General features: G+C 56.6%; 49 protein-coding genes and 4 pseudogenes (2 of these 53 cut by a window edge). 28 read left to right on the forward strand and 25 right to left on the reverse strand.

Annotated features, from left to right (window positions below):
• Together B9Q17_RS10710 and B9Q17_RS10715 are read right to left on the reverse strand one after the other, a co-directional pair.
• A protein-coding gene (locus tag B9Q17_RS10710) for a TnsB C-terminal domain-containing protein (protein WP_094625216.1) crosses the window boundary here: on the reverse strand, positions 1-977 show its 5' portion. 958 nt of this gene lie to the left of the window's left edge; 977 of the gene's 1,935 nt are visible here — the first part of the coding sequence; it begins with the start codon at positions 975-977; its stop codon lies beyond the left edge, outside the window.
• Positions 970-1,581, reverse strand: a complete 612-nt coding sequence (locus tag B9Q17_RS10715; RefSeq protein ID WP_208618779.1) for a TnsA endonuclease N-terminal domain-containing protein — start codon at positions 1,579-1,581, stop codon at positions 970-972. Before B9Q17_RS10715 ends, B9Q17_RS10710 begins: the two co-directional genes overlap by 8 nt.
• A 170-nt stretch (positions 1,582-1,751) precedes the next feature.
• On the opposite strand from B9Q17_RS10715, the pseudogene B9Q17_RS10720 reads away from it, so the two are divergent.
• Positions 1,752-2,462: pseudogene (locus tag B9Q17_RS10720) on the forward strand (ATP-binding protein); the annotation flags it as partial.
• 97 nt (positions 2,463-2,559) lie between these two features.
• Positions 2,560-3,285 (forward strand): tRNA (guanosine(46)-N7)-methyltransferase TrmB, encoded by a 726-nt coding sequence (trmB, locus tag B9Q17_RS10725; protein WP_058339930.1) that lies wholly within the window; start codon positions 2,560-2,562, stop codon positions 3,283-3,285.
• Between the two features lie 33 nt (positions 3,286-3,318).
• Here trmB and B9Q17_RS10730 read toward each other — a convergent pair whose 3' ends face one another.
• The 10 genes from B9Q17_RS10730 to B9Q17_RS10775 all read right to left on the reverse strand — a co-directional run bounded on the left by B9Q17_RS10730 (position 3,319) and on the right by B9Q17_RS10775 (position 12,391).
• Complete coding sequence (locus B9Q17_RS10730) at positions 3,319-3,870, reverse strand: hypothetical protein (protein ID WP_094625218.1); 552 nt, start codon at positions 3,868-3,870, stop codon at positions 3,319-3,321.
• Positions 3,870-5,018 carry a radical SAM family heme chaperone HemW gene (gene hemW, locus B9Q17_RS10735; RefSeq protein WP_094625219.1) on the reverse strand — a complete coding sequence of 383 codons (1,149 nt, stop codon included), beginning with the start codon at positions 5,016-5,018 and terminating at the stop codon, positions 3,870-3,872. Before hemW ends, B9Q17_RS10730 begins: the two co-directional genes overlap by 1 nt.
• A 4-nt stretch (positions 5,019-5,022) precedes the next feature.
• Positions 5,023-5,622 (reverse strand): RdgB/HAM1 family non-canonical purine NTP pyrophosphatase, encoded by a 600-nt coding sequence (gene rdgB / locus B9Q17_RS10740; protein WP_058339928.1) that lies wholly within the window; start codon positions 5,620-5,622, stop codon positions 5,023-5,025.
• 4 nt (positions 5,623-5,626) lie between these two features.
• Positions 5,627-6,076, reverse strand: a complete 450-nt coding sequence (locus B9Q17_RS10745) for a DUF4426 domain-containing protein (protein WP_425268618.1) — start codon at positions 6,074-6,076, stop codon at positions 5,627-5,629.
• Positions 6,073-6,675 (reverse strand): methionine biosynthesis protein MetW, encoded by a 603-nt coding sequence (gene metW / locus B9Q17_RS10750; protein ID WP_022987589.1) that lies wholly within the window; start codon positions 6,673-6,675, stop codon positions 6,073-6,075. The genes B9Q17_RS10745 and metW overlap by 4 nt, the downstream gene beginning before the upstream one ends.
• Positions 6,672-7,820: a homoserine O-succinyltransferase MetX gene (gene metX, locus B9Q17_RS10755; protein ID WP_058339927.1), complete on the reverse strand. Its 1,149-nt coding sequence runs from the start codon at positions 7,818-7,820 to the stop codon at positions 6,672-6,674. Before metX ends, metW begins: the two co-directional genes overlap by 4 nt.
• A gap of 172 nt (positions 7,821-7,992) precedes the next feature.
• Positions 7,993-9,957, reverse strand: a complete 1,965-nt coding sequence (locus B9Q17_RS10760; RefSeq protein ID WP_022987591.1) for a dynamin family protein — start codon at positions 9,955-9,957, stop codon at positions 7,993-7,995.
• 218 nt (positions 9,958-10,175) lie between these two features.
• The gene (locus B9Q17_RS10765; RefSeq protein WP_022987592.1) at positions 10,176-10,760 is read right to left on the reverse strand and encodes a YggT family protein; all 585 of its coding nucleotides are present in this window, start codon (positions 10,758-10,760) and stop codon (positions 10,176-10,178) included.
• 22 nt (positions 10,761-10,782) lie between these two features.
• On the reverse strand, positions 10,783-11,616 hold the full coding sequence (gene proC / locus B9Q17_RS10770) for a pyrroline-5-carboxylate reductase (RefSeq protein ID WP_094625220.1): 834 nt from the start codon (positions 11,614-11,616) through the stop codon (positions 10,783-10,785).
• A 61-nt stretch (positions 11,617-11,677) separates the two neighbouring features.
• Positions 11,678-12,391 carry a YggS family pyridoxal phosphate-dependent enzyme gene (locus B9Q17_RS10775; RefSeq protein ID WP_094625221.1) on the reverse strand — a complete coding sequence of 238 codons (714 nt, stop codon included), beginning with the start codon at positions 12,389-12,391 and terminating at the stop codon, positions 11,678-11,680.
• A 52-nt stretch (positions 12,392-12,443) separates the two neighbouring features.
• On the opposite strand from B9Q17_RS10775, the gene B9Q17_RS10780 reads away from it, so the two are divergent.
• The 3 genes from B9Q17_RS10780 to B9Q17_RS10790 all read left to right on the forward strand — a co-directional run bounded on the left by B9Q17_RS10780 (position 12,444) and on the right by B9Q17_RS10790 (position 16,245).
• A complete protein-coding gene (locus B9Q17_RS10780) occupies positions 12,444-13,478 on the forward strand; it encodes a type IV pilus twitching motility protein PilT (protein ID WP_022987595.1) in 1,035 nt (344 codons plus the stop codon).
• 17 nt (positions 13,479-13,495) lie between these two features.
• On the forward strand, positions 13,496-14,617 hold the full coding sequence (locus tag B9Q17_RS10785) for a PilT/PilU family type 4a pilus ATPase (RefSeq protein ID WP_022987596.1): 1,122 nt from the start codon (positions 13,496-13,498) through the stop codon (positions 14,615-14,617).
• 143 nt (positions 14,618-14,760) lie between these two features.
• A complete protein-coding gene (locus B9Q17_RS10790) occupies positions 14,761-16,245 on the forward strand; it encodes an OmpP1/FadL family transporter (protein WP_094625222.1) in 1,485 nt (494 codons plus the stop codon).
• A 37-nt stretch (positions 16,246-16,282) separates the two neighbouring features.
• Here the strand turns inward: B9Q17_RS10790 and B9Q17_RS10795 are convergent, their stop codons facing one another.
• Positions 16,283-16,645 (reverse strand): hypothetical protein, encoded by a 363-nt coding sequence (locus tag B9Q17_RS10795; RefSeq protein WP_058339922.1) that lies wholly within the window; start codon positions 16,643-16,645, stop codon positions 16,283-16,285.
• A gap of 86 nt (positions 16,646-16,731) precedes the next feature.
• Positions 16,732-19,461, reverse strand: a complete 2,730-nt coding sequence (gene polA / locus B9Q17_RS10800) for a DNA polymerase I (protein ID WP_094625223.1) — start codon at positions 19,459-19,461, stop codon at positions 16,732-16,734.
• Between the two features lie 85 nt (positions 19,462-19,546).
• Between polA and B9Q17_RS10805 the strand changes: the two genes are divergently transcribed.
• Positions 19,547-19,885 carry a DUF2782 domain-containing protein gene (locus tag B9Q17_RS10805; RefSeq protein WP_094625284.1) on the forward strand — a complete coding sequence of 113 codons (339 nt, stop codon included), beginning with the start codon at positions 19,547-19,549 and terminating at the stop codon, positions 19,883-19,885.
• Positions 19,886-20,028: 143 nt separating this feature from the next.
• Positions 20,029-20,445 carry a hypothetical protein gene (locus B9Q17_RS10810; protein WP_022987601.1) on the forward strand — a complete coding sequence of 139 codons (417 nt, stop codon included), beginning with the start codon at positions 20,029-20,031 and terminating at the stop codon, positions 20,443-20,445.
• A gap of 32 nt (positions 20,446-20,477) precedes the next feature.
• On the opposite strand, the gene B9Q17_RS10815 is transcribed toward B9Q17_RS10810, so the two are convergent.
• Both B9Q17_RS10815 and pyrE read right to left on the reverse strand, forming a co-directional pair.
• Positions 20,478-21,170, reverse strand: coding sequence for a DUF4124 domain-containing protein (locus tag B9Q17_RS10815; protein ID WP_058339919.1), 693 nt, complete (start codon positions 21,168-21,170; stop codon positions 20,478-20,480).
• A gap of 3 nt (positions 21,171-21,173) precedes the next feature.
• Entirely contained in the window at positions 21,174-21,812 is a 639-nt protein-coding gene (pyrE, locus tag B9Q17_RS10820; protein ID WP_094625224.1) for an orotate phosphoribosyltransferase, read from the reverse strand.
• A gap of 82 nt (positions 21,813-21,894) precedes the next feature.
• Between pyrE and B9Q17_RS10825 the strand changes: the two genes are divergently transcribed.
• Entirely contained in the window at positions 21,895-22,701 is an 807-nt protein-coding gene (locus B9Q17_RS10825) for an exodeoxyribonuclease III (RefSeq protein WP_022987604.1), read from the forward strand.
• Positions 22,702-22,858: 157 nt separating this feature from the next.
• Here B9Q17_RS10825 and rph read toward each other — a convergent pair whose 3' ends face one another.
• Positions 22,859-23,575, reverse strand: coding sequence for a ribonuclease PH (gene rph / locus B9Q17_RS10830; protein ID WP_094625225.1), 717 nt, complete (start codon positions 23,573-23,575; stop codon positions 22,859-22,861).
• A 146-nt stretch (positions 23,576-23,721) separates the two neighbouring features.
• Between rph and B9Q17_RS10835 the strand changes: the two genes are divergently transcribed.
• Entirely contained in the window at positions 23,722-24,591 is an 870-nt protein-coding gene (locus tag B9Q17_RS10835) for a YicC/YloC family endoribonuclease (protein ID WP_094625226.1), read from the forward strand.
• A gap of 245 nt (positions 24,592-24,836) precedes the next feature.
• The gene (locus B9Q17_RS10840; protein ID WP_244177370.1) at positions 24,837-26,060 is read left to right on the forward strand and encodes a tyrosine-type recombinase/integrase; all 1,224 of its coding nucleotides are present in this window, start codon (positions 24,837-24,839) and stop codon (positions 26,058-26,060) included.
• Positions 26,061-26,112: 52 nt separating this feature from the next.
• On the opposite strand, the pseudogene B9Q17_RS18385 reads toward B9Q17_RS10840, so the two are convergent.
• Positions 26,113-26,229: pseudogene (locus tag B9Q17_RS18385) on the reverse strand (integrase core domain-containing protein); the annotation flags it as partial.
• Between the two features lie 192 nt (positions 26,230-26,421).
• Here B9Q17_RS18385 and B9Q17_RS10850 point away from each other — a divergent pair.
• Positions 26,422-27,049, forward strand: a pseudogene (locus tag B9Q17_RS10850) (transposase).
• Between the two features lie 59 nt (positions 27,050-27,108).
• Here the strand turns inward: B9Q17_RS10850 and B9Q17_RS10855 are convergent.
• Positions 27,109-28,503: a hypothetical protein gene (locus B9Q17_RS10855; RefSeq protein ID WP_072678512.1), complete on the reverse strand. Its 1,395-nt coding sequence runs from the start codon at positions 28,501-28,503 to the stop codon at positions 27,109-27,111.
• 17 nt (positions 28,504-28,520) lie between these two features.
• Positions 28,521-30,530, reverse strand: coding sequence for an alkyl/aryl-sulfatase (locus tag B9Q17_RS10860; RefSeq protein WP_072678513.1), 2,010 nt, complete (start codon positions 30,528-30,530; stop codon positions 28,521-28,523).
• A 120-nt stretch (positions 30,531-30,650) separates the two neighbouring features.
• Here B9Q17_RS10860 and B9Q17_RS10865 point away from each other — a divergent pair, with 120 nt between their 5' ends.
• From B9Q17_RS10865 to B9Q17_RS10905, 9 genes are all read left to right on the forward strand, one after another.
• On the forward strand, positions 30,651-31,667 hold the full coding sequence (locus tag B9Q17_RS10865) for an AraC family transcriptional regulator (protein ID WP_072678514.1): 1,017 nt from the start codon (positions 30,651-30,653) through the stop codon (positions 31,665-31,667).
• Positions 31,668-31,943: 276 nt separating this feature from the next.
• On the forward strand, positions 31,944-32,312 hold the full coding sequence (locus tag B9Q17_RS10870) for a hypothetical protein (RefSeq protein ID WP_094625228.1): 369 nt from the start codon (positions 31,944-31,946) through the stop codon (positions 32,310-32,312).
• A 4-nt stretch (positions 32,313-32,316) separates the two neighbouring features.
• Positions 32,317-33,279 (forward strand): DUF932 domain-containing protein, encoded by a 963-nt coding sequence (locus B9Q17_RS10875; protein ID WP_094625229.1) that lies wholly within the window; start codon positions 32,317-32,319, stop codon positions 33,277-33,279.
• Positions 33,280-33,365: 86 nt separating this feature from the next.
• On the forward strand, positions 33,366-34,367 hold the full coding sequence (locus B9Q17_RS10880) for a YqaJ viral recombinase family nuclease (RefSeq protein ID WP_094625230.1): 1,002 nt from the start codon (positions 33,366-33,368) through the stop codon (positions 34,365-34,367).
• A 60-nt stretch (positions 34,368-34,427) separates the two neighbouring features.
• Entirely contained in the window at positions 34,428-35,324 is an 897-nt protein-coding gene (locus tag B9Q17_RS10885) for a recombination directionality factor (RefSeq protein WP_094625231.1), read from the forward strand.
• Between the two features lie 294 nt (positions 35,325-35,618).
• Complete coding sequence (locus B9Q17_RS10890; RefSeq protein WP_244177371.1) at positions 35,619-36,716, forward strand: AAA family ATPase; 1,098 nt, start codon at positions 35,619-35,621, stop codon at positions 36,714-36,716.
• Positions 36,717-36,726: 10 nt separating this feature from the next.
• Positions 36,727-38,934, forward strand: a complete 2,208-nt coding sequence (locus B9Q17_RS10895) for a S8 family peptidase (protein ID WP_094625233.1) — start codon at positions 36,727-36,729, stop codon at positions 38,932-38,934.
• 186 nt (positions 38,935-39,120) lie between these two features.
• Positions 39,121-42,594, forward strand: coding sequence for a class I SAM-dependent DNA methyltransferase (locus B9Q17_RS10900; protein ID WP_244177374.1), 3,474 nt, complete (start codon positions 39,121-39,123; stop codon positions 42,592-42,594).
• A gap of 50 nt (positions 42,595-42,644) precedes the next feature.
• A complete protein-coding gene (locus tag B9Q17_RS10905; RefSeq protein ID WP_154707630.1) occupies positions 42,645-43,898 on the forward strand; it encodes a hypothetical protein in 1,254 nt (417 codons plus the stop codon).
• Positions 43,899-44,181: 283 nt separating this feature from the next.
• Here B9Q17_RS10905 and B9Q17_RS18570 read toward each other — a convergent pair whose 3' ends face one another.
• The 3 genes from B9Q17_RS18570 to B9Q17_RS10920 all read right to left on the reverse strand — a co-directional run bounded on the left by B9Q17_RS18570 (position 44,182) and on the right by B9Q17_RS10920 (position 46,255).
• Positions 44,182-44,889, reverse strand: coding sequence for an inovirus Gp2 family protein (locus tag B9Q17_RS18570; protein ID WP_094625236.1), 708 nt, complete (start codon positions 44,887-44,889; stop codon positions 44,182-44,184).
• 258 nt (positions 44,890-45,147) lie between these two features.
• A complete protein-coding gene (locus B9Q17_RS10915; RefSeq protein ID WP_094625286.1) occupies positions 45,148-45,351 on the reverse strand; it encodes an AlpA family transcriptional regulator in 204 nt (67 codons plus the stop codon).
• Between the two features lie 49 nt (positions 45,352-45,400).
• Positions 45,401-46,255 carry a hypothetical protein gene (locus tag B9Q17_RS10920; protein WP_154707631.1) on the reverse strand — a complete coding sequence of 285 codons (855 nt, stop codon included), beginning with the start codon at positions 46,253-46,255 and terminating at the stop codon, positions 45,401-45,403.
• A gap of 739 nt (positions 46,256-46,994) precedes the next feature.
• Between B9Q17_RS10920 and B9Q17_RS10925 the strand changes: the two genes are divergently transcribed.
• Complete coding sequence (locus B9Q17_RS10925) at positions 46,995-47,762, forward strand: hypothetical protein (RefSeq protein ID WP_127402107.1); 768 nt, start codon at positions 46,995-46,997, stop codon at positions 47,760-47,762.
• Between the two features lie 197 nt (positions 47,763-47,959).
• On the opposite strand, the gene B9Q17_RS10930 is transcribed toward B9Q17_RS10925, so the two are convergent.
• Positions 47,960-48,838, reverse strand: coding sequence for a universal stress protein (locus B9Q17_RS10930; RefSeq protein WP_022988810.1), 879 nt, complete (start codon positions 48,836-48,838; stop codon positions 47,960-47,962).
• 148 nt (positions 48,839-48,986) lie between these two features.
• Between B9Q17_RS10930 and gmk the strand changes: the two genes are divergently transcribed.
• The 4 genes from gmk (at position 48,987) to B9Q17_RS10950 (ending at position 52,720) form a co-directional block, all read left to right on the forward strand.
• Complete coding sequence (gene gmk, locus B9Q17_RS10935; RefSeq protein ID WP_094625239.1) at positions 48,987-49,619, forward strand: guanylate kinase; 633 nt, start codon at positions 48,987-48,989, stop codon at positions 49,617-49,619.
• Positions 49,620-49,725: 106 nt separating this feature from the next.
• Positions 49,726-49,938 carry a DNA-directed RNA polymerase subunit omega gene (gene rpoZ, locus B9Q17_RS10940; protein ID WP_022988808.1) on the forward strand — a complete coding sequence of 71 codons (213 nt, stop codon included), beginning with the start codon at positions 49,726-49,728 and terminating at the stop codon, positions 49,936-49,938.
• Positions 49,939-50,113: 175 nt separating this feature from the next.
• Positions 50,114-52,255, forward strand: coding sequence for a RelA/SpoT family protein (locus B9Q17_RS10945; RefSeq protein WP_036219375.1), 2,142 nt, complete (start codon positions 50,114-50,116; stop codon positions 52,253-52,255).
• Positions 52,256-52,333: 78 nt separating this feature from the next.
• A complete protein-coding gene (locus B9Q17_RS10950) occupies positions 52,334-52,720 on the forward strand; it encodes a deaminase RidA (RefSeq protein ID WP_094625240.1) in 387 nt (128 codons plus the stop codon).
• On the opposite strand, the gene B9Q17_RS10955 is transcribed toward B9Q17_RS10950, so the two are convergent.
• The gene (locus tag B9Q17_RS10955) at positions 52,713-53,582 is read right to left on the reverse strand and encodes an NAD-dependent epimerase/dehydratase family protein (RefSeq protein WP_094625241.1); all 870 of its coding nucleotides are present in this window, start codon (positions 53,580-53,582) and stop codon (positions 52,713-52,715) included. The genes B9Q17_RS10950 and B9Q17_RS10955 overlap by 8 nt on opposite strands.
• Before the next feature lie 76 nt (positions 53,583-53,658).
• Between B9Q17_RS10955 and B9Q17_RS10960 the strand changes: the two genes are divergently transcribed.
• From B9Q17_RS10960 to B9Q17_RS10970, 3 genes and pseudogenes are all read left to right on the forward strand, one after another.
• Complete coding sequence (locus tag B9Q17_RS10960) at positions 53,659-54,618, forward strand: hydrogen peroxide-inducible genes activator (protein ID WP_022988804.1); 960 nt, start codon at positions 53,659-53,661, stop codon at positions 54,616-54,618.
• Positions 54,619-54,626: 8 nt separating this feature from the next.
• Entirely contained in the window at positions 54,627-56,702 is a 2,076-nt protein-coding gene (recG, locus tag B9Q17_RS10965; RefSeq protein WP_094625242.1) for an ATP-dependent DNA helicase RecG, read from the forward strand.
• A gap of 14 nt (positions 56,703-56,716) precedes the next feature.
• Positions 56,717-57,126 (forward strand): annotated as a pseudogene (locus tag B9Q17_RS10970) (HDOD domain-containing protein) (its annotated part continues 472 nt past the right edge of the window); the annotation flags it as partial.

Here is a 57,126-nt window from a genome sequence, read left to right on the forward strand (position 1 = left end):
ACAGGCCAATCCGCTTCAACTCCATGCAGGGTTAACCAGTCGTCTTTAGGCAAAATTGAGTGCGCCATGCACATCGCTACAGACGTTGTGGAGGGAGGATCGTATGAAAGGTAATACCCGGTGACCATGCGACTAAACACATCAATTGCGAGCGTAATCCAGGGGCGCCCGGCCGGTAGGCGTAAATCATCGTCCACCAAGATGATATCGACCTGAGTGTGGTCGATTTGAATGTAGGCTAAAGGGTAGTCTGCATTCGGGAAACGCCCCGGAGTTGCCTGAAATTGGTTGCGGGCTTTTTCACGGTACCCTCTCTTTCGCATTCTGATCCGCTCTGGGATTTTCGCGAGTCTGGAACGGACCGCAGTAGCACTAGGAGCCTTCAGACCCCGCTCATGGCATCGACGTTTGACCTCTAATACGACGGTCTGATCAGTCGGGCGCTGGGGTGTCAGGTATACGTCGTCGATGACTTCTTGAATAACTCTCTCGGTCAAGCCAGAAATTCGTCCCTTGCCGGCTTTCCAGCCTCGCTGTTGGGGAATCAACGCAGACACCACTCCCATACTTTTGAAGCGATTGAGCCAGCGATATAAAGTCGCGATGCCAACGCCAACTTCTTTTGCTCGCTCCGCGACAACCGCTCGCCCCGGGCTAAGTTCGTTCACCAGTGGCTTGATCGCCGAATACCGTTTTTCAGCCTCTGCCCAATCGGAGTCTGCGATCTCCTCCAAATCCTGATAGGTGTGATCGCTTTCCTCGCCGGCGTTGTTGGCTGGGCGAAGCTCTTTAATGCGCAGCTGTGAGGATCGTCCTGTCGCCACATTAATCCCAATGGCAGAGTCATAATCCAGCACTTGAGTGATCTTATATACGTCATCACCATGTTGAAGGTAGTTGCCGACGTTCACGCTGATTCGCTGCCGAATCGGTTCAAGGGCTTCATTAGAGGGCTCGTAATTATGCTCTTCACTCATCAGCAGTCACCCATACAGTTGTTGTGTCGTTAAGCAGTCGGCTCATATCGCACTCAAGTTTGTGGGTCGAAAGTAAGTGCCAGATATGGGCCAACCCTTGGGGGCGGTAAATTCCGGGATAATGTCTGCTCAGGAGATAATGGACAGGGGCGCTACCCATTTCGCTAAGGTTTTGGATCAGGTCGCCAGTTTCGGTTTCCGGGAAAGACATGCGACTGAAGCGCTCTAGAAACTTGATATTTCGCAGAGCTTGATCCCGAATTCGGGACTCATCATGAATCTTAAATAGCCACCCTTGCTCTCGTGCATATCGGTAAGCAGCTTTCCATTTCGGCAGCCAGTCTCGCCACCGGGCCTGCCACTCGCTCTCCGGCTTTACCTCCACCAGCATTGGGAGTGGATAATCGAGATAGTCGCGTGATCCGAGGCGATAATAGACAAGGAAATCGGGAGTGTAGTGGAAGTTGCGACCACCCCTCGTCTGGAATGGAATGCGGATTGGCTGGGAAACCACATTAAGCACGCTTCGAGAAAAGGCCTTCCTTATCAGGAAGTCGCGTTCCAGAGTTGATTCGAACTGGATGGGAGTTTCGCCTCGGAACATATAAGTGCCTGAAACGCTTCGACGTGTAGTCCCGATTTTCCTTACAGATTCCCTGATCTGAAGACTGTCTCGGCTATTTCCGTTCATCTCGGCCTCGTCTCACCAATTCAAAAAATATTGTCTCATTAAAATGTGTTTTTTGCAGGCTAACGTCATGATTCCTCGTTGCCACTGTCTCACTTTTTACAGTATATGACAGCGGCAGCAGCCCGCGCCCCGGAGAAATCTCCCTGGCGCACCGGGGCGTATTGTTCCTGGACGAGCTTCCGGAATTTCAGCGGCGGGTACTGGAAGTACTGAGGGAACCGATGGAAAGCGGCGAGATTGCCATCAGCCGGGCTGCCCGGCAGGTAACCTTTCCTGCCCGGTTCCAGGTGGTTGCCGCCATGAATCCGTGCCCCTGCGGCTACAGCGGCCATCCCACCATTGAATGCCAGTGCGGGCCGGCGCAGGTGATGCGATACCGCTCGAAGATCTCCGGCCCGTTGCTGGACCGCTTTGACTTGCATGTGGAGGTGCCCGTGCAGACCGGCGAGGTGCTGCTGGGCTCTGGTGAAGCTGGAGAAAGCAGTGCCAGCGTACGGGAACGGGTGCTGAAAGCCCGGGCGGCGCAAACGGAGCGGGGGAGCCTGAATGCCGCTCTGGCAGGCAATCTGCTGCACCAGTCCTGCCGGCTGGATGCCGGCAGCGAAAAATTGTTGTCGGCAGCCATGGAGCGGTTGGGGCTTTCGGCCCGGGCCCTGCACCGGATTCTTCGGGTGGCCCGCACCCTGGCAGACCTTGACGGTGAGCGGGGCATCGCCCGCAACCATCTGATGGAAGCCCTGGGCTACCGTCAGCTTGATCGCCAGCAGAATCAGGGCCCGGTGGTTTCAGCCTGAGTTTCACCTGTCCGGGAGCAGGTCTGGCCCTGCGGAGTCTGTTAAACTGTCGGCAATTTCCTGATAACACATCCGCGAAGGCGCGTGAGGATAACAGATGAGCGACCAGAACGACCCGAAGGAGACTTCCGGCGAAAACCCGATTACCACCCGCCGTGGTGTGCGCAGCTTTGTACTGCGTCAGGGCCGGATGACTGAAGGCCAGAAAAAGGCCTTTGACCGCAGCTGGCCCAAGTACGGCCTGAGCCGTGACAACGGCATGATCGACCCCCGCGAGGTGTTCGGCCGCGACAACATGCTGAACCTGGAGATCGGCTTCGGCATGGGCAAGTCGCTGGCGGATATGGCCGAAGCCGCGCCGGAGCAGGATTTTATTGGCGTGGAAGTGCACCTGCCGGGCGTAGGCGCACTGCTTAAGGATGTGGAAGACCGTGGCCTGGAGAACGTGCGGGTCTACAACATCGACGCCAATGATGTGATCGACCTGTGCCTGCCGGATGCCTCCCTCGACCGGGTGATGATCTTCTTCCCGGATCCGTGGCACAAGAAGAAGCACCATAAGCGCCGGCTGATCCAGCCCGAGTTTATTCAGCGCATCCGTCATAAATTGCGGGTGGGTGGTGTACTGCACCTGGCCACAGACTGGGAAAACTACGCGGAACACATGCTGGAAGTGATGAACGATTCCGAAGGCTTCGCCAACACCCAGGAACAGGGTGGCTATTCTCCGCGCCCGGATGACCGCCCGATTACCAAGTTCGAGAAGCGTGGCGAGAAGCTTGGCCACGGCGTGTGGGACTTGCTGTTCTATCGCACCAACTGATCTGCTGCCCCGGCGTTTCCTCAGCCATGCTGCTTAGCCAGGCTGGCTGAGGGGGTGCCGGCGCGCCGCCCGGATCACCACCAATCCCGCAATACCCAGCATCACTCCGGTAATCTTTACCAGCGCGAGAATCGCAGCGGAGCTGCTCATGGCATCGGTCGGCGTTGCCAGGTTGTTCAGCAGCACCGAGTTTTCCGCTACGTCACACAACCCTGCAATTACAAACAGTACCCGCACCCAGCGCGCCACCTTGCGCTCCCGGATACCCGGCCGGTCCCGGGTAAAGTGCCGGGTAAGCTGAAGCAGGGACGCGAGCCAGGCCACGGTGAACAGCAGCCCGAGCCACAGCGAGAGTTTGGCGAAAGCCAGGTTCTCCTGCCCCCAGCTCTGCAGTATGGCACTGCTCTGTTCAGCCGTTGCCGCCAGCTGGAAGCTGAAAATGCCCTGGGGCGCGGCTTCGGTTTTCAGAGACTGGTTAAGCACCGCGATGACCAGAAACAGGCCGACGGCCAGTACCAGGGACGCCTTCATGGGCGAACGCATGGGTTTTACTGGCAGGAACGGTGGACGCTGTACGGTAACCATCAGAGAAATTGCTCCAGCAGGCTGTTCAGATACCTCTGCCCCTGCTCCGTTGCCTGAATCCGGTGCGGGGTCAACAAACCCTGTTTTCTTAATGACCCAAGTTGTACCGCAACCGTGCTCAGGGGTAAACCGGTTCGTTCACTGAACAGTTGCTCATCAGCCCCCTGTTTCAGGCGCAGGGCATTCATCATGAACTCCAGCGCCCGGTCTTCCGGCTCGATGGCTTCGGTGCCTGAAGTGCGGCTGCCGATACGGTTCAGGTAGGCGTCCGGCTGCCGGGTTTTCCAGTAACGAATGATGCGCCCGTCTTCGAGGCTGACCTTGCCGTGGGCACCTGCACCCAGGGCCAGGTAATCGCCGAACAACCAGTAATTCAGGTTATGGCGGCTTTCCCGGCCGGGCCGGGACCAGGCAGACACTTCATAGTCGGTGAAGCCGGCAGCATGCAGAAACTCCGAGCCCTGCTGGTAGATGGCCCAAAGCCGGTCGTCATCCGGCAGCGGTGGCGGCCGAGAGAAGAACTCGGTATTGGGCTCGATGGTCAGCTGGTACCAGGACAAGTGCGCAGGGTTGTGGCTCAGGGCCTCTCGCAAGTCGCCTATCGCCTGTTCCGGGGTCTGGCCCGGCAGGCCGTGCATCAGGTCGATATTGAAATTGTCGAAGCCGGCGGCCCGGGCTGCTTCGATGGCCTCGTGGGCGGCCTGGGCATTATGGATACGGCCCAGCGTTTTCAGGTGCTCCGGGTTGAAGCTCTGCACACCGATCGACAGCCGGTTAATGCCGGCTTCCCGAAAGCTCTCAAAGCGGCCGGCTTCCAGGGTGCCGGGGTTGGCCTCAAGGGTAATCTCGGCGTTGTCGCTAAAGTCCATACGCTGGCGTAAAGCCGTAAACAGCTGCTGGTAGAAGTCCCCGGTCATCAGTGACGGGGTGCCGCCACCGATAAACACGCTTTCGATGGGGCGGCTGCGCAGGTAGGCAAGGTCGGGCTCCAGGTCCTCCAGGATGGCCTGCAGGTACGCCGCTTCCGGGATATCGCCCCGGATGGCGTGGGAGTTGAAATCGCAGTAGGGGCACTTGCGCACGCACCAGGGTACGTGGATGTACAGGCTCAGGGGCGGGCAGACCGCCACGGGGGAGGTGGCGGTCATGCCGTCAGGCCTCCGCCTTTAACTGTTCCAGCAGGCTGGCCAGGGCGCGGCCACGGTGGCTGACGCTGCTTTTTTGCTCCCGGGTCAGCTCGGCGGCGCTGCAGTCGAATTCGGGGGCGTAGAACACCGGATCGTAGCCAAAGCCGCCTTCACCGCGGGCCTCGGCCAGGATTCTGCCGGGCCAGCGGCCGTGGCAGATAACCGGTGTGGGGTCGTCGGCGTGGCGCAGGTATACCAGCACACAGTGGAACTGGGCACTGCGTTCTGCCTCAGGCACGTTTTTCAGGGCGGCCAGCAGGGCCTGCACGTTGTCGGCATCGGTGGCATTGGCGCCGGCATAGCGGGCAGAGCGCACGCCAGGCTGGCCTTCAAGGGCATCCACTGCCAGCCCGCTGTCATCCGCCAGTGCGGGCAAACCGGTTTCCCGGGCAGCATGGCGGGCTTTGAGAATGGCGTTTTCCACGAAGGTGACCGCCGGCTCTTCAGCTTCACCCACGCCCAGCGCGCCCTGGGCAACGGGCTCAAGCCCGAGTGGGCCGAGCAGGTCGGTCAGTTCGGCAATCTTGCCCTTGTTGTTACTGGCGATGACGAGTTTCTGTGACATAGGCTCAGTCGTTAAACAGCGTGTGGGAAAACCGCACCGGCAGGTCCTGCTGGTGGCCGGTGGGGCGGGCGGTAATGTTGAAGGTCATCAGGTCGCCGGACCGGTACTGGTACTGGGCGATGAAGTACACAGCATCGCCTTCCTGGATGCGCCGGAACGCCAGGAAGTTTACCTGCTGGATGTCGTTGGACACCTGGCCTTCAACCTGGCCGCCCACAGGCGCAGGCTGGCCGTGTTCGTTCTCGGCCATGATGGAAATGTTGACGATGGCGATGCCCTTGCTGCGCTGCAATTTGTTGGCCTTGGCAACTTCCGGGTCCAGGAAGGTGCTGGGAAAAACGCTCCAGTTAACCTGGTAGTCGCCAAAATCTTTCTCCCCGGCCTGGGCCTGCACGGCCATCAACAGGGCAAAGGCTAGAAACACCAGTTTTGAAACAGTACGTGTGATCATCATGGGTTCTCCCGTGTGATGCGGTAGATGGCAATTTCTCCCAGCAGGTTCGGCCACAGCCTGGCCAGCCAGCTGTTCTGGTGCTGGCCGTCGACCACCCGCCGGCTCTTGATGCGAATACCTTTCTGGCGGCACAGGGCCTCGAAATCCTTGAAGGTGCACAGCCGGATATTCGGCGTGTTATACCACTTATACGGCAGCGCATTGGATTCGGGCATGCGGCCGCTCAGGGCCAGGCCCCAGCGCAGTCGCCAGTGGGCAAAGTTGGGGAAGGTGACAATACCTTCCCGGCCTACCCGCAGCATTTCTTCGATGACTTTGTCTGGCCGGCGAACGGCTTGCAGGGCCTGGGTCATCAAAACCACATCGAACATGCCGTCATCGAAGTTATCCAGGCCCTGGGTGTCCAGGTTCTGCTCGATCACGCTCACGCCCCTGCCCATGCAGGTGGTGATGTGGTCCGGGTTGATCTCCAGGCCAAAGCCGCTGGCGCCCCGTTCCCGCTGAAGGAAATCAAGCAGGGTGCCATCGCCGCAGCCGAGGTCCAGTACGTGGTGGCCGGGTTCAACCCATTGCTGGATGATTTCGAGGTCTGGTCTCATGCGCCAACCTCCCTGGCAACACGGTCCATGTAGGCCGTGAAGATGTCGGTGTATCTGGGTGTCGGGATCAGGAACGCATCGTGGCCCCAGGGTGCATCAATTTCCGCGTAGCTGACTTTCTTGCGGGCGGAGATCATGGCATTCACCATCTCTTCCGACCGTTCAGGCGAGAACCGCCAGTCGGTGCTGAATGACAGCACCAGGTATTCGCACTGTGCCGGTGCCAGGGCTTTTGACAGGTCGCCGCCGTGTTCGTAGGCCGGGTCGAAGTAGTCCAGGGCCCGGGTCATCAGCAGGTAGGTGTTGGCATCGAAGCTTTCGGAGAAACGCTCGCCCTGGTAGCGCAGGTAGCTTTCCACCTGGAATTCGGCATCGAAGCCGAACTTGTAGGCCTCTTCCCGCAGTTCCCGGCCAAATTTCTCACCCATGGACGCATCGGACAGGTAGGTAATGTGGCCGACCATGCGCGCCAGCATCAGCCCGCGGCGAGGTAGGACATCGTGTTCGTAGTAGCGGCCTTCGTGGAATTCCCGGTCCGAGGTGATGGCCTGGCGGGCCACTTCGTTGAAGGCGATGTTCTGGGCGCTGAGCCGGGGGGTCGAGGCAATCACCACTGCATGCCGCACCCGCTCCGGGAAATCCAGGCTCCACTGCAAAGCCTGCATGCCGCCCAGGGAGCCGCCCACAACCGCCGCCCATTGCTGGATGCCGAGATGATCGGCCAGCCGGGCCTGGCTTTTTACCCAGTCTGCTACGGTAATAACCGGAAAGTCCGGGCCGTAGAGTTTGCCGGTGGACGGATTGACGGAACCGGGCCCGGTGCTGCCGTGGCAGCCGCCAAGGTTGTTCAGGCTGACCACAAAGAAGCGGTTGGTATCTATCGGTTTGCCGGGGCCAATGCAGCTGTCCCACCAGCCGGGTTTGCGCTCTTCCATCGAATGGTAGCCGGCGGCATGGTGGTGCCCGCTCAGGGCATGGCAAATCAGGATCGCGTTGCTCGCATCGGCATTCAGGGTGCCGTAGGTTTCCACCACCAGGTCGTAGTTCTCGAGGGACTGACCGCAAGCCAGGTCGATCGGGGCGTTAAAATGGATGGTCTGCGGGCTGACAAGGCCAACGGAATCCGAGGGCAGGGAATCGGGCATGGGTGTGTTGAGTTCCTGATCCGGTCCACAAGGTTCTGGCCATAGGCCATGGGGTGCGCGGAAAAAACGCGCCAGCACTGCAGTTTAAAGGCGGGGGGTGGTTGCTGCAACCGGCGCGGTGCCGGCGAGCAAGGCCCGGAGCCCGGGGGTGCGTTGCCCGGGCTCCGGTATGTCAGACAGCGCCGGAAATATTGACCACCTTCTGCTGCAACAGGGTGGGGGCCGGCTTGCGGATTTGCCGCATCATGGCATCGGCCAGCTCCAGTTGTTTGCGCAGGTCGGCAATGGTGTGGTCCAGTCGCTCCCGTTCACTCCGGGTGTCGCGGTCGGTTCGCACCATGTCGCGCAGGCGGCGGATCTGGTGCTCCAGCAACTGCTTCTGCTCCATGGAGTACTGCATGATCGGCAGCAAGGCCTCATGGGGCCAGCGCTCCACGTCAGCTCGTACCCGGGCATGCAGGGTGCGGGCTTCACCCACCATCACGTTGAAGAACCGGCGAACCAGCAGGGATTGCTCGGTCAGCAGGTTCTTGGGGCTGACCCTGAACCGCCTGGCTTTCTTGCGTAATTCCCGCACTGCGATCACATGGCGGCCGGCCCGCAGGGGGATTGGCTCCAGGTGCCGTGCCCGGTTGTCTTCGTTATAGCGGCGGTAGATAGCGCCAACCATTTTTTCCGCCAGGTGGCCCTCGCTGAGCAGGTTGGTCAGGTCGGCTTCCAGCAGCTCGAAGAAGTGATCCATCGCCGCATTCATGCCCGCGGTCGTCCAGCTTTTCGACATTTTCAGCCGCACCTGCGCGGCATGGGTTTCAAAGCGTTCCTCGCTCACCAGCTTGCGCAACATCTCGCCCTGGGAGTCCATCAGCCGCCGGGATGAGCGCAGGGTAATCAGCTTCTTGTAGTAGAAGTCGTAATCCTTGTGGGCCCGTTCGGCGAGCCGGGCAATGGAGGCCTTGTCTACGGTGGCGCCGGTACAGGCCGTGCGTTCCTCTTCCAGGGCCGACAGCCGGATTTGCATGGCCGCCTGGCTGTTCTGCAGCATCCCCAGGAGATCGTTGATCAGGTTCTGGGTGATCAGCTCTTCCTTGTGCATCAGTATGCGGCGGACAATCAGTTGCTCGAGCTGGTCGATGTTGGAGCGTTTAAACAGGGCATCGTCATTACGAATACGGCTGATCAGGCCCTGCTTGGCAGACAGCGGAATCACGTCCTGCTGGCGGATGCCCAGGTGGTCTGCGGTGTAGCCGCGCACCCGTTCGATGGCATCGTTGGTATGTTGCTCGCCCTGCAGGTCGTCCCAGAGTACGTCGATCTTGTTCAGTACCGCGAAGCGGCCGGCCCGGTGGTCGGCGTACTCGGTGTCGATGTGCTCGTTCCAGATCGCCATATCGCTGGCGGTTACGCCGGTGTCGGCACTGAGCACAAAGATAATGGCGTGGGCCCGGGGCAGCATGCTGATGGTCAGTTCCGGCTCGGAACCCAGTGCGTTCAGGCCCGGGGTATCGAGAATACGCAGGCCGCGCTCGAACAGCGGGTGGCGAATGCTGATCTGGGCGTTACGCCAGGCCGGTACCAGTACGTTGCCGGGGTTGCTGCGGTCGTGCTCGAGCATGTCCTCGTCGAACCCGAGCTTGCGGGCCTGCTGGGGCGTTACGCTCTTGGTGCGGGCAACTTCGGCCAGCACTTCTCGCATCACTTCGGGGTCGTGCTCGTCCAAGTCGTGCCTGACCCAGTGCTCCGGTTGCTTGCGCAGTTGCTGCAGGGAGAGCTCGCCGGTGCGGGTTTCGATCGGCAGCAACAGCAGGTAGTTCTGGTTGGCGCTGCGGTCGTAGAACAGTTCGGTGGGGCACATGGTGGTGCGGCCCGCCTGGGACGGCAGCATGCGCTGGCCATAGCCGGAGAAGAACAGGGCATTGATCAGCTCGGTCTTGCCCCGGGAGTATTCCCCGGCAAAGGCGATGGTCAGCTCATCTTCAATGAGCAGCTCCAGGCCGTTACGGATTCGGGTGCTGACGTCTTCGGAGAAAAGGTCGTTGTCCTGCAGCCACAGCCGGTAGCGGCCGATCTGCCGGATGAGTTCCTTCTTCCAGTTATGATAGGCCTCAACCTGCTGCGACAGAGTTCCGTGCATTTTCATCGGTTTATCCTTCTGCGCGACTTCCGGGTGCTCCCAGATTAAACGCCGTTAATCATAACCGCTTTGCCGGTTTTTGGCGCCCGAACCTGTCGCGGATCAAGGCGGAAGGCGCAGAATGACAAAATAAAAAAGCCGGAAAATCAAATGGTTGATCTTCCGGCTATCAAAAAGTCTGTGTTTCGACTTTTGTGTAACAAAATGTATTCTTGAGACCTGTTTTACATCCCGAGGCCGATCGAGCCGAGGCCGGCAGCCACCTTCATGTGATCGATCACCACAGTAATCACGTTCAGGATCAGGAACACGATGATCGGAGACAGGTCCAGCCCGCCCATGGAGGGCATCATGTTGCGCACCGGCCGCATTACCGGCTCGGTAATCTGCGCCACCAGCTGGATAGCCGGGTGACCGCTCTGGGGCGCAATCCAGCTCACCACAACCACCGCGATAACCGACCAGAAGTAGATCTTCACAATCAGGCTGAGCACGTTCAGCACCGCCCACACCAGCAGGGTGATGGGGTTGATGGCGGGGATACCGCCGTTCAGGGCGACCAGGATCAGGAAGAAAGTGATGGCCTGGATAATGACGGCCAGTACCAGCGCGGCGCCGTCAATGCCGCCCCAGCCGGGAATGAATCGGCGCAGGGGGCGCAGCGGCGGGTTGGTGGCCTTCACCACAAACTGGGAAATGGGGTTGTAGAAATCCGCCCGAGCCAGTTGCAGCAAAAAGCGCAGCAACACGATGGTCATGTAGAAGGTGGACGCGATCAGCAGGATGGTAATGACAATGTCTGCCAGCATGAAGCTGTGTCTCCGTTATCGGTTACTGTTTGTCTGCCAGTTCTTTGGACATTTCTTGCGAGCGTTCGAAGGCGGCATTATAGGCTTTCTGCACCAGGTCTCGCATGCCGCCGTCTTCGAAGGTATTGATTGCCCGCTCGGTGGTGCCGCCGGGCGACATTACGTTGCGTTTGAGCTGGGCCGGATCGTGCTCGCTGCGGGCCGCCATCTCCGCGGCGCCAGCCATGGTCTGGATGGCCAGCTCCCGGGCAGTTTTCGGGGCGATGCCGGCTTCGGTGGCGGCCGCTTCAAGCGCTTCGAGCATCAGGAAGAAGTAGGCCGGGCCACTGCCGGACAGCGCGGTTACGCCATGCAGTTGTTCTTCATCGTCTACCCACAGGGCAGAGCCAATGCTTTCAAATACCGACTGCACCATGGTTTTCTGTTCGGCTGTTACCGCCGCATTGGCGAACAGGCCGGCGGCGCCCTTGCCAACCAGTGACGGCGTATTGGGCATTACCCGCACCAGGGGCAGGCCACCACCGAGCCAGCTGTCCAGGGTGTCAGACCCCAGGCCGGCGGCAATAGACACCATCAGCGGCCGGGTGTTCTGCACCACCGGGGCGATATCCCGGCAAACCTCGGCCATCACCTGGGGTTTCACCGCCAGCACCACCGTGTCGGCCTGTTGGGCGCAGTGGCGGTTGTCGGTGGTCACGCTTACACCGAAGCGATCGCGCAGGGCCTGCAGGTGGCTGTCGTCGGGCGCGCTGACCCAGATGTTCCCGGCCTGGTAGCCGTTATCAAGCATGCCGCCAATGATGGCGCTGGCCATATTGCCGGCACCGATAAAGGAAATGGTGGATGAGTTGCTCACGGTAAACTCCGGGCTTGGTCGATGGATTCGTTGATCCGGATGATAGCAGGAACCGGGCCGGTCAGCTCAGGCTCTGTTGCTTCGCCCGGGCTCCGAACAGGGCGGTGCCCACCCGAACCCAGGTGGCACCTTCGGCAATGGCCAGTTCCAGGTCGTCAGACATACCCATGGAAAGGGTATCCAGCGGGCCGGCGTCCGGGTGGTCCTGTTTCAGGTGTTTCAGGGTGCCGGCCAGTTTTCGGAAACTCAGCCGCAGCTCCGATTCCTGCTGGTCCGGATCCGGAATGGCCATCAGCCCGCGCAGGCTGATGTTCGGCAGGTCACTGATTGCCGATACCAGCTCCGGCAGTTCGTCCAGCGTGCAGCCGGACTTGCTGTCTTCGTTGTTGATGTTCACCTGCAGGCAAATGTTCAGGGCCGGCAAAGACTCCGGCCGCTGTTCGCTCAGCCGGCGGGCAATCTTCAGGCGATCCACGCTGTGCACCCAAGCAAAGGCCTCGGCAATCTGCCGGGTTTTGTTGGACTGGATAGGCCCGATGAAGTGCCATTCGATGCCATCCAGGTCATCCAGCGCACCGATCTTGTCGAGCGCTTCCTGAAGGTAGTTTTCACCGAATGCCTGTTGGCCGGCTTCGAATGCGGCGCGCAGGTCTTCCGGTGGCCGGGTCTTGCTGACTGCCAACAGGCGCACACTGTCGGGGTCGCGCCCCGCCTTCAGTGTTGCTTTTTGTATGCGTCGGGTTACGCTCCCGATGTTGTCTGCTATGCTGCTCATAGTGTGAGTTTGCCGCTTCTGGACTAAAAGAAAAAGCCCTCCGAGGAATCCTATGGATATTACTGAACTGCTTGCCTTCTCGGCCAAACAGGGTGCGTCGGATTTGCACCTGTCTTCCGGTTTGCCCCCGATGATTCGTGTTGATGGCGATGTTCGCCGTATCAACCTTCCGCCCATGGAGCACAAAGAAGTGCACGGGCTGATCTACGACATCATGAACGACAAGCAGCGTAAGGATTACGAAGAGTTCCTGGAAACCGACTTCTCGTTCGAGGTGCCTGGCGTGGCCCGTTTCCGGGTTAACGCCTTCAACCAGAACCGCGGTGCCGGCGCAGTGTTCCGGACCATCCCCTCGAAGGTTCTGACCATGGAAGATCTGGGCATGGGCCAGGTTTTCAAGGATATCTCCTCGGTGCCCCGCGGCCTGGTGCTGGTCACCGGCCCCACCGGTTCCGGTAAGTCCACCACCCTGGCGGCGATGATGGACTACATCAACGACACCCGCTACGAGCACATCCTCACCATCGAGGACCCGATCGAATTCGTGCACGAATCCAAAAAGTGCTTGGTGAACCAGCGGGAAGTGCACCGGGACACCCTGGGCTTCAACGAAGCCCTGCGCTCGGCCCTGCGGGAAGACCCCGACATCATTCTGGTGGGCGAGCTCCGGGACCTGGAAACCATCCGCCTGGCACTGACCGCCGCCGAAACCGGCCACCTGGTATTCGGCACTCTGCACACCACCTCCGCGGCCAAGACCATTGACCGGGTGGTAGACGTATTCCCGGCGGAAGAAAAATCCATGGTTCGTTCCATGCTGTCGGAATCCCTGCAGGCGGTTATTTCCCAGACCCTGATGAAGAAAATGGGCGGTGGCCGGATTGCGGCCCACGAAATCATGATCGGTACCCCGGCTATCCGGAACCTGATCCGGGAAGACAAGATCGCCCAGATGTACTCGTCTATCCAGACCGGTGGTTCCATTGGCATGCAGACCCTGGACCAGTGCCTGGAGCGTTTGCTGCAGAAGGGCCTCATTTCTCGCGAACAGGCCCGTGCCAAGGCCAAGATGCCGGATAACTTCTGAGATAGATAGGTAGCAAAATGGAATTCGAAAAACTGTTGCGGTTGATGGTGGAGAAGGGCGGTTCAGACCTGTTCATTACAGCAGGCGTACCACCCAGCATGAAAGTGAACGGCAAGGTTCTGCCGGTCACCAAGAACGCGCTGACACCGGAACAGACCCGAGAGCTGGTGTACGGCGCCATGAACGACAAGCAGCGCGCCGAATTCGACGAAAGCCACGAATGCAACTTTGCCATCAGCGCCCGGGGTATCGGCCGTTTCCGTGTGTCCGCCTTCTTCCAGCGCAACCTTTGCGGCATGGTGCTGCGGCGTATCGAAGTGAAGATCCCGCAGATTGACGACCTGGCCCTGCCGGAAATCGTCAAGGACCTGGCCATGACCAAGCGGGGCCTGATCATGTTTGTGGGCGCCACCGGTACCGGTAAGTCCACCTCGCTGGCGGCCATGCTGGGGCACCGTAACCGCAACAGCCGCGGCCACATTATTTCCATCGAAGACCCGATCGAATTCGTGCACCAGCATCAAGGCTGTATCGTTACCCAGCGGGAAGTGGGTATTGATACCGAAAGTTTCGAAGTGGCCCTGAAAAACACTCTGCGCCAGGCTCCGGACGTTATCCTGATCGGTGAGGTGCGTACCCGCCAGACCATGGAATACTCCGTGCAGTTCGCCGAAACCGGCCACCTGTGCCTGGCCACCCTGCACGCCAACAACGCCAACCAGGCCCTGGACCGGATTATCCAGTTCTTCCCGCCTGAGCAGCACAACCAGATCTGGATGGACCTGTCCCTGAACCTGAAGGCTATTGTGGCCCAGCAGCTGGTACCCACGCCGGACGGCAAAGGCCGGAAGGCCGTTATCGAAGTCCTGATTAACACCCCGCTGGTGGCTGACCTGATCCGTAAGGCAGAGGTACACAAGCTTAAAGAGCTGATGGCGAAGTCGAACGAATCCGGCATGCAGACCTTCGACCAGGCCTTGTACCGTCTATACTCTGAAGGCTCGATCACCTACGAAGATGCGCTGGCCCATGCTGACTCCGCCAACGACCTGCGTTTGATGATCAAATTGGGCGCAGATGCCCAGGGGGCTGACAAGCTGTCCTCTACCGTCGACAAACTCTCGATCCAGCACGATTAATTCCGCAGTACAAGGCCCCGGAGCCGGGGCTTTGATTTAAGACAAAAGTCGTAGATGGTTAGCCTGTTGAATCAGTAGCTTTGGCATTTGAGGCCGTGGCCATGTGCTGCGTATACTCCGCGCGAAACTAATAAGGAGACACCATGCACAAGAACACCAATGCACTCGTAAAAGCAATCCGCTTTGCTACCCTGGCCGCTGTTGCGGCACCTGCCAGCGTAATGGCTGGTGGTTTCTCACTGAACGAACAAAGCGCCAGCCAGATGGGCGTCGCCAACGCCGGCGCTGCCGCCAACCCCGAAAACGCTACCACGGTGCTGTTCAACCCGGCGGGCATGAGCCAGCTGTCTGGTACCAATATTTCTTTTGGTGCGGCGGTTTTGGATATTGATGCTGAGGCTAAGAGCTCGACTGTTCAGTCAACAGACGCGCTTGGTCAGCCGGGAGCATACACCGGTAATGGTGGTGACATTGCTGATCCTGCTGTGCTGCCAAACTTTTATCTGACCCACGAAATCAACGATTCCATTGATGTTGGGTTTGGCATCCACGCTCCTTATGGCCTGGCAGCAGATTACGAGAACGATTTTGCCGGTCGTTATCTGGCAGACAAAACTGAATTAACGGTGATCTCCTTTAGTCCCTCGATCGCGGTGAACAACGGTAAAGGCCTATCCATGGGCGTTGGCATCAACGTTATGTACGGCGAGGGCCGTTTGACGAAGTATCAGGACTTGCGCGGTGCCGTTGTTCGAGGGAGTGTTCAGGCGGCTGGTGCTACAAGCCTGGACCGGTTGCCAGCGGCTGCACAGCAACAAATCCTGGCGCAAGCAAATGGCTTGGCGGCTCAGTATCCCGATACATACTCCGATGTGGAAGGGGATGATATTGCCATTAACTTCCGTGTCGGCTTTTTGTATGAGTTGTCAGAAGCTACTCAATTCGGTTTGACAGCCCAGACCGGGACTGAGTTTGAACTTGAAGGCGATCTGGAAATTAGTCAGTTTCCGGGAGAGCTCTTGGGCATTCCGGGCGTTACTGGGCCGCAGACACTGACGGAGAAAGCCGAAGTGCCGCTGGCGATCCCTGAGAGTCTCACCGTCGGTGTGCGCCACCAGCTGAACCCGGAGTTCACTCTGCTTGCCGGTGCAACCTATTCTCGTTGGAGTCGTTTTGAGGAGTTGGACGTATACAGTGCAGAAGGAGGAGCTGGTCAGGTTTCTCAGGTTATCCAGCCCGCTGCCGGTGATCCTATTACCCACGTAACGGAAAAGTGGAACAATACCTGGCAGTTCAACCTTGGTGGTATCTGGCAAGCCAATGAAGCCTGGGCGTTCAAGGCAGGTTACGCTTTTGACGAATCACCGGTTAACGAGAACTTTGTGACAGCGCGTATTCCTTCCGAAGATCGCCACTGGCTGACTCTGGGAACTCAGTGGAAAGACGCGCAAAGCGGCTGGACTGTCGACGCGGCCATTGGCACTCTGATTTTCGCGGATGATGCGAATGTAGATGATCGTGAATACTCACATCAGCAGCCAGCCGTTCCATCTTCTAAGACTAACTACAAAGCCGAATACGACCTCAGCGCCTGGAGCGCCGCTATCGAGTTCAGCAAAGCCTTCTAATCGGCTGACCTCAACTCAGGGCTGATTCCCTCTGAAATCAGCCCACCACCTGCCCCCGGTAGATCACTTTCTTCTGCCGGGGGCAGGGTTCCCCCTCTACAGAACTCTTCTCCTGCCGGCCATCGGCAATCGGCTGTCCCCGGTACATTCGCGGCGTCACACTTTCCTCTTCCGTTTCTTCGTTCAGTTCCGGCACCCGTTGTTTCAGTGCTTGCCAGGTATACACCAGATTCTTTGACCGGCTTCTGCCTGCATAGCTGGCCAGGTTCTGCGCCAGGTCGGCTTCGTTAAGGTGGAGTTTTACCCCGAACTCGGACTGGATCAGGCGCCGGCACTGGTGTACCAGTTTTAACAGGGAAGGATCGAACAGCCAGTTGCGTTCAATGGTTGCGGAATTCATGGGAAGGCCTCGCATGGATGTCACTGCATCGGGTGTTACCCCGGACACCGGGGCCGATGCAGCTTTTATGCCATGCGAGCGCCGGGTTAGTGGGCCTGGTCCCAGTTGTCGCCCACGCCGGCTTCCACCAGCAGCGGTACGTCCAGCTTTGCGGCCGCCGACATGCGTTTCACCAGTCCCTCGCGGACCTTCTCAACGGCGTCTTCCCGCACTTCGATGATCAGTTCATCGTGCACCTGCATGGTCATGCATGCGTCGTTCTGGTGCTCGGCGTGCAGCCACTGGTCCACATCGATCATCGCCCGCTTGATGATATCGGCGGCAGTGCCCTGCATGGGCGCGTTGATGGCGGTACGCTCGGCAGCCTGTTGCATCTGCTTGTTACGGGCGTTGATCTCCGGCAGGTACAGCCGACGGCCAAACAGGGTTTCTACATAGCCGTCGTCGTGGGCCTGTTTGCGGATGTTGTCCATGTAACGCAGTACGCCCGGGTAACGCTCGAAGTAGCGGTCGATGTATTCCTGCGCCACCTTTCTTTCCACGCCCAGCTGGCGGGCCAGGCCGAAGGCCGACATGCCGTAGATCAGGCCGAAGTTGATGGCCTTGGCGCTGCGGCGCTGGTCGGAGCTGACTTCAATCAGGCTCACGCCAAAGACTTCGGCGGCGGTGGCTTTATGGATGTCTTCGCCATGCTCGAAGGCGGTCAGCAGGCCCTTGTCTCCAGACAGGTGCGCCATGATGCGCAGTTCAATCTGGGAATAGTCCGCTGCCAGCAGCTTGTAACCTTCCGGAGCGATAAAAGCCTGGCGGATGCGACGGCCTTCTTCGGTGCGGATGGGGATGTTCTGCAGGTTCGGTTCAGAAGACGACAGGCGCCCGGTGGCGGTGACCGCCTGGTGGTACGAGGTATGCACCCGACCGGTACGGTGGTGAATCAGCTCCGGCAGGGTGTCGGTGTAGGTGGACTTGAGCTTGCTCAGGCTGCGGTGTTCCACAATCAGCCGGGGCAGTTCGTGCTCGTGGGCCAGCTCCTGCAGCACAGGCTCGGCCGTGGAGGGCGCGCCCTTCGGGGTTTTCTTGATCACCCGCAGGCCGAACTTGTCGTACAGAATCGCCTGCAGTTGCTTGGTGGAGCCCAGGTTGAAGCTTTCGCCGGCTACCTCGTGGGCTTCCTTCTCCAGTTCCGCCATGCGCTCGGCCAGCTCCTGGCTGTGCTGGCGCAGGGTGCTGGCGCTGATCAGGGTGCCACGTTGTTCCATGCGCGACAGTACCGGTACCAGGGGCAGGTCGATGTCGCGGTAGACGGATTCCAGTTTGCCGGTTTCTTTCAGTTTCGGGCTCAGGGCCTGGTGCAGGCGCAGGGTGATGTCGGCGTCTTCGGCGGCGTAGGGCCCGGCCTTTTCCAGGTCAATCTGGTTGAAGGTGAGCTGCTTGGCGCCCTTGCCGGCGATGGATTCGTAAGTAATGGTTTGCACACCCAGATACTCCCGGGCCAGGCTGTCCATGTCGTGGCGCGTGGCTACCGAATTGAGCACGTAAGACTCCACCATGGTGTCGTCGCTGATGCCTTCCAGGTGGATGTCGTGGTTGGCCAGCACGTTCTTGTCGTACTTCAGGTTCTGGCCGATCTTCTTCTGTTTCGGGTCTTCCAGCAGCGGTTTGAACTGGGCCAGCACTTCGTCACGGTCCAGCTGGTCCGGTGCGCCCATGTAGTCGTGGCCCAGGGGCACATAGGCCGCTTCGCCGGGCTCGATGGCAAAGGATACGCCGACAATTTCAGCGTCCATGTAGCGCAGGCTGGTGGTTTCGGTGTCGAAGGCGAACTGGTCGGCGGCCTTCAGGCGTTCCAGCCATTGGTCGAACTCGGCCTGCTCGGTGATCACCGAGTATTTTTTCTCAACGGCTTTGGCAGGCTCCGGCTCGGAGGCTGCGGCTTTCTTGTCGCTGGCAGAGCCTTCGTTCTCCAGTTCGGCAATCCAGCTACGGAATTCGTATTCCTTGAACAGCTCCAGCAGGCTGTCGTCATCCTGCTCCCGCTCGGTGAGGTCTTCCAGCCCGAATTCCAGTTCGACATCCAGGCGGATGGTGGCCAGTTCCCGGCTCAGGGGCAGGGTGTCGATAGCCTCGCGCAGGTATTCACCGATCTTGCCTTTGATTTCGCCGGCGTGTTCGATCAGGTTGTCCAGGTCGTTATACGCCTGCAGCCACTTTACGGCGGTTTTCGGGCCGCACTTGTTCACGCCCGGGATGTTGTCCACCTTGTCGCCCACCAGGGCCAGGTAGTCGATGATCTGCTCTGGCGTTACGCCGAACTTCTCCACTACGCCGTCACGGTCCATGGCGGTTTCGGTCATGGTGTTGATCAGGGTAACGTGGTCGCTCACCAGCTGGGCCATGTCCTTGTCGCCAGTCGACACCACTACATCGATGCCCTTGCTGGTGGCTTCGTGGGCCAGGGTGCCGATCACATCGTCGGCTTCTACCCCGGGCACAATCAGCAGCGGCAGGCCCATGGCCCGTACGATGTTGTGGATCGGCTCTATCTGCATGGCCAGGTCTTCCGGCATGGGCGGCCGGTTGGCTTTGTACTCTTCGTACATGTCGTGCCGGAAGGTTTTGCCCTTGGCATCGAACACCACCACGACTTTTGATTCCGGGAAGTCCTGCTCCAGCCGCCGCAGCATGCTCACCACGCCTTTGATGGCGCCGGTGGGATGGTTCTTGCTGGTGGTGAGCGGGGGCAGGGCGTGGTAGGCACGGAACAGGTAGGAAGATCCGTCTACCAGAACCACGGGTGGGGTCTTTTTCTCAGTCATGTCAAAACGGGTCCGGATTCTGATTGAAGCGTGGGTTGGCTTGTGCAACTCTAGCCAGAAAGATGAATCAAAGGGTACCACGAAAATGAAACGAATCGCCTGTTCCGCCCTGTTGCTGGGCTGCTTCTGTGTGCCGGCTGCGGCCCAGGATGAGGGGGCCCTGGATGCCGTCCCGGTGGTCACGCCACAGGAGCCGCTGGTGATTTCCGATTACCAGCCGCCCGAGGGTGGTCCGGAGATTGTCATCCGCCCTGGCGAGAACGAAGTCTTCTACGAGTACCGGGTCAACGGCCAGCTTATGGAGATCAAGGTGGTGCCGGAAATCGGTCCGGAATACTACCTGGTGCCTGCCGATGGCGGTGGCTGGGTGCAGGATACCGATTCAGACTTGCTGGTTCCGAGTTGGGTAATCTTCCGTTGGTGATTACCTGAGCAGTTCTAGTATGAACATTCTAATTTTTGCCCGTAACCTGACCGTGAAAGTTACCAGAAGCCGGCTGCGCTGATCGCTGAAGTGCCGGCCGAAGTTGGAAAATCACGAACGTCTGAAACGTCAGGAGAGTCATCATGGGTAAACTCAAATCTTACCAGGAACAACTGCAGGACATCGTAGAGAAGGGCATCAACGCCGCGGAAGAGCAGCAGAAGAAGCTGGCCTCCAAGCCGTTCGACTACGCCGAGAAGCTGGAAGCGGAAGCCCGCGAGTACAGCGTGAAGAGCCTGCGCAAGCGTTACAACGGCTACTCCGAAACCCTGTTCGAGCAACTGCGCTCCCTGAACGGCCGTTTCGGTAACTTCGCGGCTGAGCTGGTTGCCAAGCTGGAGAAAGAAGCGGCTGAAAGTGCTGATGCCGTATCCGAAGCCGCTGAAGACGTGGCCGAGGCGGCCCAGGACGCCAAGAAGTCAGTCACCGCCAAGAAGCCGGCTGCCCGCAAAACTGCGGCACGTAAGCCTGCGGCCAAGAAAGAAACTGCCTCAGCCTGATTAAGGCCGGTAGTGTAAAAAGCAGAGGGCGCTCATTGAGCGCCCTCTGTTGTTTCCGGATCAGCATTTTCGCTTTCCGGGTTCAGGGGAATGGTTCGTTTTTCCCCGGTAATTTCTTCCAGCCTGAGAACGTCTTCCTCGTAGGCCTTGCGCACGGACTCGATGTCTTGCTGCTGGGCTGAGATTTCCCGCTCCACCTCACGAATCTGGGCTTCCAGCCTGCGGATTTTCTCCAGCGTGGCTTCGGGGATTTCACGCCCCGCCCGCTCCATATCGGCGGCGCGGCTTTGTTCGTTATCCAGCTGCCCGGAAATCACGTTGATATTGCCGCGTTTGAGCTGGATCAGGCTGTTCATTTCCTGGATTTTCCGGCGCAGGGCCCGGATGGCCTGGTCCGGATGGCTGAAGCGCTTCAGCAATTGCCGGTCCAGCTCTTGCTGGGCCTCGAGTTGCCGCTGGCGCTCTTCTTCGGCTTGCCTGGCCGCTTCCCGCGCGGCGATTTCCTCGGCCGTCAGCGCCCGGGGTATGGTTTTCACAACCCGGCCGTTGTCGCTCAGGATCTCATAGCCGCGCTTGGTGGCTTCCTGGGGAATGGTATTGCCGATCACCAGTTGTCCGTTTTCGTCCGTGTAACGATACATGGTCGCCTGCGCGCCGGCAGAGGCCAGAAGCCCCAGGGCGACAAGACCGGCGAGAACCGGCGATGCGATCACACGGTGTTGCATTTATCAGACTCCGTAACGGTCCCGGTAGCTGGCTACGCTCTCCGCATGGCCGGCGAATTCCGGGTTGGACTTCAGGTAGTCCAGTACCTGTTCAAGGCGGATGATGCTGACGACCGGAATGCCGAATTCTTTTTCGACTTCCTGGATGGCCGAGAGTTCGCCATTGCCTTTTTCCTGGCGGTCCAGGGCAATCAATACGCCGGCCGGCTCGGCCCCGGCGGCCCGGATAATATCTATGGACTCCCGGATGGCGGTGCCTGCGGTGATCACATCATCCACAATCAGCACTTTACCCTGCAAGGGAGCGCCTACGATATTACCGCCTTCACCGTGATCTTTCTTCTCTTTACGGTTAAAGGCAAAAGGTTTGCTGTTACCGTCTGCTGCAAGGGCCATGGCGGTAACCGTAGCCAACGGAATGCCCTTATAGGCAGGCCCGAAAATGATGTCATAATCCAGTCCACTGCGTTCTATCGCGGCGGCATAGGCTTTGCTTAGTTGTAGCAGGTCGTCGCCGGTATTGAACAGTCCGGCATTGAAAAAGTACGGACTGGTGCGCCCGGATTTGAGGGTGAACTCTCCAAAACGCAGAACGTTCCGCTGGATGGCAAATTCGATAAATTTTTGCTGATAGTCATGCATGGCAAGGCTTCTGGCGGGATAGGATCTTTAATTAAAGCGTAAAACCGGTATCATACTACACAAACCGAATCAGGGAACACGTATGCGCGTAGTATCAATCAGCGTCAATGGCTTGGAGCAGGCTGTTGAGAAGGGCTTTTTTGACTGGCTGGCAGAGCAGGACGCTGATGTTGTCTGTGTTCAGGACCACCGGATGCGTGCCTACGAAGTTGAAGACAAAAACCTGATTCCGGAAGGGTATGAGGCCTACTTCATCGATGGCGAGCTGAACGAGCACGGCGGTGTGGGCATCTATACCCGTCACTTCCCGAAAGCCATTATGTACGGCTTTGCCAATGAGCAGGCCGACCGTGAAGGTCGCTTTATCCAGGCCGATTTCGACAAGGTATCCGTAGCCTGTGTTCTGGCGCCCTGTGCCCTGGGCCGTGAAGAAGAGCTGACTGGTGAAGACGATCTGACCGTTCTCGATCACAAAGACGAGTTCATGGAAGCCTTTGGCGTGCATATGCAGAAAACCCTGCGCAAGCGTCGTCAGTTTATCTTCTGTGCCAACCTGCAGACGGCTCACCATGTAACGGATGCCAGCCCGCTCTACCACAAGACGGATTTTTCCGGCTTCCTGCCCCATGAGCGTGCGTGGCTGGATCGTTTGTTCGATGAGATGGGCTGTATTGATGCATTCCGTGAGATCAACAAGCAGAGCAACCAGTTTACCTGGTGGCCGGAGCAGACCGAGGGTTCCCGCAAGAAGGCCGGTATCCGGGTGGATTACCATTTGCTGACGCCGGGGATTCGCAAGACTATTCGCGATGGCTGGATTGATGACGGTACGCGGTTTTCTGACCACGCGCCGGTGATCATGGATTACGATATCGAAATCGGCTTCTAAGCTTTGAGATAGTCGGTCGCGTGTCCGGAGGGGGAAGCCTTTCCGGAACACGCTACAAGCACATCCCTGTGCGCTCGACTCCGGCCATCCCTGGCCGGAGACGGTTCCGGAAAGGCTTCCCCCTCCGAACCCGCTAGTTTTCAGTAGGCCGTCAGGCCTATGCGCTCAAAGCTTCTTTCTGCAGTTCAAACAACTGATTAATCGCTTTCCTTGCCAGCGCCAGCATGGCGTCCAGTTCTGTTTGTTCGAACGGTGCGCCTTCGGCAGTTCCCTGAATTTCGATGAAGCCGCCCTGATCGGTCATGATTACGTTCATGTCGGTTTCGGCTTCGGAGTCTTCCGGGTAGTCCAGGTCGGCCACCGGGGTGCCCTTGAATACGCCTACGGAAATGGCGGCGACCATTTGCTTAAGCGGAGATTTTTTCAGGCGCTTATTCGCTACCAGGTGGTTCAGGGCGTCTACCAGGGCCACGCAGCCACCGGTGATGGCTGCGGTGCGGGTGCCGCCGTCGGCCTGGATGACGTCGCAGTCGATGGTGATGGTGTGTTCGCCCAGGGCTTCGAGGTCTACCGCGGCGCGCAGGCTGCGGCCGATCAGGCGCTGGATTTCTACGGTGCGGCCACCTTGTTTGCCGCGGGCGGCTTCGCGGCCCATGCGGCTGCCGGTGGAGCGGGGCAGCATGCCGTATTCGGCGGTGATCCAGCCTTTACCTTCGCCGCGCAGGAAGGGCGGTACTTTGTTCTCTACCGAGGCGGTGCAGATAACCTTGGTGTCGCCGAACTCAACCAGCACCGAGCCTTCGGCGTGGCGGGTGTAGTTGCGGGTGATGCGGACGTCTCTGGGTTGCTCGGGCGTTCTGCCGCTTGGTCGCATAGTGTGTCCTGTTTTTGAAGATGAATGTCCGGCTGTTGCCGGTCGGGCGTTTTGAAAGGGCACCGAGTATAGCATTTGGTCGGGTTCGCTGCTCCGGGCGTTTGCCTGTTAAACTCGAAACTCTGTTGAACACGACTGGAGCCATTATGATCCGCAGCATGACTGCTTTTGCCCGCAAGGATACCCGGGGTGACTGGGGTACTCTCACCTGTGAGATCCGTACCGTAAACCATCGCTACCTGGAGCCGTCTTTCCGCCTGCCGGAGGCTTTCCGTGAACTTGAAAACCGGTTCCGGGAGGAGTTGCGCAAGCAGGGGCTGAAGCGGGGCAAGGTGGATATTTCCATGCGCCTGCAGTCGGTGGAGAGCGAGGTGCAGAGCTTCGAGATCAGCGATGAAATGGCCCAGGCGGTGAATGAAGCAGCCAACCACATTAACCGTATGCTGGATAACCCCGCCCACATCAACGCACTGGATATTCTCCGCTGGCCGGGTGTGATGTCGTTGCCGGAGAAGGATTACAGCGCGGCCAAGGAAGCGGCGGCGGGGCTGTTCGCGGAAACTGTCAAGGAGCTGATGACGGTTCGCGAGCGAGAGGGTGAGCGCCTGCGGCCACTGTTCGAGGACCGCCTGACCACCATGGGTAAGCTGGTGGCGGAAGTTCGGGAGAAAATGCCCCAGCTGCTGGCCGCCCAGGAGCAGAACCTTCGGGATCGCTTTGAGAAAGCCAAGGTAGAGCTGGACCCGGAGCGCGTGGCCCAGGAAATGGTCATGCTGGCCCAGAAAAGTGACGTGGCCGAAGAGCTGGACCGCCTGGATGCCCATATCAGTGAAGTCACCGACACCCTGCAAAACGACGATGCCATCGGCCGGCGCCTGGACTTCCTGATGCAGGAGCTGAACCGGGAAGCCAATACCCTGAGCAGCAAGAGCATCGATGCCGCCGTCACCCGAGCAGCGGTGGACTTAAAGGTGCTGATCGAGCAGATGCGGGAGCAGGTACAGAATGTTGAGTAGTGTCCGTTGGCGTCCTAATTCGTCTCTAAGATTCTGTTAGTAAAGGTTAAAAATAGAAGTTTGTCTATGTTTGTCTAGCAAAATCTAGTTTAATCCAGCGAAAAATGGGGGGTATAATGGGGAGTAAATCGGTCTACTCCCCATTTTAGGTACGAGAAATCTATGTGTACTCCCCGCGCCACCCTGCCTACCCTGCATATACCCGCCAGAGCTAGAGGCCTCAACGCAACCTGCGTTGGGGGTGAATGATGGCTAAGCTCACAGCGACCAAAGTTCGCGCCTTGATCAAAGATGGTTCTCCGGGTCGCCACAGCGACGGGAACGGGCTGTACCTCATGGTGCCAAAGCGTGGTGAACCATATTGGATGTTGCGTTACACACTCTCTGGTAAGCGGCGCGAGTTAACGCTGGCAAAGTCTGGTGACTTCACCCTGGCGCAGGCTCGTGAGCGGGCCGTGGAGATTCAAAAGGAGATTCGGAACGGTACCGACCCAATAGAGGAGCGTAAGCGGGATGAGCAGGTGACGCTCAGTACCGTGAATGACCTCTTTGACGACTGGTATCAGGAGTTGGAAAAACGTCTTAAGCACCCGCACATCCCGAAAAGAATTTTCGTTAAAGAGGTGGCGCCTTCGATTGGTGGCTTCGATGTTGATGGAGTCAAGCCGATGGACGTTCGAACCATTGTTCGGAAAGTCGCGGACAGCGGGCGACCGACCACAGCGAATGACACTCTGATGTACCTGAAACAGCTGTTTAACCACGCGATCAAGCTGGGCCTGGTTACCTATAACCCAGCGGCTGCTTTCACATTCACTGATGCAGGGGGTGTTGAGAAAAGCCGAGACAGGGCATTAACCCTCGAGGAGATCAAGCATGTCTTTAAGGTGTTCCGGGAAAACGAAGACAGTTTCACCCGGGAAAACTATCTAGCTTGTGCGCTGTTGATCGTTTTGGGTGTACGTAAGACTGAGCTGACGGAAGCGAAGTGGGCAGAATTCGACTTGGATAAGCGCCGCTGGCGGCTCCCAGGAGAGCGAAGCAAGTCAGGCACTGAAATTGTTATTCCTCTTCCGCAGCATTCAGTGACCTGGCTGGAAGAGCTCAAAATCCGAGCCTTTCGTTCTGATTATGTATTTCCCAATCGGCGCACCAGCAAGCAGCCACACATGGGCAAAGACACGCTGAATCGAGCCATCGCGAAACTGTTCGGCAAGGAGCCAGGCAGGGAGGTGCAGCCAGTGAACAGGATGGGGGATATTGCAGAATTCACCGTGCATGATTTGCGGCGTACTTGCCGCAGTTTGATGGCATCTGCAGGAGTGCCAGGACATGTCGCTGAGCGGTGTTTGAACCACAAGTTAAAGGGCGTTGAGGGCATTTACGACCGCTATGACTATTTCGACGAACGTCGTGAGGCTCTGACTAAAGTGGAAGGTCTGGTTATCTCATCGGTGGAGGATCATTAGCAGCTTGATGGTAGTCTGTGTAAGTTCTCGGTGAGGCGTTTTGAGTTGAGGTATCGGTCAGTGACGGGAACCAGTTCTCGTCCAAGTATTCCCGGTTGAGACGCCCGTTGAATGACTCTCCAGTCGCATTGTTGATGGGCTGGCCGGGCCGAGAGAAATCAATCTCTATCTGTCTCTCTTAGGCCCACCAGTACCTGACCTTGCTGGCCTGCGGCTTCCACCGGATGCCTCGATCGGTCCGCTGCTAAACAAAAGCGAACATTCAGAAACGACCGAATTGACTATAAGAGTAGTGGCATAGTGAATCTGGCCACCTGATTTTAAGTGTATGATCACTCGTAGAGCAAGTCAGGTGGATTGGATGCCAAAGAAAATAAATTTCAGTCCGGAATTCCGTCTGGAAGCGGCCCAGCTGGTGATTGACCAGGGCTACACAATGAAAGCGGCCTGCGATGCCATGGGGGTTGGTAAATCAATCATGGAGTATTGGGTGCGCAGGCTTCGAGCCGAGCGATCAGGCAAGGCACCACAAAAAGGTGAAGCTCGGACTCCCTGAGCAATTCTCGATAATCGAGCGACTTGAAGAGAGCTATGCGGTGCAGCGCCTGCGTCGGGTGTTTGAGGTGTACCGCAGCAGCTACCGGGCCTGGCGTGACCGAGACAGAGAGCCTTGCGAGGCTGAGAAAGCGCTGCTGGACGAGGTTGTCGAGGCGCATGCTGTCAGCAACGGATCTGCTGGCGCTCGCAGCCGCTAGGGCACGCTTACAAGAAGGCGGATCAGCCACAGTTGGATATCCCGAATCTTCTGGAGTCTGAAAGCAGAATGGGGGCCGGAAATCGGATGTCCATGCTTTGCCACGGCGAAGCAATCGGTCACGGACTATATGATCGGTTATTGCAGCGCACTGCGGCCTCATAAATACAACGGCGGATTGCCGCCAAATGAGGCAGAACAGGCCTATTGGAAAACTCAAAAGACGGTGGCCTAAAACACTTGACCACTACAAACCACCCTGACCACATTTTTGATGTGGCCAGGGTTTCATGTCTACAGTTGGTCGTAGGCCAATGACGTATAGGGCGCACAGCCCAAGTCTTCAAACTCAGCCTTGCTCATGTAGGTCGCTTTTGGCATAAAGTCACCCAATACTGACGCTTCATCGCCAGCGGTCATAGTGTTCTGGATTGCCTGGTTAAAATCATCAGCTGGCAGCATATTGCGCACAATCAGAAACGCGGAATCAGGGTCGTCGGTTTTTCCGTCAACAATGCTGAAACCGTCGCCTTTGTTGGGCCAGGGCAGATAGCCAACCCCGCAGTCAGAATCGGCATTTTCGGGGCGATTCTCGGGCTCGCTGGTCACGATGGTGTAAAAACCGTCAGGGTTGATGAAGATTTGCTCGTCATACAGGCATTCTTTCACCGCCTGGGAGTAGTATTCGTTCTGGCAAAGTGACCAGTAGCGCAGGTCGTTTTCGTTGAAAAATTCCTGATCGTTCAGCGTTTCTGGGATTTCAGGAATTTTCCCCCTGATAACGACCACGTCCCCGAAATCTTGGTTCAGGAACGAGTAAAGGTACTGGTTATCTGCGTTGGCGTAAAAGGCGGTGTTCCGTGGGGGGTTGTTTTTACAGTTGCCCTGAAAGTCGCATTGAAACAAAAACGCCGTTCCATAGCTGGCCCTGAACGCCGGGGTTTCACGGGCCGGCTCGAAATTGGCGCGCAAGGTTTCATAAGTGTCCGCTGGCACAAATGGAATGCCAAGCGGGTCAGTGCCGGCAGACATGGCAGCACAGGCTTCTTCGCCCTGAAGAGTGCTACCGTCGGCCAGGTGTAGCGTCACTCTTGGCAGCCCCACATCGCCGGTCCAATCGGCACCGATGTTGGGCACGTAGTTGCGGTAAATCAGTACCGCTTCCTCGCCCGCCGCGCTGGTTGCGTCATACAACGTGTTGTCTTCAGACGGGTTTGCCGGGTCGTTTGGGTCACCGGGTTTGACCGTGACCAGATAACGGCGGGACGGATCGGTGCGAACCGCGCCATCAATAAAAGGATTGATAGAGCCGGCTTCGGCAATGATGTTTTTGTCTGTCAACGATTGCGCCGGTGTTGTGTTGGCCCGGTAGCTGTTGAAGGACATGTATCGGGAGTAAGGGAAATCTGCTTCCAGGGTGATGTAGGCACCGTCCTCCGGAAGCGTATAGGCGGCAGACCAATAGATGGCGCCGCTATCCGGGTAGGCGAAGTTGAAACCCTCGTTCTCTTTGACGTAAGGCCCAACCCACAGACAATCACTGGGCGGTGCTGAAAACGCCGTGGTATCAGACACCATGGTCGTGTCAGAACTGCTAGAGCCGTTGCAACCCATCATCAGGGCTGCTGTACCCGCAACCAGAAGCAGACTCCTGGCGGGAAACCTGTTTTTCATTGTTTTCATGGTCATTTCATGGTCCTTTTGCTTTAGGGTACTACGATGTTGAATTCACTGTTCGGTGTCTCGAACAGCGACAGGAACCGCACCAGTTGAATCGTGCTGCCTTCCAGTTCCAGGGCGTCGGATGTCAGCATTTCGGTCACGCCGACTTCTCCAATCAGCAGACGGGTGAACAGCTCCCGAGTGACTCTCAGCGTTGATTCGGCGTGGTCGAGGCTGGCATCTTTGTGGACATGCAGGACGGAATTCTTAACCGTCAGCAGATAGGATTCATTGAGGTCGGTAAACACAATGGCAATGCGTCGCTCCACGCCTTCGGCATCCTCCGCATTCAGGCGCACCGACATAGTCTGAAAGAACTTTTCGACCGGTGTTTGCTGAAGAATCCCGAGTAGGGTGGACATATCCATCAGTGGTTCTTCGGGTGCGCCATGGCGCAATTCGTAGGCACCGCTGAGATAGACGTCTCGCCAGGGTCCCGATTCGGCCTGATACCCCATCTGATCGTAGGTTTCGGCGAGTAAGGTTTTGGCCGATTCGTTGTCTGGCTCATCGAAGACCAGATGGTTCAGAATTTCTGCGGTCCAGCGATAGCTACCCTCGTCAAACGCGGCACGCGCTTTTTCCAGCAGGGCATCAGCGCCACCGGCAAGAGCGACATACCGGCTGGCGGCCTTCTCTGGCGGCAGCGGATCCAGGTTCGCGGGGTTGGCGTCGTACCAGCCCATGTAATACTGATAGACCGCCTTGCTGTTGTGTTTCAGCGTACCGTAGTAGCCTCGGTTGGAGAATGTCTGAGCCAGTTCTGGCGGCAGTTGCAACCGTTCGGCGATCTCCCTGGAGGTGAATCCGTTATTGAGCAGCCTTACCGTCTGGTCATGGATAAACTTGTAGGTGTCGCGGTGCAGCTCCAGGTAGTCAACGATTTCGGTGCGCCCCCACACAGGCCAGTGATGACTGGCAAAGTAGACGTCGCTGTCGGCGGAAAGATCGATGATCTCGTCGATGTAGGCACTCCACTTGAGCGCATCCCGGACTTTCGTTCCACGCAGCGTGTACAGATTGTGCATAGTCCGGGTTGCGATTTCGGCACCGCAGTATGCGGCCAGTTCGGGTATTCCGAAGGTCAGCTCTGCCGGTGCCTCAGAGCCGGGCGCATTCTGGAAAACAAAATCCAGCCCGTCGATGTTCAGGCGCTGCCCGGTGGTGTCGATAATTTCGGTGGGTGTGGCAATGCCAAAGGTGCCGTAAGCAGGTGACTTCCCCAACCCCGAGCCCACATGGCCATGGGGACCCTTCGCCAGTCGGCGGCCATACATAAACGAAGCTCGCCGCGCCATGGCCGTTCCAGCAATGATATTTTCACTGGTTGCCTCGTCCATGAAGCCAATCGGGGCAATCACGCGAACCTTGCCGGCATCGTAATCGTCGCGGTTGATAACACCCCAGGCACCGGCGAAGTGATCGATGTGGCTGTGAGTGAAAATCACGGCAACCACTGGTACATCGCCGAGGTGTTCCCGAACCAGCGCGAGTGCGGCCTCAGCGGTTTCCTCTGAGGTCAGAGGGTCGACGATGATCAGTCCGGTGTCGCCCTGGATGATGGTCATATTGGCCAGATCGAACCCGCGGACCTGGAAAATGCGGTCGGTAACCTCAAAAAGACCGTGAAGATTATTCAGGCCGGCTTGGCGCCAGAGACCAGGGTGCGTGCTGTCCGGTGATGCGCCGTCAATGAAGGTGTACTCGTTGAGGTCCCAGATTAGGTCGCCCTGCTTATTCCTGATGATGGCTTTCTCACCTTCGAAGGTACCGATGAAGCCACGATTTGCGGCTTCATGGTCGGTGGTGTCGCGTTGGGGCAAGCTTTCTATTGCCTTTTGATTGCTCGAGGCTGTGTAAGTGGAGGCCGCAGTGAAGCCTTGGGAGTGCTCGCTGAGCTCCCTGCCTGTCTCACCACTGCAGGCTCCAAGTGTTGCTGCGAATAAACCGACAAATAATGCGGACAATCCGCTTCGAGCCGATACCTTTTCCATGATTCAATGCGCTCCGGTCACGTTGGTCGTGTTATCGTTCTATGACAAACTGAAAATGATATAAGGGCGCAACCAGCTAAAGCTGGTTGAACGCCGCCAATCTTTGGTGAAATTACGACAGTGACAAAAACTCGACCCGTCGCAGACTTTTCCACGATTGCCAGTTGGGCACGTTTCATCCTTGCCGGTTTTAAGCTGAAAGGGCTTGATACCGATAAACTGCTTTGCGAAGCAGGTATACGTAGCAGCGATCTTGAAAATCCCAATGGCCGGATCAAGGTCGCTCACATGACCCAGTTGTGGGAGCTGGCTGCGCGCGACAGCGCCGACCCATTGTTTACTCTCCGTCTTGCGGATCTTGCGCGCGCCGATATGTTCAGCGGGCTCAGCCTGGCCATGATGTTCAGCGATACGACGGGTGAGGCCATCGAACGAATGTGCCGTTACAGCGGCGTTGCCAGTAGTGCCGCCCATCTAGAAACCATTCCCCGCAAGAACAACTCACTGGAGGTGGTTTTCCACCTGCAGATGCCGGTGGCGGGCGAAGCCCTTGAGGCCTTCATGGCCTGTGGCAGCCGCATTCTGAAACAGATTACCGACGACAAATTCCGCCCTCGCGAGGTTCATTTCAGTCACGATAAGTCTGGGCTCAGGGCGCAATTTGAGGCTTTTTTTGAGGCGCCGGTTTTTTTCAATGCACCGGTCTGCAAGTTTGTCGTCGATGAGCAGGTGCTGCGCTTGCCTTGCTACCAGTCAAATCCGGAGCTGGTTCAGAATATGGACCGCTGGATGAAGGAGTACCTTGAGCGCACAGACTCGCTTTCCATCACCGGCCAGGTTCAGAAGCTGCTCCTTGAAGGCACGATTGACGGGAACGTGGATCAGGGCACAGTCGCCCGCCGGCTGGGCATGAGCGCCCGCCGGCTGCAGAGGGCACTGGAAAAGGAGGGCTACAGTTTCCGCGAGCTTCTGGAAAAATCGAAGCGTGAAATGGCTGAGGAACTGCTGAGCCGCCCAGAACTGTCACTGACGGATATCTGTTATTTGCTGGGTTTTTCCGACCAGAGCAATTTCACGAAAGCCTTCAAGCGATGGACCGGAAAGACGCCCTCGGCTTATCGCATAGCACCCCGATAAAAGGATGTATCAGTATTAACGGGGTAGAATCCGTCGGGCCCCACTGTGTTTCAGCGTCAACCCCAAATCTCAATGTTCGCTTTGCGACCAATGTGGCCACCAGGGCAATACAATGGGCGCGGTCTGGAGTGGTGTCCCAGGTTCAGGATCATCAGTTCATCCGCCTCGGTGCGGCCCTGCCAGGCATCGTTATTCGAACTAATCTCAAACCTATATCACCTCTGTGAACCAAGGCACCAACGGTGCCTTCCCTCCCAATTCACAGAGGTAATTCCAATGTCCGAACAATGCCCCAGATGCCTGTCCACCCGGATTGGCAGGAACAACTACGGAAAAAAGGCGGCTGGCGTGGTCGGTGCTGCCGCTGGCGTGTATGGCGGCTACGCCTCCGCAATTGCAGGTGCTCGAACAGGTGCTGTCGTTGGAGCGATGGCTGGCCCGGTGAGTGGTATCGGTGGTGCGGTGATCGGCGGTTTGCTGGGCGGTGTCACCGGTGTCTCCGCTGGCATCATCCTGGGCGATGTGCTCGATGAAGTCGTGCTTGATAATTACCGCTGCCTGGAGTGTGGTCATTCGTTCAGCATCGAACCTGACCCGGAAGACGAGACCACCGATAACCCCACCTCAAAATTCCCTAAGGAGTAACCCCATGGCTCATCTGATCGAGCAAATGGCCTACGTTGGCCAAACCCCTTGGCATGGTCTGGGGAATGAACTCACCTCCAACCAACCACTAGAAGTTTGGGCCAGGCAGGCTGGCCTCGACTGGCAGATCCAGGAAAGCCCCGTTCGCTACGTGACTAATGCCGGAAGCCCGCTGGGTGAGATCTTGTCCTACCCGGATTCCAAGGTGCTGTATCGCTCAGATACCAAAGCGCCGCTGTCGGTCGTCGGCAACCGCTTCAAGGTGGTTCAGCCCGAAGAGATCCTGGAGTTCTATCGGGATCTGACCGAAGTTTCCGGCTTTGAGCTGGAAACAGCCGGTGTGCTGAAAGGCGGCCGGAAAATGTGGGCGCTGGCTCGCACCGGCCAATCCGGTGTGCTGAAGGGCAATGATCAAACCAACGCCTACATACTGTTGGCCACGGCCTGTGATGGCACTATGGCCACGACGGCTCAATTCACCAGTATTCGGGTGGTGTGTAACAACACCCTGGCTGTGGCCTTGAAGGATTCCACAGCCAATGCCGTGAAGGTGAAGCACAACACGGCGTTCGATGCGGACCTGGTGAAGAAGCAACTCGGCATTTCAGTCAGTGCGTGGGACGATTTCATGTATCGCCTGAAAACCTTGAGCGATCGGAAAGTGAAAACCACTGAGGCCAGGAATTACTTCTTGAAGGTGTTCACGGACGATTCCGGTACCGGCGTTGGCAAAACCAACGAACGGTCCATGGCCAAGGCCCTGTCCTTGTATGAAGGGGAGGGCATGGGCGCCACACTGGCATCGTCGGATGGCACCGCCTATGGCTTGCTGAACGCGGTCACCGAGTTCATTGACCATCAACGCCGCGCCAAAACTGTTGACCACCGGCTTGATTCCGCCTGGTTTGGTAATGGTGCTTCCATCAAAAACCGCGCACTCGAGCAGGCCATGTCACTTGTGGCCTGACTTTTATCTCAAAACTCTAAAACCGCCATAAAGCCCACCGGAGCCTCGTGCTCTGGTGGGCTTTTTTATGTCTGGAGGAAAACACCATGGGCATGAGCGCAAACGTCATTCAGAAGCAACGGCCAGCACTGCGGCTGGTTTCAACCAAAGGCCTCAGCCGTGACGAATGGCTGAAGGTCCGTAAACAAGGCATTGGCAGCAGTGATGCTGCGGCAGCGGTGGGCATGAACCCATACCAGTCTCAACTGGAGCTCTGGATGGTCAAAACCGGTCGAGATGCCGGTATGCCAAAGCCGGACTCGGATGATCCGGAATCACCGGTTTACTGGGGGCATATCCTGGAACCCATTGTGGCTGAGCAGTACAGCCGACAAACAGGCCGCAAGGTCCGGCGAGTGAATGCGGTACTGCAGCATCCTGATCCAGACAAGCACTGGATGTTGGCCAACCTGGATTATTCCGTGGTGGCTGATGACGAAGTGCAAGTTCTGGAATGCAAAACCGCTGGTGAGTTTGGGGCACGTCTCTGGAAAGGCGGTGTGCCCGACTACATCCAGTGCCAAGTTCAGCACCAGCTGGCAGTCACGGGCAAGCAGGCTGCGGATGTCTGTGTGTTGCTGTGTGGCCAGTCACTCAAGATCTTCCGAATCGAGCGAAACGAAGAGCTAATCGAAGCGTTGATCACACTGGAACGCCAGTTCTGGGATTACGTGGAAACGGATACGCCACCCCCGGTGGATGGCACGGCGTCGGCAGAACGTGCGCTGCGCCATCTCTATCCTGAAGACCAAGGCGAGACCCTGGACTTCAGTGAGAGCAAGGAGCTGTCCGATGCTTTCAGCGAACTGCTGGCGATTCGCTCAGAAATGGAAGCCCTCAAGTCCACTGAATCCCATCTGAAGCAGCGTATTCAAAGCCACATGGGCGAAGCCTCCAAGGCCACGTTCCCGGGTGGCAGTGTGAGCTGGAAACGGAGCAAGGATTCGGTGGGGGTCAACGTTAAGAAGCTATTGAAAGACCAGCCGGAATTGCTGGAGCAGTATCCCCTCACCAAACCAGGCAGTCGCCGGTTTCTGATCCATGCCTAATGTCCCCTTGGCCACGCGGGTGTAACGAGCGCCCCGTGGCCTTTTTTCAGGAGAATCACCGTGATTAAAGGGTTAGCCATCACGCCTCCCGTGTTGGGGCGCATCAGTATCGGTCGGGTTGTTGAGAAGAACGGCATTCGGCTGCCACAAAAAGACAATCAATTCACCATCACCTCCCAGATCCAGGAAAAGGATGGCTGGGTGCTGCACCCACTGGATGAGGAGCTGAGAAAGGACGCGCCCAACAGCAAGCTGCGGACCATTCCGGTACGCATGCTGTTCAACGAGGCGGACCTCAACCTGCGTGCGGAATACACCATGTTCGACCGCAAAAGTGGTCGGCCCATGTGTGTCGGAAACGGCGATACCTGTAAGCGCCTGACGCAATCCGGTGTCCAGTCCTTGCCGTGCCCTGGGCCAACGCTGTGCGAGTTCGGCAAAGGAGGGCTGTGCAAGCCCTACGGCCGTCTGAACGTGAAGATCGGTAACGACGACGATCTCGGCACCTTCATCTTCCGCACGACGGGTTACAACAGCATCCGGACGCTTGCGGCCCGACTGAGCTATTACCAGGCGGTGTCCGGCGGTTTACTGGCGTACATGCCGTTGGAGCTGAAGCTACGGGGCAAAAGCACGACACAGAGCCATCGAACGCCCATTTTCTATGTGGATTTGGTGATCAAGGAAGGGCTGTCATTGCAGGAAGCGGTGGCGGAGGCAAAAGAAACAGCCAATAAGGTGGCAGAGGAGGGTATTGACCAGGCCGCGCTGGATGCGGCGGCGGCCAAGGGGTTTGGGAATGCGTTGTTTGAGTATGATGAGGATGAGATGACGGAAGTTGTGGAGGAGTTTTATCCAAATGTTGCAGGGATAGATAACGAGAGATCGATTGATGATTCCTCCGTTTTGTTACAGCTGAGGAAAGGTGGTGGTTCTGCCAGATCGACTCCAGGTTAGATATAGGCGGGTGGCCCCTAAAGGGCCACCCGCCTAAATTAAATGATTTATTTTTTGGTGTGGCGCTGACTCTCCACTTTCTGGAGCTCGTGATGCCCTGTCCTTGGGCTGGGCTTCCTCTGCGTAAGCGCCTATAAGCTCCTTGGTTGGTGAAATCGATGGCTAAAAAATATACCTGCTGAAAAAGTAGTCATTTTTAAGTTTCCTTAATCCTATTGTTGTTGTGTACTTTTGAGGGATCGATGGCTAGAATTGGAGGCTGATTTTATAACTAGTCACTAAATGGGGCGAAGCGTGAAACGATCACCTGAAATGCTAGACGTCGCGCGACTTGCGTTGGAAGGAAAGCATTCCGACCTAAGGCTGTACCTCGCAAAGCTTGTGCGTAAGGCGCGTAAAGAAGATCCGGAGTACGCAGCTCAGTTGGAGGGGCTTTTAAAGGCTCAGCCTTCAAGGTCAAATGGAGTGCTGCGTAGGAACCAGCAACAAGAGCCCAGTTTGTCCGTAAAAGAAGAGCCGTCGTTGCTTCGCGAAGTCAGCGTTTCGGCAGACCAGGATCTGCTAATGGATCAGGCTCTAGAGGGTCAACTGCAGCAAATCCTTTTAGAACGACGTTGTTCAGAGAAACTGGAGGAGAAGGGGCTCAAGCCTACAAGTTCTGTCATTTTTCAAGGCCCGCCAGGCGTTGGCAAGAGCATGTCTGCCAGCTGGTTGGCACGTGAGCTTGCTTTGCCGCTCTATGTTTTGGATCTCACTGCGGTAATGAGTAGTTTGCTGGGAAAATCTGGAAGTAACTTAAGGTCCGTTTTGGATTTTGCCAGAAGTCATCCTTGCGTCCTTTTTCTTGACGAAATAGATGCAATTGCGAAGAGAAGAAGTGACGAGTCAGATGTTGGCGAGCTGAAGCGCTTGGTCAATATCCTGCTTCAGGAAATAGAGGATTGGCCTCACAAAGGGCTGCTCATTGCTGCAACTAACCATCCTGAACTTGTAGATCCTGCGCTTTGGCGCCGGTTCGACATGGATGTCACGTTTACTCTTCCGAGCGACGATAACGTGAGAAAGGCGATAACCGAGTTCTTAGGCAGCGACGCACATGAATTTTCGCATGTGCTTGATTTCTTGGTTGATAGCCAGAGAGGGGAGTCTTATAGCAATATTAAACGGACGATCAATAAACTCCGGAAACATAAACATATTGATCCAGAAGGATTCGAGAGCGCTGTTGTTAACTACTTAATTCCTGACGCAGAAGGCCTGTCGCGCCAGGAAAGAATCTCTTTTGCTGTTAAATTGGTCAGAGAGTTTTCGTTTCCGAAACAAAGAGCTGCAAAGTTGCTCGGTGTGAGTAGGGATACTATCCGAAAAAAAATAGCCGAAATCCAATCATGAGGAGGACGTGATGGCTAAGAAAACAAATTACCTCATAGGGAAAGCTGAAGAGCTAACGCAGATCACGCCGCCTCCCAAAATCGATCCTCAAAGCCGAGAGCTGTACACAATTAATGAGGTTGTAAATAGATTAAAGCCTCAACTAAGGCGGGTAAATGAGGAGCTCGCAGAGCTTGATAGCACTCTCTGTCCTCGAGGTTTCGCCGTCGCCAAGATGACTTTGCATCCATCGTTTATTGCTAAAGGTCATTTTCCAAAGCAGCTTCTTCGCGATGCAGGGGTGCGATCAATCGGTAGCAAAGCTACCGAGGTAAAGCCTGATAAATGGATGAGAAAAGGGAAGCCTGAAAGGTCGCCGTCAACAAGTCTTTTCGTTGCAGGAAAGCGCGATAACTTCAAAGATCTTGAGCAAAAGCTCTCAGGTATTTCAAGAGACTCGTATATTGCTGATGATCTGATGAAGATCTGGAGCTTTGAAATAGTTTCGGCAGCGTCAAAGCTTAAGGAAAATCAGGCTTCTGAGGCGGGGTATTTTGAGGTCGCAGTGCAATTTATACCGGGCGGCACTTCCGATTTTATCAAACGGTCGTTCCTCGACTATGCGCGTAGCCTGGAATTCGAGGTAAGGGACGATTTGTCTATTGAGGTTTCGAATCTGTGGTTTGTGCCCGTTGTTGGAGCGCCGGAGAAAGCGCTGATGATTGCTAACCATTCTTTTGTTCGAGTGGTAAGGCCGATAGCTCCGCTCCGATCTTTTAGGCCTCTGGTTCGAACTCTGCCTGGTTCATCTAAGGCAAGACTCCCTTCAGCTCCACCTTTAGCTTCTGATATAAGAGTTGCCATTCTTGATGGTGGGCTTCCTTCCAATCACGCGATAAGTCCGTGGCTGACTGACTACAAGTTGTCAGACCCATTGTCGATGGACTACCCAGATGGCCCAGACCACGGGTTAGGTGTGACATCCGCGTTCTTGTTTGGGCCTTTGCCTCATGATGCTGAGGCTCCACGCCCATATTCTTTCGTCGACCACTATCGGGTTTTGGACGCCGGGACCAATACAGAAGACCCTTTAGAGCTTTATCGAACATTGACGCATATCGAGGATGTTCTAATTTCCCGGCAATATGATTTCATCAACTTAAGTCTCGGTCCGGCGTTATCAATAGATGATGATGAGGTGCATCCTTGGACCTCGCTAATCGACTCGTATTTAGCGGATGGTGAGACGTTCCTGACGATAGCCGCAGGCAACAACGGCGAAGGGGATGAGTCGTTGGGACTTAATAGAGTTCAGATCCCTTCAGATAGCGTGAATGCCATAGCCGTGGGTGCTTCAGACCGTACGAATTCTGATTGGCAGAGAGCGACGTATAGCGCCGTTGGGCCTGGTAGGGCGCCTGGAAGAGTGAAGCCTGACCTGCTGGCATTCGGCGGATCCCACCATCAGTATTTTCATGTTTTAAATGGCGGCTTTAATCCAGAGCTTGTCCCGCAGGGAGGTACAAGCTTTTCTGCTCCATATCTGCTTCGAAAGGCTGTGGGTATTCGCGCCATTATGGGTAATGAAATTACGGCTCTTGCTATCAAAGCCCTTTTGATTAACTCGGCCCAACAGAACGGTGAGGGGCAGCCTTGCACCGGTTGGGGTAAGGTCACGCTCGATGTTGACGATCTTGTGCAGTCGCCGGATGGCGTAGCGAAGATTGTTTATCAGGGAGAGTTGTCTCCTGGCAAGTATTTAAGGGTACCTATTCCTTTGCCGAAAAATGGCATTACCGGAAAGGTAAAAATCAAAGCAACATGCTGCTTTTCAACTCAGGTCGATCCGCAAGACACTTCGATGTACACCAAGGCTGGAGTTGAAATTGGTTGGAAGCCGAAAAAAGGAAAGCAGTCGGAGGGCTTTTTTCAGCAAGTGAAAAAAGCGACTGAAGCAGAGCTGCGGAGAGATGCAGCGAAGTGGGAGACGGTATTGCATGCGGAAAAAAACAAGTTTGGTAGTGCTCTCGATGAACCGGCTTTTGAGCTTCATTACATGGCGAGAAATTCCGGGGCTGATATCAATGGAAAGCGCGCGGATATCATAAAATATGCATTTGTTGTTACCTTGGAAGCGCCTAAGCAAGCAGAAATATTTTCAGACATACTCGATGCATACTCGGAAGTGCTTTCCGAGATCCAGCCAAGAATAACAACTGATATTGAGGTCAAGGTTTAGTGTTTCTTGTTCTGCGTGCTCAGCTGTTTTCGGCTGGGCGCCGCTAGCCTCTTAGATCGTCAAAACGGAGCTGATAGCCACCTTTAGTGTGGTCCTTGGCTCTCTAAACGCTTCGCTAAAACGGCTCCAAAAAAGGTATGATTGCTCGAAAAGATGCTGGACTAAGGAGTAGTTAGCTTGGAAGCTGTGGCAACCCCTTCCGCTGTAAGTGAATTTCTTAAACGCTGGAATGGCAACTCGGGCAGTGAGCGCGCGAACTTTCAGTCTTTCATGCGCGACCTGTGCACCCTCCTGAATTTACCCCACCCAGACCCAGGCGAAGGCGATACCAGGCAAAACGCCTACGTTTTTGAGCGGTTCATCGCGTCTCCGCGTGTTGATGGCAATACCGACAACCGATATATCGACCTTTATCGCCGGGATTGCTTCGTATTGGAAGGTAAGCAGACTGGCAAGGAAGTGGCTTCCCAAAGTCACCAGAACGCCATCAACGCAGCAGTTGCCCAGGCAGAGCGCTATGTTCGGGGGTTGCCGCAAGATGAAGTAGAGCATGGACGACCACCATTTATAGTGATCGTGGATGTCGGAAACGCCATCTACACCTATTCAGAGTTTACCCGGACAGGCGGGAACTACGTTCCATTCCCCGACCCACGGCATTATGAAATCCGGTTAGAAGATCTCCACCAACCGGAAGTTCAGCATCGTCTTCGCCAACTGTGGCTGGAACCGGATCAGCTTGATCCGAGTAAACACGCTGCAAGGGTTACCAGAGAGGTCAGTACCAAGCTGGCAGAACTGGCAAAATCGCTGGAACACAGCGGCTACGATGTGGAGCGGGTGGCCAGCTTTTTGAAGCGGTGCCTTTTCACCATGTTTGCTGAAGATGTGGAGCTTCTGCCCCGCGAAGCTTTTCATGACCTGCTTGTCGATGTAAAAGACCGGAACCCTGAAGCCTTCCCTCACGCCCTGAAGGCACTCTGGGAAACCATGAACACGGGTGGTTACAGTGAACGGCTGATGCAAACCATCAAGCGTTTCAACGGTGGCTTGTTCAAAGACATCGATCCCATTCCGTTGAACATTCAGCAAATCCAGCTGTTGATCGATGCTGCTGCAGCAGACTGGCGCTTTGTGGAACCGGCTATCTTCGGCACCTTGCTGGAGCGGGCACTTGATCCCCGTGAGCGCCATAAACTGGGCGCTCATTACACGCCTCGGGCCTATGTCGAACGCCTGGTCATGCCTACGCTGATTGACCCCCTGCGTGAACAATGGGGTGACATTCGCGGTGCTGCTGAGACTTTGTTGCGCCAGGGGAAAACCGACAAAGCGTTGCAGCAAGTTCAGGCCTTCCATTACCAACTTTGCGAAACTCGCATACTGGACCCAGCCTGTGGCAGCGCCAACTTCCTGTATGTGGCTCTGGAACACATGAAGCGGCTGGAAGGCGAAGTGCTGGGCTTTATCTCCGAGCTCACCCAGGGCCAGGGCGTTCTGGAAAGTGAAGGCCTGACCGTAGACCCCCACCAATTCCTCGGCCTGGAAATAAACCCGCGTGCTGCCCAGATTGCCGAACTGGTGCTTTGGATTGGTTACCTGCAGTGGCATTACCGCCTGAATGACCGCCTGGATTTACCCGAACCAATCCTGCGGGATTTTAAAAACATCGAATGCCGTGATGCGCTGATTGAATACGACAGCCGTGAACCGGAACTGGATGAAAACGGTGAGCCGGTGACCATCTGGGATGGCATAAGTATGAAAGTCAGCCCCACAACCGATGAACTGATCCCGGATGAAACCGGGCGCGCGACGGTGTACCGCTACCACAACCCGCTCAAAGCCCAGTGGCCCGAAGCCGATTATATTGTGGGAAACCCGCCGTTTATTGGAGCCTCTACTATGCGCCGGGCATTGGGTGATGGCTACGTGGACGCGGTGCGCCAGGTTTATAAGGGTGTTGTGCCGGACTCTGCGGATTTCGTGATGTATTGGTGGCATAAGGCTGCGGAGAAAGTGCGGCACGGCGAAACTCTGAGGTTTGGGTTCATTACCACCAATAGCTTGCGGCAGACTTTTAACCGGCGAGTACTGGAGCCGCATTTGAACGACGCCAAGAAGCCGCTTTCACTGGCGTTCGCGGTTCCGGATCACCCCTGGGTGGATGGAAATGATGGTGCGGCAGTGCGGATTGCCATGACAGTTGGTGTTGCTGGGGATCAGCCAGGGCAATTGCGACAGGTGGTCAAAGAAGTTGCTAGTGAAGACCGTGAAGCTCGCGAGGTGCAGTTGAGCCAGCGGCCCGGAAAGGTGTTTGCTGACCTGACCATTGGAGCTGATGTGGCCAGTGCGCAGTCACTTCAATCGAATGGGAGTATTAGCTCACCGGGAGTCAAATTACATGGGGCTGGCTTTATCGTGAAGCCAGAGGAAGCTGAAACCTTGGGGCTGGGCCAGTTAAATGGCCTTGAAGAGGTGATTCGCGACTACCGCAATGGTCGAGATCTGACTCAAAAGCCTCGTGGTGTGAAGGTAATCGATCTATTTGGGCTGAAAGCCGGGGATGTTCGCGAGCAATTCCCGACAGTCTATCAGTGGGTGCTGGAAAGAGTTAAACCGGAACGAGATGCCAAGGCACATACGAAAGACGGCGCTGGGTACGCGAAACTATGGTGGCAATTCGGCAAGCCCCGTCAGGAGCTGCGCAAAATGTTGGATGGTTTACCGCGCTATATCGCCACCGTTGAGACCACGAAGCATCGACTCTTCACTTTTCTGAGTGCAGATATTCTGCCAGACAACATGTTGGTTAATATCGCTGTGGATAACCCCTCGGTATTGGGAATGCTATCAAGCCGCATGCATATCCACTGGGCGCTTGCTGTTGGAGGAACTCTAGAAGACCGTCCTCGCTACAACAAAACTCGCTGCTTCGAGACTTTCCCCTTCCCGGTTCTCGATACAGAACGGGCCGCTAATATCGGCAGCCTCGCCGAGCGCATCGACACCCACCGCAAGAGGCAGCAAGCCGAACACGCTTCGTTAACTCTGACCGGTATGTACAACATCCTGGAAAAACTCCGTGCCGGCGAAGAGCTCACCGCCAAGGAAAAGACCACCCACCAGCAAGGACTGGTATCGGTACTCCGCGAACTTCACGATGACTTGGATCGCGCCGTGTTCGAAGCCTATGGATGGTCAGACCTGGCAGACAAGCTGGTAGGGCGCCCAGGAGCCACTACGCCTCTTCCTGACAAATCAGCTGATCAGGCTGAAGCCGAGGAAGAACTGTTGATGCGGCTGGTCGAGCTCAATAAGCAACGGGCTGCGGAAGAGTCACGGGGCATCGTTCGATGGCTGCGTCCAGAATATCAGGCACCCGATGCTGTGCAGGCAGAAGTGGACATCGCGCCGAAGGCTGTCGCTGCAAAAACAGAAACTTCTACCAGCAAAGGCAAAGCTACATTCCCGAAAGCGATTCCCGATCAGCTCCGGGTGCTTCGGGAAGCCTTGGCCGAAAGATCTCACACCACGGAAAGCCTCGCGGAGCTATTCAAAAGGAAGCCCAGAAAATCCGTTGAGGACGGCCTCCAATCACTGGCTGCCGTTGGAGTTGCAGAGTACGAGCCCGAGACTGGTAGGTGGCACGTACTGTGACTAGTTCTGTGGGATGATTGAAAAATAAGAGTTCACGTGGCAAACATTTTATGGCTGAACGATTCCGAGTAGGACTACCGGAAACAGCGTTTCCCTTCATCCCTCCGGCAGACAAGTTTCTAGAATATCTGGGCCGACCGGGCGGAATGGCAGCCATTATCAATGAGCTAGGCGTTCGCCTGGATAAGCCGTTGCCGGACCCCAAAACCGTACGGAAGGCCGTCAAAGAAGGGGTGACTCCGAGGAGCGGCGAAAAAATAAAAGAAGTACTGGAGTCGATTGCGACGCCTGAAATGTATGAGTATTTAACGAGCTCCTATTTGGCGCCGTGGATGGAGACTTCGTTTAGTAATAATGGGCTTGCCTGGCTCTGCATGATCAAAGGCGAACACCTGCGTCTCTTTGAGACCGATCATCCTGAAACGTTCACCGAAAAATTTCTGAAACGCCGCGCCGAGCAAGAAAGGGGACTTCTCGAGACTGCACGTGAAATCCAGAAGCAGGGTGCTACTGAATCTGCCATTGAAGAACTGTGGTGGAAAACGTTGAGCCCCTTTCTTCGAGAGACCACCCTCGTGGGCGACTCCCACATTGACACCGGTCTGCAAGCTGCTGCGGATTTTAAATCTAGCACTGGCCAATCCAGAGGGAAGAAGGCAGGGCTACTGTTGGGCTTGTACGCTCGCATAAGAATCGACTTCTACTATCACCTTCTGTGTAACGCCTCATTGGATATTATTCAGTCGTGCAAAGAAGACGATACTCTCGATAACCACTATGGACTTTGGCTGGTCGAAAACAGTTTCGTTGGCGACATGGTGCCGTCGTTTGATGGCGAGGCCATGACTTTGCCATTTGAGCGGTTGCTCGACGCGTGGCGAGGACGCATCACAAGAGACGGTAGCAAATTGCCGTGGGTAGAAGTTGCTGACAGATTGCCAAACCCATATGGCCTAGATGCCCATCAATCGCGAGCTCCTCATCAAACTGTTGAGGAGCGTAAGGAAGATATTCGCAGAAATAAAAAGTCGAGACTTCGTGAGTGGCGTAATGGCACCCGGCCGACTGCCGAACAACTGCAGCAGTTTGTTCGCAACCTGATTCCTGAAGATGAGAATGTCCCGATGGCCCTTACGAGAGCGGAGATTGCAGCGACCTGGGGGGCTTTTATCCTGGATGAGTGGAAGACGTTTGAGGCGTGTGGTCTTAATGATGCGTTACGCCAAACGTTACCAGCTTTTGAGCGTTTTCCAGTCTACTGGGCCGGCTATAAAGCTCAGGCCGCGCAGATACTCGCGGCCTGAGCGTTCCCCTATTAACGGCCTTTGGGAGGGTTGTTCCCGCGTCCGCCGCCAGAGGGGTTGCCAGTAGTGCTTGGTGCATTATGTGGTTTAGCCATGGTTGTCACCTATTTTGGTTGAATGTGTAAATCGGCAGCTTCCCAAGCCTTCAGCCTGGATCAGCAAAGCCGATATCGGGAGTATCGATTAATTGATCGGAAGCTACGAGGTGAGTCGTCGCGGGAAATTTTGACTGGAATCGTTGGTCCTGGGGTGACTCTCACATTCTTCAAACTGAGCAGGATGTTTAGCTTCGACTGGCGCCAAACGATCTCATCCCATCCCCGTAGTGCTTCGAGTCAGATTTACACAAATAAGAAGCGCGACGAAATGCTCGATGAAGACTGTGCACGTCGTCACGATCAACCCAGTATTGAGGTTGGTCCGGGATATGTATCAGTGGGCAGTTCTGATTCCATTCAAGGCCTAGGGCGCTGTACCAGGCTCGTGAGATGCGGGTTGCGAGGTTCTCCTGGGGTGAGCATGGAGAACCTATTTGATGGTAGACATCCCGGTTGAGTATGAACAGAAAGTGATAGTGTGGCTTGCCCTCCTGGTAGAATTCTCTGCACCACACATAACGCACTTTGGTGTGCGGTGCCCAGTCGCCCCGACTTCTTCTCTGATGGTCGCTTTTAATGATGGACTTGAAAGACCTGAGAAATCTGTCGATCAGCCGCTGGTGGTCTCCTACTGTCATTCGAGCATTGATCTCCGAGGGAATCTTGGGATCAACACGGACGACTAGTATTCGCCTGTAATCATTCAGTGCACGTTCGAACACCGAGTGAAGTGTTTCAAGGTATTGGGTCACCATTGGGAAGTTACCTGGTAGGACAGGTAGTGTTTTGAATTCTTCGACGTAGTGACAGTGCAGGTTTGGATTCTCTGGGTGACGTGCACGCATTCTGATATCTCCTTTGCTGTAGGTTTGGCATCCATGGTTCAAAGCCATGGATGTTTCTTTCAGGCACAGTTGTTCCTCCAGCTGTCGCTGGATAGAGGGACGTTGGGTTAGGTATTGCTTTGCTTCTTCCGAGGGAGGTTCGGGGCTTAGTTGAGCCCCTCACTAACTATTGGAGGGCTATTGATTGATAGTAATAATTAAACAAGGGTAGATCTGGGTGTTTTGACGATTGCAGGTCCGCTTGGGGTGGATCTGTCAGCGCAGGACGCGCTGGAGTTATCGGTCTCCAATTAAATCATTGCTGATTTAGGTGTTCGGTTCCGGCTGTCCCCGGTCTCTTTCATGGATGACGTCGTTAATCCAGCCCTCGATCTCACTCTCGACCCAGGCGACGGCACGGCTACCCAGTTTGATAGGTTTCGGGAAGTTATTTTCGCTGATGTATTTGTAAACGGTGGACCTGGCCAGGCCAGTGCGATTCATGACTTCTTTGATTCGGATCAGCTTCATGTTCATGACGGTCTCCTGATGTTCGTTCATGACATGACGCAGGCCAGTATTAATTTAATTCGCGAGTGATCTCAGAAGGCAGTGCTTTGAGTGCTGCCGGTAAGGAGAGGTTTACTCTGGGTATTAAACATACTCTGTTGCGCTGCTGAAGCTGGTTCAATTGCCAGGTTGACCTGAAAAAGACTTTGACAACCCGATACGGTGTCTTCTGCTCGGGCAGGGGGGGTGCGATCATAAAAGATGCGTTAGGAAAGTCGCATTCGTTCTCCGTGTCTAGCTTCCTCAAACATAATTGTAGCTTTCTCGCTGTGTGCAGGATCAAGCGGTATAGCAAAGTGAAAAAGTCATTCTCCAAAAACTTTTCCTTGTCCCTATTCTCCGGTGATGCCAGGGAGTAGCAATCGCGCTGAATAGTGGACATTATTGATGCGATTGGTTCATGGGGGGCCCCGTCACATTGCTCAACCTCGTTCCAATGGTGGGTTAACAGCTTCATGACGTAGCTCGAAAGGTGCGCTTTTAAAATCGGGCTCATACCCAAGTTGTGCACCTCGATCAAACTTTCAGCGGTCGTTTCTGAAAGCTCAAGAGCCGGCAGAAGTGACTGTGCGCTTTGGTGGTAGTCCGCAAGACTTCTTAAAAAGTAGTCTTTTCCCTTCGAGATTAGCTTCGATTCGAGCGAAATGCTCTTGCTAACTGGGGGTGAGAATGCACTTTCGATTTTCTCAACTATATGGCTTTCATGTTTTACAAGCCGGGCTTTTAGCGTTGCAGCGTCGAAAAAACTGGAAATGAAATTTTCTCTGCCTGTGCCACCATCTGGTATGAAGAATGCGGCTAGGCCTAACGGGTTTTTACCGCTGAAGAGCGGATGAGTGAGGTCGAGTACATAGACTGAGTACATGAACACCGCCCCTCGCCGTTTCCGATTTCCAGATTCGCTGGTAGCAATGACGCCAAGCTTTTTTAGCGTCGATAGCTGGCTTCGTAGCTTTCCTTTTGTCATTCCCGTTAGGGTCATCAAATCCCGTAGGCCTAGCCGGGTAACAATCCCCGGCGCCTTTGCGTGTGCCAAAAGGACCGCGAGCAACCAACAGGTTGCGGGAGCTAATTTGCGCAACTGTTCCTCACCGGCGGTTAGGCCTCGAGATTGGTCACTCCGCGAGGCCCTGGCGCTGACGACTCCTTCACAGAAGGATTCTATTTCCGGGCGAAGTTCGACTTTTTGGGTAGTGTTCAGGTCCTCTAGGCGAGTTTGAAAATTCGACGAAACATGAATGTGCGAAATTGGGCGGCCCCGTCTCGACCTTACTGGCTCTTCTATCAAGGTCCCTTTTCTGCCTAACTCATTGAGTGCAAGTCTGCCGCGTTGATGAGCCATGCCAAAGCGACGATATAGCTCTAGTCGTCGGCAGGTGAGCGGTGCGCTTAGGCCCGGATCTCTTGACCATTGGAGTAAAAGCCAGCGCGCGTCGGGGCTGAGTTTTGAGTCGGGATATCTGAGTAGCCTGGGGTCCATAACTTAAGTTTAGCACGGGTTTTCATATAGATGTTGAAACGGTATATTATCACTAGTAATATCACTAGTGATAATTAACGTTAGAGAGTTTATATGGGGCATCGATTTTGGAGAAGTAGGCACGATGGGGCGTACGAAAGAGCGGTCAAAATTGTTGCGGTCTTGGATCGATAAGTCCAAATCAGGCCAGGCTGAGTGGATCGTCGGCTATCTCTCCAAGAAGAATGATGAGAGCGCGTTAGCTAAATATTTGATGGAAGAGAGCACCTCGGTGGAAGCGCAATACAGTGATGCGGTTTCGGGTAACGGAAATGCATTAGCGTGGGTAGTTCTGGGTAAGATGCTGGACGACCATTCCTCTAGCCTTATCGAAAGTGATGAGGGCTCCCGGGAATTGATGCGCAGCATGCGAGGAGCATGGCAGCAAAAAAAATATCGAGAACAGAATGGTAAGCAAGTTAGCATAATGCTCCCTTATGAGTTGATCTCTGAGGTCGATAAGGTTGCGCGGGATAGCGGCCAGTCAAGAACCTATACGCTTGAGCAAATGATTGGTGAGGCAGCCGATAACTTTCAGCGTGGAAGCAGGCGTTTGGGAAAGAGAGTTGTTTCGCTGCAAAAGCAGCTAGATAAAGAGAAGAAGGATTCCCTGGCGATTGCGAACACTCTCGGGCAGTGGGTTGACGCCCTCTCGAAGGCTCTTGCTCAGGAAGTGAAGGCACGTGGTGAGTGTGAGGCAATGGGTGTTGATGGCGGGGAAGCCAGTGATCTCTTCAAGGATTTGTTGGAAGAGAGGGTCGCTGAGCTGGAAGCGCAGGTTCCAGCTTTAAAAATCCGTCGGTCCCGGTTTAGGCGAGTTAGAGATTACTTCGTTGAATTGGCGAAAGGCTGAGAAGGTAGTGTTATATGTGCTGCTTCCCAGTTGAGTGTTTTTGCAGTGTGGGGAGTATATTGGGTAGTAATCCCTGTTTTTTAACTCGATAATTAATTTTAAATATTTGAAATAATTTGAAAATATTGTCAATGTTCAATATTCAGGTGCAGAACCTGGAGTGATTGACGGGCCGGGTTGAGCCGGCCCGCTTTGTTTTACTCCGCCGGCTTGATCGCCAGCAAATCCGTCCGCAAGTGAGTCAGTACCTTCTCTGCGGTATTGCCGATCACCCTGGCGGCCAGGCCGGTTTTGCCGGTGGTGCCGATCACTATCATGTCGGCCTTGATTTTGTTGGCCACGCTGGGGATCACCTTCTGGGCCGGCCCGGATGCGATATGAACCTGCTCGGGCGCCAGGTGCCAGGTGTTACACAGGTGTTCAATGTGGGGCTTCAGTGCCGCCTCCCGTTTGCGGGCATGGGCAACCGGGTCGATGATGTCCAGGTCTGCCAGAATCACCGAGGTATGCAGGGCGTGCACCAGGTGTAACTCTGTGCCCAGGGCTTTGGCCAGGTGCCAGGCCTGGTCGATAATCCGGTTGTTCAGGGCTTTTTTGACCGTTTTATCTGAGCTCAGGTCCACCGCAGCCAGGATCGGCCGGGCCTTGTTCCATTTCTGCTCGGCCACCAGCATCACCGGCGCCGGGCATTCCCGCAGCAGGTGCCAGTCCGTCGGGGTGTACAGGAAGGTTTCCGAGCGGTTTCCGGTTTTGACCACGGCGCCGATTTTCTCTTTCTGGCACTGGGCAATGACCCACAGGTGAATCTGCTTTTCCCAGACGGTTCGTGCGCTGATCTTCAGGTCGTTGCAGTCGGCCAGCGCCAGCATCTGTTCCAGCCATTTCTGGCGATGGTCCATCAGCGCCTTCTTGGCCCGGTTCTGTACCTCCGGATCGCCCGGCAGGGCGTCCAGGTAGTCATGCACGAACGCCACCACTTCCACACTGGCACCGGTTGCCCGGGCCAGTTCAACACCGCGGGTCAGTGCGGTCTGGTCTTTGTGTTGGGGGTCCATGATGATCAGCAGTTTGTCCATGTCGGTATCCGTCAGCTAACGTGGAATTTGTTCCAATACTATCAGCAGAAAGTCACCCGGGGTGCGGAGATAAGTCAAACCCCGTATAATTTGCCGCTTTCTGGCCATCCGTAGTGGCCGCAAACTGTTGTTCAGGAGTCATCACGCCATGAGTCAGGCCGGTGAGCAGGGTACCCTGTTTGTGATTTCCGCCCCTTCGGGCGCGGGTAAAACCAGCCTTGTGTCGGAAATGCTCCGCCAGGATTCCCGGCTGGGGGTTTCGGTGTCTCACACAACCCGCCCGATGCGGGAAGGCGAGCAGAACGGGGTGAACTATCACTTCGTCAGCCGGGACGAGTTCGAGGCGATGATTGCCCGGGGTGACTTCCTGGAACATGCAGACGTTTTCGGCAACTACTATGGCACTTCGCAAGTATGGGTGCGGGAAACCCTGGCCACCGGGCAGGACGTCATCCTGGAAATCGACTGGCAGGGCGCTGAACAGGTGCGCCGGCTGATTCCTGAATGTGTGAGCATCTTTATTGTTCCGCCGTCGGCCGAGGCTCTGCGCCAGCGCCTGGTTGGCCGTGGTACAGATGCGCCAGACGTGGTGGAGCGCCGGCTTGCGGAGGCAGAAGAGGAGTGTCGCCACGCGGCAGAGTTCGATTACCTGGTGGTGAACGACGATTTCAGTGTGGCGCTGGCTGATCTTCTGGCGATTGCGCGCAGCCACCGGCTGACGATGGGCGTGCAGCAAGTTCGCCACGCCAGCCTGCTGTCGGGATTGTCTGGCCGCAGCTGATTGGCGTGCCGGCATGCATAGTGGCTTCCACTGTATACAAATTGAGCCGGTGCCAGTAAACTACGCGGTCTGCTAAATCAGTGATTCTTTTTGTTCGGGGAAGATAATGGCACGAGTTACCGTTGAAGATTGTCTGGAAAACGTAGATAACCGCTTCCAGCTGGTTATGCTGGCCACCAAGCGCGCCCGCCAGATTGCCACCAAGGGTGCTGAGCCGATGGTGCCGGAAGAGAACGACAAGCCCACGGTTATCGCCCTGCGCGAGATTGCCGAAGGCAAAGTGACTCGCGATCTGCTGACCGAAGACGACGAAGACTAAAATGCCCGCTTGCGGTTGTGCGTAGAATTACTGCCAACCGTTAAGAAGCATTGAAATCTGACCGCGCGGTTTTATAGTGTATCTATAGAAATCCGCCGGAAGGACAACAAAAAAGCCCGGATGCATGCATTCGGGCTTTTTTGTCCCCGGTTTTCAGAGAAACATTGGAGGCGCGGTGTCGGTAGAGCCAACGGTTGAACACCTGGCCAGAGAGCTTAGCTCGTATCTGGATACCAATCGCATCAATCAGGTGCGACGGGCCTATTATTACGCCGAACAGGCCCACGAAGGGCAGATGCGCAAAAGCGGCGACCGTTACATCACCCACCCCCTGGCCGTAGCCGGCATCCTTGCCAACCTGAGGCTGGATCATCAGAGCCTGATGGCAGCCATGCTGCACGACGTTATCGAAGACACCGGTATTCCGAAAGACGCCCTGAGCGAACAGTTCGGTGAAGACGTGGCCGAACTGGTTGACGGCGTATCGAAACTGACCCAGATTGAATTCCGCTCCCGCGCCGAAGCCCAGGCCGAGAACTTCCAGAAAATGACCCTGGCCATGGCCAAGGACATCCGGGTGATCCTGGTAAAACTGGCAGACCGCCTGCACAACATGCGCACCCTGGGCCCCATGCCCTACGAAAAACGCCAGCGCATTGCCACTGAAACCCTCGATATCTACGCTCCCATTGCCAACCGCCTGGGTATGCATTCGATTTCTACCGAGCTGGAAGACCTGGGCTTTTCCTCGCTGTATCCGATGCGCTCCAAGTACATCTCGAAAGCGGTGGCCAAGCTGCGGGGCAGCCACAAGGAAATTATCGACGATATCCGGGGTAAACTGCAGGAAAAGCTGGAAGAGCGCGGCCTGCCGGGCCGGATACTGGGCCGGGAAAAACACCTGAACTCCATCTACAACAAGATGAAGTTCAAGCAGAAATCTTTCCATGAAATCATGGATGTGTATGCCTTCCGCATCATCACCGATACGGAAGACGACTGTTACCGGATCCTGGGCGCCGTACACAGCCTGTACAAGCCCCTGCCGGGCCGTTTCAAAGACTACATAGCCATGCCCAAGGCGAACGGCTACCAGTCGCTGCACACGACGTTGTTCGGCATGCATGTGAACATTGAAATCCAGATCCGTACCGAGGAAATGGAGCACATCGCCAACAATGGTATTGCTGCCCACTGGATGTACAAGAACGAGGAATCCGGCGTCACCAACATCAACCAGTCCCGTGTGGACCGCTGGGTGAAAGGGTTGATGGAAATGCGCGAGCGGGCCGACGACTCCATGGAGTTCATCGAACACGTGAAGGTCGACCTGTTCCCGGACGAAATCTACGTGTTTACTCCCAAGGGCCGGATTATGGAGCTGCCCAGCGGGGCAACGCCGGTGGATTTCGCCTACGCCATCCATACCGACATCGGCAACGCCACGGTGGCCTGTCGTGTTAACCGCAACCTGGCGTCCCTGAGCCAGCCCCTGCAAAGCGGCCAGACGGTAGAAGTCATTACTGCACCGGGCGCCCGGCCGAATCCGGCCTGGCTCAGCTTTGTGGTAACCGGCAAGGCTCGCAGCAGCATCCGCCACGTATTGAAAACCCGCAAGCGGGCAGAATCCCTGGAGCTGGGCCGTACCCTGCTCAAGCGTTCCCTGAAAGGCTTTGGCGCCAAGCTTTCGGACATTACCGAAGTCCAGCGCCAGGCCGTGGTCAGCCATAACCAGGTGAACAGTTTTGATGACCTGGTCAGTGACATCGGCCTGGGTAATCGCATGGCTTACCTGGTGGCGCGGCAGCTGGTCAGTGGCGGTGAAGGGCTGGAAACCACCGCCAACCTGGAAAACGCCCCGGCCGAAAAGCAGGGCGCGGTGACCATTCGCGGAACCGAAGGCATGCTGGTGCGCTTTGCCAGCTGCTGCAAACCCATTCCGGGTGATCCGGTCGTGGGTATTATGGATTCCGGCAACGGGATGGTAATCCACTCCGACACCTGCTCCAGCCTGCCGGAAGACGACGAAGGGCGCGCCCGTCTGACCCACCTGAAGTGGGCCAAGGACATCACCGATGAATTCTCGGTAGAGCTGCGGGTAGAACTGGAGCGCCAGCGCGGTGTGATTGCCGAAGTGGCCAACGCCGTAGCCATGGCCGACGGCAATATCGAACGCATCAATGTGGAAGACCAGAATGCCAGGTTCGGCATTGTCAGCCTGGTGGTGCACGTGAATGGTCGCCGGCACCTGGCCCGGGTGATGCGCCGGGTGCGCAATATCCGTGCGGTTACTCACATCAGCCGGGTTCGCCACTGAGTGCGACTTTAGCGTGGTTGACAGTCGCCACGCTGAAGGGAGAGGATTGGCGTTTTGAACGAGAGGAAAACGCAGGTCATGACCAATAAATCTGTTATCCAGACCGAAAACGCCCCGCAGGCGATTGGTACCTACTCCCAGGCAGTCAAAGCCGGAGATACCGTGTATCTGTCTGGCCAGATTCCCCTGGACCCTGAAACCATGGAAGTGGTGCCCGGTGACTTTGCCGCCAAGACCCGTCAGGTCTTAGAAAACCTGAAGGCTGTGTGCGAAGCCTCTGGTGGTGAACTGAAAGACATCGTAAAACTGAACATCTACATGACCGACCTGGCCAACTTCGCCACGGTGAACGAGATCATGGCCACCTACTTCCAGGAGCCGTACCCGGCCCGCGCCGCCGTAGGCGTGGCAGCGCTGCCGAAAGGCGTGCCGGTGGAAATGGAAGCGGTAATGGTGCTCAGCTGAGGTTGTTGATCATCTCCCGGTATCCCGCCTTGTAGTCGGGGTACCGGAACTCGAAACCGCTGGCCAGCAACCGCTGGTTGTTACACCGCTTACTCCCCGCACGTCCGCCCTTACGGGCACCCTCTACCGGATCCTTGCACGGCACCTGCTGCCGAACCCAGTCCACCACCTCATCCAGCCGCACCGGCTCGCAATCGCTGGCGATATACAGGTTTTCCAGCTCGTGGCCCTGCAATGCCTGCTGGCTCAGGTAGGCGATGGCCCCGGCGGCATCCTGTTCGTGAATCCGGTTGCTGAACGGTGCCGGTGGTTGCGGGTTCATCCGGCCTTCCAGAACTTCTTCCAGGAACCGCTGGCGGGTAGGGCCGTATATCCCGCTGAAGCGCACCACGGTAGCCGGGTGAAGACTGTTCAGGGCCGTTTGCTCGCCCTGCAGAATGTGCTGGCCGGTAAACCGGTCCGGTTCGGCGGGGCTGGTTTCATCCACCCAGCTGTCATCGTCCTGGGCGTACACGCTGGTGCTGCTGATGAAGAACAGGCGGGTCAGCGGGTTGTTGCCGATGGCGTCCAGCAGGTTCTGCAGGCCAGCGACATAGGCGTTGTGGTAGCCCTCGTCGTCATAGCTTGAAGGTGTCAGGCAGTAGATCACAATGTCCAGGTTGTCCGGCAGCTTGCCTTGCAGGGTTTCCGGTCGGGTGAGGTCTGCGCCGATCCCGGTAATTCCCGCCGGCACCTTGTCCGGATTGCGGCGTAAACCGTACACCTGGCCGGCTCCGGTCAGGGCTAGGGCAATGTCGCCACCAAGCTTGCCGCAGCCGGCCACCAGAATTCGTGCAGATGGGTTGCGATCTGTCATTGCCATAGACAATTTCAATCCTTATGCTTTGGCTGATAAAGTATGTGAAACTTCGACCTGATCGATCCGACCGGAGCTCACCATGACACTCACCGAGTTACGATACGTTGTTACGCTTGCCCGGGAAAGGCATTTTGGCCGCGCGGCCGAGCGTTGTCACGTCAGCCAGCCCACCCTCAGTGTGGCGGTTAAGAAGCTGGAAGACGAACTCGGTATTCCCCTGTTCGAACGCAGCAAAAGCAGCATCCGGGTAACCGAAACCGGGCAGCGCATTATCGAGCAGGCCCAGCGGGTGCTGGACCAGGTGGGCGTGATCAAAGACATGGCCCAGGACGGCAAAAACCAGCTGAACTCACCGCTGAAAGTGGGTGCCATCTACACCATCGGCCCCTACCTGTTCCCGCACCTGCTGCCGGAACTGCGCCGGGCGGCGCCGGAAATGCCGCTGTATATCGAAGAGAACTACACCGCCAACCTGCGCCAGAAGCTTCGCCATTCAGACCTGGACGCCATCATCATCGCCTTGCCGTTCGAAGAGCCGGAAGTGGTCACCATGCCGCTGTACGACGAACCCTTCGTGGTATTGCTGCCGGCGGATCATCCGCTCACCGCAAAAGATGAGATAACCGCAGACGAACTGTCCCGGGAGCAATTGCTTCTTCTGGGCCCGGGCCACTGCTTCCGGGACCAGGTACTGGAATCCTGCCCGCCGCTGGTGGATGCCATTACCAAGCGGGCAGATGGTGACAAACCGGACCTGGTGACCGAAGGTAGCTCCCTGGAGACCATCCGCCACATGGTGGCATCCGGCCTTGGTATTACCGTGTTGCCACTGTCTGCGGCCACCGGAATGAAATACCACGAAGATATCCTGGCGGTTCGCCCGTTTGCCGCGCCGGTGCCTTTCCGGACCGTGGCGTTGGCCTGGCGGGTAACCTTCCCGCGGCCCAAGGCCATTGATGTGCTGTCGCTGGCGGCCAGCCAGTGCCGGGTGATCGAAAAAGCCAAAACCGAAACGCCGGCGGTTGCCAAAGGCGCCTGAGTGCCACTATGACGTCACTGGAAGACATCTCCGTTACCCAGCTCAAGGGCGTAGGAAACGCCCTGGCCGGAACATTGGCAAAACTCGGCATCCATTCCGTACAGGACCTGCTGTTCCACCTTCCTCACCGCTATGAAGACCGCACCCGGGTAATCCCCATGGGCAGCCTGCGCATAGGCGATGTTGCGGTGGTGGAAGGGGAGGTCATGAAAACCGACCTGGTGATGGGGCGGCGCCGTAGCCTGCAGGTCACCCTGAGGGACAACAGCGGTTTTCTGGTGATGCGGTTTTTCCACTTCAATGCCGCCCAGCGTAACCAGCTGACCGAAGGCACCCGGGTACGTTGTTTTGGTGAAGTCCGCCCGGGCCGCGCCGGTTACGAGTTTTACCACCCCGAATACCAGGTGAACCCGCCGCTCATGCCGGCGGGTGACGAAGCCACGCTCACCCCGGTCTATCCGCTCACCGAAGGCATACAGCAGCCCCGGGTGCGCGGGCTGTGCCAGCAGGCGCTGCAGTATCTGGACCGTTACCCCATCAAAGACTGGTTGCCACCGGAACTGCTGGCGGACTACCAGCTGCCGGGCATTACCGAAGCCGTAAAACTGGTCCACAAGCCCCCGGCCGGTGCCCCGGTACCCCAGTTGGTGGAAGGCCGGCACCCGGCACAGCAGCGGCTGGTGATGGAAGAGTTGCTGGCACACCAGCTCAGCCTGCTGCAGGTGCGGGAACAGATACAGGCGCGGCAGGCCTTACCCCTGCTGCCCACCGGTGATCTGACCGAGCGTTTTCTGGAAGAATTACCCTTCAGCCTGACCGGCGCCCAGCGCGAGGTGATGAAGGAAATCCGGCAGGACCTGAGCCAGCCATTGCCGATGTTGCGGCTGGTGCAGGGGGATGTCGGTTCCGGTAAAACCGTGGTAGCGGCACTGGCTGCACTGCAGGCCATCGGAGCCGGTGCCCAGGTGGCCCTGATGGCGCCCACGGAAATCCTTGCCGAACAGCACTACAATAATTTCCGGGGCTGGCTGGAGCCCCTGGGCATCCGGTTGGCGTGGTTGTCTGGCAAGGTCAAAGGCAAGGCCCGGCAGGAGGCCCTGGATGCCGTTGCCAGCGGCGAAGCCCGGGTAGCCATCGGCACCCACGCCCTGTTTCAGGATGAAGTAAAGTTCAACCGGCTGGCCCTGGTGATTGTGGATGAGCAGCATCGTTTCGGGGTTCACCAGCGACTGGCCCTGCGGGAAAAAGGTGTAGGCGGCTCGCTGGCCCCGCACCAGCTGATCATGACCGCCACACCCATTCCGCGCACCCTGGCCATGAGCGCCTATGCTGACCTGGATACGTCGGTGATCGACGAGCTGCCCCCCGGTCGTAAACCCATAGAGACCATCGTAGTGCCCGACAGCCGGCGTGACGATATTATTGAACGGGTACGGAGCGCCTGCCGGGAGGGGCGCCAGGCCTACTGGGTGTGTACACTGATTGAAGAATCCGAAGCCCTGCAATGCCAGGCAGCTGAAGTGACGGCCCAGGAACTTTCCGAGCGTTTGTCGGATCTTAAAGTGGGTCTGGTGCATGGTCGCCTGAAAGCCCAGGAAAAAGCCGAAGTGATGGAACGCTTCAAGAACGGCGAGCTGGACTTGCTGGTGGCCACAACCGTAATCGAGGTGGGGGTGGATGTGCCCAACGCATCGCTGATTATCATCGAGAACCCCGAACGGCTGGGCCTGGCCCAGCTCCACCAGTTGCGTGGCCGGGTCGGCCGGGGCCACCAGGCCAGCTTTTGCGTACTTATGTACCACCCGCCGCTGTCGAATAATGGTAAAGCCCGCCTGCAGGCCCTGCGGGACAGCCAGGACGGCTTCTTTATCGCCGAGAAAGACCTGGAAATCCGTGGCCCCGGCGAAGTGCTGGGCACCCGCCAGACCGGGCTGATGCAGTTCCGCCTGGCTGATTTCGAGCGGGACAAGGGCTGGATAGAGCCGGTCAAGGAAATGGCGCCGGCGCTGGTGAAACAGCCCGGCGTGGCCGAAGCCCTGGTGCGCCGCTGGCTCGGCGAAAACACCCGGTACGGAGAGGTCTGACCATGCAGTTCCCGGCCTCCAGCAAATTCACCAGTCTGCGCATTCTGCAGCGCCTTGAAGACACCCTGGAGCTGCCGCCCTTGCCGGAAACCACCCAGCGCATCATGCGCCTTCGGTCAGACCCGAAAGCCGTCATGGGAGACCTGGTCGACATCGTGGAGAGCGACCCGGGCCTGGCCGCCCAGGTGGTGAGTTGGGCATCGTCTTCGTTTTACGCCTCCGCCGGGCAGGTGCGCTCGGTGCACGATGCCATCTCCCGGGTACTGGGCTTCGATACCGTGATGAACCTGGCCATGGGCCTTGCCCTTGGCCGTACCCTCAAAGCGCCGCTGGATCAGCCCGAAGGCTACCGGGACTACTGGCAGCAAGCCACCTGGCAGGCCCAGTCTGCCGGAATCCTCGCGGGGATGATGCCCAGAACAAA

It is taken from the genome of Marinobacter vinifirmus (assembly GCF_002258215.1).
Classification (GTDB): domain Bacteria; phylum Pseudomonadota; class Gammaproteobacteria; order Pseudomonadales; family Oleiphilaceae; genus Marinobacter; species Marinobacter vinifirmus.

Excerpts from the sequence above, each read along its gene's own strand:
- rdgB (WP_058339928.1), bottom strand. The coding sequence starts at position 5,622 with ATGTCACAGAAACTCGTCATCGCCAGTAACAACAAGGGCAAGATTGCC.
- B9Q17_RS10915 (WP_094625286.1), bottom strand. The coding sequence starts at position 45,351 with ATGAAGCTGATCCGAATCAAAGAAGTCATGAATCGCACTGGCCTGGCC.
- B9Q17_RS10730 (WP_094625218.1), bottom strand. The coding sequence starts at position 3,870 with ATGGTTACCGTACAGCGTCCACCGTTCCTGCCAGTAAAACCCATGCGT.
- B9Q17_RS10920 (WP_154707631.1), bottom strand. The coding sequence starts at position 46,255 with ATGTACTCAGTCTATGTACTCGACCTCACTCATCCGCTCTTCAGCGGT.
- B9Q17_RS10880 (WP_094625230.1), top strand. The coding sequence starts at position 33,366 with ATGGGCATGAGCGCAAACGTCATTCAGAAGCAACGGCCAGCACTGCGG.
- B9Q17_RS10790 (WP_094625222.1), top strand. The coding sequence starts at position 14,761 with ATGCACAAGAACACCAATGCACTCGTAAAAGCAATCCGCTTTGCTACC.
- B9Q17_RS10905 (WP_154707630.1), top strand. The coding sequence starts at position 42,645 with ATGGCTGAACGATTCCGAGTAGGACTACCGGAAACAGCGTTTCCCTTC.
- pyrE (WP_094625224.1), bottom strand. The coding sequence starts at position 21,812 with ATGCATGACTATCAGCAAAAATTTATCGAATTTGCCATCCAGCGGAAC.
- B9Q17_RS10960 (WP_022988804.1), top strand. The coding sequence starts at position 53,659 with ATGACACTCACCGAGTTACGATACGTTGTTACGCTTGCCCGGGAAAGG.
- B9Q17_RS10835 (WP_094625226.1), top strand. The coding sequence starts at position 23,722 with ATGATCCGCAGCATGACTGCTTTTGCCCGCAAGGATACCCGGGGTGAC.
- B9Q17_RS10815 (WP_058339919.1), bottom strand. The coding sequence starts at position 21,170 with ATGCAACACCGTGTGATCGCATCGCCGGTTCTCGCCGGTCTTGTCGCC.
- polA (WP_094625223.1), bottom strand. The coding sequence starts at position 19,461 with ATGACTGAGAAAAAGACCCCACCCGTGGTTCTGGTAGACGGATCTTCC.
- B9Q17_RS10860 (WP_072678513.1), bottom strand. The coding sequence starts at position 30,530 with ATGGAAAAGGTATCGGCTCGAAGCGGATTGTCCGCATTATTTGTCGGT.
- hemW (WP_094625219.1), bottom strand. The coding sequence starts at position 5,018 with ATGACCGCCACCTCCCCCGTGGCGGTCTGCCCGCCCCTGAGCCTGTAC.
- B9Q17_RS10795 (WP_058339922.1), bottom strand. The coding sequence starts at position 16,645 with ATGAATTCCGCAACCATTGAACGCAACTGGCTGTTCGATCCTTCCCTG.
- B9Q17_RS10955 (WP_094625241.1), bottom strand. The coding sequence starts at position 53,582 with ATGGCAATGACAGATCGCAACCCATCTGCACGAATTCTGGTGGCCGGC.
- B9Q17_RS18570 (WP_094625236.1), bottom strand. The coding sequence starts at position 44,889 with ATGGCTTTGAACCATGGATGCCAAACCTACAGCAAAGGAGATATCAGA.
- B9Q17_RS10745 (WP_425268618.1), bottom strand. The coding sequence starts at position 6,076 with ATGATGATCACACGTACTGTTTCAAAACTGGTGTTTCTAGCCTTTGCC.
- metX (WP_058339927.1), bottom strand. The coding sequence starts at position 7,820 with ATGCCCGATTCCCTGCCCTCGGATTCCGTTGGCCTTGTCAGCCCGCAG.
- B9Q17_RS10805 (WP_094625284.1), top strand. The coding sequence starts at position 19,547 with ATGAAACGAATCGCCTGTTCCGCCCTGTTGCTGGGCTGCTTCTGTGTG.
- B9Q17_RS10930 (WP_022988810.1), bottom strand. The coding sequence starts at position 48,838 with ATGGACAAACTGCTGATCATCATGGACCCCCAACACAAAGACCAGACC.
- B9Q17_RS10855 (WP_072678512.1), bottom strand. The coding sequence starts at position 28,503 with ATGACCATGAAAACAATGAAAAACAGGTTTCCCGCCAGGAGTCTGCTT.
- B9Q17_RS10785 (WP_022987596.1), top strand. The coding sequence starts at position 13,496 with ATGGAATTCGAAAAACTGTTGCGGTTGATGGTGGAGAAGGGCGGTTCA.
- B9Q17_RS10925 (WP_127402107.1), top strand. The coding sequence starts at position 46,995 with ATGGGGCGTACGAAAGAGCGGTCAAAATTGTTGCGGTCTTGGATCGAT.
- trmB (WP_058339930.1), top strand. The coding sequence starts at position 2,560 with ATGAGCGACCAGAACGACCCGAAGGAGACTTCCGGCGAAAACCCGATT.
- B9Q17_RS10760 (WP_022987591.1), bottom strand. The coding sequence starts at position 9,957 with ATGAAAATGCACGGAACTCTGTCGCAGCAGGTTGAGGCCTATCATAAC.
- B9Q17_RS10765 (WP_022987592.1), bottom strand. The coding sequence starts at position 10,760 with ATGCTGGCAGACATTGTCATTACCATCCTGCTGATCGCGTCCACCTTC.
- gmk (WP_094625239.1), top strand. The coding sequence starts at position 48,987 with ATGAGTCAGGCCGGTGAGCAGGGTACCCTGTTTGTGATTTCCGCCCCT.
- metW (WP_022987589.1), bottom strand. The coding sequence starts at position 6,675 with ATGAGACCAGACCTCGAAATCATCCAGCAATGGGTTGAACCCGGCCAC.
- B9Q17_RS10715 (WP_208618779.1), bottom strand. The coding sequence starts at position 1,581 with ATGTTCCGAGGCGAAACTCCCATCCAGTTCGAATCAACTCTGGAACGC.
- B9Q17_RS10895 (WP_094625233.1), top strand. The coding sequence starts at position 36,727 with ATGGCTAAGAAAACAAATTACCTCATAGGGAAAGCTGAAGAGCTAACG.
- B9Q17_RS10825 (WP_022987604.1), top strand. The coding sequence starts at position 21,895 with ATGCGCGTAGTATCAATCAGCGTCAATGGCTTGGAGCAGGCTGTTGAG.
- recG (WP_094625242.1), top strand. The coding sequence starts at position 54,627 with ATGACGTCACTGGAAGACATCTCCGTTACCCAGCTCAAGGGCGTAGGA.
- B9Q17_RS10870 (WP_094625228.1), top strand. The coding sequence starts at position 31,944 with ATGTCCGAACAATGCCCCAGATGCCTGTCCACCCGGATTGGCAGGAAC.
- B9Q17_RS10875 (WP_094625229.1), top strand. The coding sequence starts at position 32,317 with ATGGCTCATCTGATCGAGCAAATGGCCTACGTTGGCCAAACCCCTTGG.
- B9Q17_RS10775 (WP_094625221.1), bottom strand. The coding sequence starts at position 12,391 with ATGAGCAGCATAGCAGACAACATCGGGAGCGTAACCCGACGCATACAA.
- B9Q17_RS10780 (WP_022987595.1), top strand. The coding sequence starts at position 12,444 with ATGGATATTACTGAACTGCTTGCCTTCTCGGCCAAACAGGGTGCGTCG.
- rpoZ (WP_022988808.1), top strand. The coding sequence starts at position 49,726 with ATGGCACGAGTTACCGTTGAAGATTGTCTGGAAAACGTAGATAACCGC.
- B9Q17_RS10950 (WP_094625240.1), top strand. The coding sequence starts at position 52,334 with ATGACCAATAAATCTGTTATCCAGACCGAAAACGCCCCGCAGGCGATT.
- rph (WP_094625225.1), bottom strand. The coding sequence starts at position 23,575 with ATGCGACCAAGCGGCAGAACGCCCGAGCAACCCAGAGACGTCCGCATC.
- B9Q17_RS10810 (WP_022987601.1), top strand. The coding sequence starts at position 20,029 with ATGGGTAAACTCAAATCTTACCAGGAACAACTGCAGGACATCGTAGAG.
- B9Q17_RS10840 (WP_244177370.1), top strand. The coding sequence starts at position 24,837 with ATGATGGCTAAGCTCACAGCGACCAAAGTTCGCGCCTTGATCAAAGAT.